Source organism: Methanothrix sp. (assembly GCF_030055635.1).
GTDB lineage: Archaea > Halobacteriota > Methanosarcinia > Methanotrichales > Methanotrichaceae > Methanothrix_B.
Genome location: NZ_JASFYM010000011.1, coordinates 1 through 57671, shown reverse-complemented (window position 1 = coordinate 57671; position 57671 = coordinate 1). Strand labels below are relative to the sequence as shown.

40 protein-coding genes, 1 tRNA gene and 1 CRISPR repeat array (1 of these 42 running past the window's edge) are annotated in these 57671 nt (G+C 54.9%); of the genes, 23 read left to right on the top strand and 18 right to left on the bottom strand.

The features are described 5' to 3' along the window. The 4 genes from aspS to QFX31_RS05845 form a co-directional block, all read left to right on the top strand. Positions 1-839, top strand: partial view of an aspartate--tRNA(Asn) ligase gene (aspS, locus tag QFX31_RS05860; RefSeq protein WP_348531186.1) — the 3' portion only. 424 nt of this gene lie to the left of the window's left edge; only the last 839 of its 1263 coding nucleotides appear in the window; its start codon lies off the left edge, out of view; its stop codon occupies positions 837-839. A 328-nt stretch (positions 840-1167) separates the two neighbouring features. Then, complete coding sequence (gene pstB, locus QFX31_RS05855) at positions 1168-1977, top strand: phosphate ABC transporter ATP-binding protein PstB (RefSeq protein WP_348531185.1); 810 nt, start codon at positions 1168-1170, stop codon at positions 1975-1977. Positions 1978-1995: 18 nt separating this feature from the next. Next, positions 1996-2655 carry a phosphate signaling complex protein PhoU gene (phoU, locus tag QFX31_RS05850; RefSeq protein WP_348531184.1) on the top strand — a complete coding sequence of 220 codons (660 nt, stop codon included), beginning with the start codon at positions 1996-1998 and terminating at the stop codon, positions 2653-2655. Between the two features lie 5 nt (positions 2656-2660). Further along, positions 2661-3671, top strand: a complete 1011-nt coding sequence (locus QFX31_RS05845; protein ID WP_348531183.1) for a PhoU domain-containing protein — start codon at positions 2661-2663, stop codon at positions 3669-3671. Positions 3672-3754: 83 nt separating this feature from the next. Here the strand turns inward: QFX31_RS05845 and QFX31_RS05840 are convergent, their stop codons facing one another. Next, positions 3755-5638 (bottom strand): GNAT family N-acetyltransferase, encoded by a 1884-nt coding sequence (locus QFX31_RS05840; protein WP_348531182.1) that lies wholly within the window; start codon positions 5636-5638, stop codon positions 3755-3757. 85 nt (positions 5639-5723) lie between these two features. On the opposite strand from QFX31_RS05840, the gene QFX31_RS05835 reads away from it, so the two are divergent. Together QFX31_RS05835 and QFX31_RS05830 are read left to right on the top strand one after the other, a co-directional pair. Further along, complete coding sequence (locus tag QFX31_RS05835; RefSeq protein ID WP_348531181.1) at positions 5724-6422, top strand: FkbM family methyltransferase; 699 nt, start codon at positions 5724-5726, stop codon at positions 6420-6422. Positions 6423-6681: 259 nt separating this feature from the next. Beyond that, positions 6682-7485, top strand: a complete 804-nt coding sequence (locus tag QFX31_RS05830; protein WP_348531180.1) for a 2-amino-3,7-dideoxy-D-threo-hept-6-ulosonate synthase — start codon at positions 6682-6684, stop codon at positions 7483-7485. Between the two features lie 108 nt (positions 7486-7593). Here the strand turns inward: QFX31_RS05830 and glp are convergent, their stop codons facing one another. From glp to QFX31_RS05795, 7 genes are all read right to left on the bottom strand, one after another. After that, positions 7594-8742, bottom strand: coding sequence for a gephyrin-like molybdotransferase Glp (gene glp, locus QFX31_RS05825; RefSeq protein ID WP_348531179.1), 1149 nt, complete (start codon positions 8740-8742; stop codon positions 7594-7596). A gap of 46 nt (positions 8743-8788) precedes the next feature. Continuing rightward, entirely contained in the window at positions 8789-10252 is a 1464-nt protein-coding gene (cobQ, locus tag QFX31_RS05820; protein ID WP_348531178.1) for a cobyric acid synthase CobQ, read from the bottom strand. Between the two features lie 196 nt (positions 10253-10448). Further along, a complete protein-coding gene (locus QFX31_RS05815; protein WP_348531177.1) occupies positions 10449-15527 on the bottom strand; it encodes a PAS domain S-box protein in 5079 nt (1692 codons plus the stop codon). A 54-nt stretch (positions 15528-15581) separates the two neighbouring features. After that, a complete protein-coding gene (locus QFX31_RS05810) occupies positions 15582-16175 on the bottom strand; it encodes a cyclase family protein (protein WP_348531176.1) in 594 nt (197 codons plus the stop codon). After that, positions 16176-16748, bottom strand: coding sequence for a hypothetical protein (locus QFX31_RS05805; RefSeq protein WP_348531175.1), 573 nt, complete (start codon positions 16746-16748; stop codon positions 16176-16178). Between the two features lie 232 nt (positions 16749-16980). After that, positions 16981-17640, bottom strand: a complete 660-nt coding sequence (locus tag QFX31_RS05800) for a hypothetical protein (protein WP_348531174.1) — start codon at positions 17638-17640, stop codon at positions 16981-16983. A 288-nt stretch (positions 17641-17928) separates the two neighbouring features. Further along, positions 17929-18822 carry an aldolase gene (locus QFX31_RS05795; protein ID WP_348531173.1) on the bottom strand — a complete coding sequence of 298 codons (894 nt, stop codon included), beginning with the start codon at positions 18820-18822 and terminating at the stop codon, positions 17929-17931. Between the two features lie 144 nt (positions 18823-18966). Here QFX31_RS05795 and QFX31_RS05790 point away from each other — a divergent pair, with 144 nt between their 5' ends. The 4 genes from QFX31_RS05790 (at position 18967) to endA (ending at position 25676) form a co-directional block, all read left to right on the top strand. Beyond that, positions 18967-21633, top strand: coding sequence for a cation-translocating P-type ATPase (locus QFX31_RS05790; RefSeq protein ID WP_348531172.1), 2667 nt, complete (start codon positions 18967-18969; stop codon positions 21631-21633). A 341-nt stretch (positions 21634-21974) separates the two neighbouring features. Next, positions 21975-22853 (top strand): hypothetical protein, encoded by an 879-nt coding sequence (locus tag QFX31_RS05785; RefSeq protein ID WP_348531171.1) that lies wholly within the window; start codon positions 21975-21977, stop codon positions 22851-22853. Positions 22854-23463: 610 nt separating this feature from the next. Beyond that, the gene (locus QFX31_RS05780) at positions 23464-24618 is read left to right on the top strand and encodes a glyceraldehyde-3-phosphate dehydrogenase (protein WP_348531170.1); all 1155 of its coding nucleotides are present in this window, start codon (positions 23464-23466) and stop codon (positions 24616-24618) included. Between the two features lie 2 nt (positions 24619-24620). After that, on the top strand, positions 24621-25676 hold the full coding sequence (gene endA / locus QFX31_RS05775; RefSeq protein ID WP_348531203.1) for a tRNA-intron lyase: 1056 nt from the start codon (positions 24621-24623) through the stop codon (positions 25674-25676). A gap of 355 nt (positions 25677-26031) precedes the next feature. Here endA and trkA read toward each other — a convergent pair whose 3' ends face one another. Continuing rightward, the gene (gene trkA, locus QFX31_RS05770) at positions 26032-27345 is read right to left on the bottom strand and encodes a Trk system potassium transporter TrkA (protein ID WP_348531169.1); all 1314 of its coding nucleotides are present in this window, start codon (positions 27343-27345) and stop codon (positions 26032-26034) included. A 117-nt stretch (positions 27346-27462) separates the two neighbouring features. On the opposite strand from trkA, the gene QFX31_RS05765 reads away from it, so the two are divergent. Beyond that, positions 27463-28410, top strand: coding sequence for a DHH family phosphoesterase (locus QFX31_RS05765; protein WP_348531168.1), 948 nt, complete (start codon positions 27463-27465; stop codon positions 28408-28410). Between the two features lie 103 nt (positions 28411-28513). Here QFX31_RS05765 and QFX31_RS05760 read toward each other — a convergent pair whose 3' ends face one another. Further along, positions 28514-29728 carry a phosphoglycerate kinase gene (locus QFX31_RS05760; protein ID WP_348531167.1) on the bottom strand — a complete coding sequence of 405 codons (1215 nt, stop codon included), beginning with the start codon at positions 29726-29728 and terminating at the stop codon, positions 28514-28516. A 511-nt stretch (positions 29729-30239) separates the two neighbouring features. After that, positions 30240-30314, bottom strand: a tRNA-Met gene (locus QFX31_RS05755). Positions 30315-30679: 365 nt separating this feature from the next. Here QFX31_RS05755 and QFX31_RS05750 point away from each other — a divergent pair. Beyond that, positions 30680-31897 carry a bifunctional 3,4-dihydroxy-2-butanone-4-phosphate synthase/GTP cyclohydrolase II gene (locus QFX31_RS05750; RefSeq protein ID WP_348531166.1) on the top strand — a complete coding sequence of 406 codons (1218 nt, stop codon included), beginning with the start codon at positions 30680-30682 and terminating at the stop codon, positions 31895-31897. Positions 31898-31956: 59 nt separating this feature from the next. Here QFX31_RS05750 and QFX31_RS05745 read toward each other — a convergent pair whose 3' ends face one another. From QFX31_RS05745 to QFX31_RS05735, 3 genes are all read right to left on the bottom strand, one after another. Continuing rightward, entirely contained in the window at positions 31957-32394 is a 438-nt protein-coding gene (locus tag QFX31_RS05745; protein ID WP_348531165.1) for an Hsp20/alpha crystallin family protein, read from the bottom strand. Positions 32395-32462: 68 nt separating this feature from the next. After that, entirely contained in the window at positions 32463-34583 is a 2121-nt protein-coding gene (locus QFX31_RS05740; RefSeq protein ID WP_348531163.1) for an ATP-binding protein, read from the bottom strand. 198 nt (positions 34584-34781) lie between these two features. Next, positions 34782-35351 carry a hypothetical protein gene (locus QFX31_RS05735; RefSeq protein ID WP_348531162.1) on the bottom strand — a complete coding sequence of 190 codons (570 nt, stop codon included), beginning with the start codon at positions 35349-35351 and terminating at the stop codon, positions 34782-34784. Positions 35352-35645: 294 nt separating this feature from the next. On the opposite strand from QFX31_RS05735, the gene QFX31_RS05730 reads away from it, so the two are divergent. Next, positions 35646-35951 carry a protein translocase SEC61 complex subunit gamma gene (locus QFX31_RS05730; protein WP_296610128.1) on the top strand — a complete coding sequence of 102 codons (306 nt, stop codon included), beginning with the start codon at positions 35646-35648 and terminating at the stop codon, positions 35949-35951. A gap of 128 nt (positions 35952-36079) precedes the next feature. On the opposite strand, the gene QFX31_RS05725 is transcribed toward QFX31_RS05730, so the two are convergent. Together QFX31_RS05725 and QFX31_RS05720 are read right to left on the bottom strand one after the other, a co-directional pair. Beyond that, positions 36080-37378: a phenylacetate--CoA ligase gene (locus QFX31_RS05725; protein WP_348531161.1), complete on the bottom strand. Its 1299-nt coding sequence runs from the start codon at positions 37376-37378 to the stop codon at positions 36080-36082. Between the two features lie 175 nt (positions 37379-37553). After that, a complete protein-coding gene (locus tag QFX31_RS05720) occupies positions 37554-38888 on the bottom strand; it encodes a glutamine synthetase family protein (RefSeq protein ID WP_348531160.1) in 1335 nt (444 codons plus the stop codon). A 174-nt stretch (positions 38889-39062) separates the two neighbouring features. On the opposite strand from QFX31_RS05720, the gene cas1 reads away from it, so the two are divergent. The 10 genes from cas1 to QFX31_RS05670 all read left to right on the top strand — a co-directional run bounded on the left by cas1 (position 39063) and on the right by QFX31_RS05670 (position 51532). Further along, complete coding sequence (gene cas1 / locus QFX31_RS05715) at positions 39063-40133, top strand: CRISPR-associated endonuclease Cas1 (RefSeq protein WP_348531159.1); 1071 nt, start codon at positions 39063-39065, stop codon at positions 40131-40133. After that, a complete protein-coding gene (gene cas2 / locus QFX31_RS05710) occupies positions 40111-40398 on the top strand; it encodes a CRISPR-associated endonuclease Cas2 (RefSeq protein WP_348531158.1) in 288 nt (95 codons plus the stop codon). The genes cas1 and cas2 overlap by 23 nt, the downstream gene beginning before the upstream one ends. Positions 40399-40437: 39 nt before the next feature. Further along, a complete protein-coding gene (gene cas4 / locus QFX31_RS05705; protein WP_348531157.1) occupies positions 40438-41013 on the top strand; it encodes a CRISPR-associated protein Cas4 in 576 nt (191 codons plus the stop codon). Between the two features lie 3 nt (positions 41014-41016). Further along, positions 41017-42873 carry a TIGR02556 family CRISPR-associated protein gene (locus QFX31_RS05700; protein ID WP_348531156.1) on the top strand — a complete coding sequence of 619 codons (1857 nt, stop codon included), beginning with the start codon at positions 41017-41019 and terminating at the stop codon, positions 42871-42873. After that, positions 42870-43787, top strand: a complete 918-nt coding sequence (gene cas7b, locus QFX31_RS05695; protein WP_348531155.1) for a type I-B CRISPR-associated protein Cas7/Csh2 — start codon at positions 42870-42872, stop codon at positions 43785-43787. The genes QFX31_RS05700 and cas7b overlap by 4 nt, the downstream gene beginning before the upstream one ends. 21 nt (positions 43788-43808) lie before the next feature. Continuing rightward, positions 43809-44510: a type I-B CRISPR-associated protein Cas5b gene (cas5b, locus tag QFX31_RS05690; RefSeq protein WP_348531154.1), complete on the top strand. Its 702-nt coding sequence runs from the start codon at positions 43809-43811 to the stop codon at positions 44508-44510. Positions 44511-44538: 28 nt separating this feature from the next. Beyond that, positions 44539-46899, top strand: coding sequence for a CRISPR-associated helicase Cas3' (cas3, locus tag QFX31_RS05685; protein WP_348531153.1), 2361 nt, complete (start codon positions 44539-44541; stop codon positions 46897-46899). 6 nt (positions 46900-46905) lie between these two features. Continuing rightward, positions 46906-47658 carry a CRISPR-associated endonuclease Cas6 gene (locus QFX31_RS05680; RefSeq protein WP_348531152.1) on the top strand — a complete coding sequence of 251 codons (753 nt, stop codon included), beginning with the start codon at positions 46906-46908 and terminating at the stop codon, positions 47656-47658. 51 nt (positions 47659-47709) lie between these two features. Then, positions 47710-50398: direct repeats of the CRISPR family, unit length 37 nt; unit sequence GTCGAAGAGCGAGTTCCAGGAAAACAAGGATTGAAAC. Between the two features lie 88 nt (positions 50399-50486). After that, positions 50487-51017 carry a metallophosphoesterase gene (locus tag QFX31_RS05675; RefSeq protein ID WP_348531151.1) on the top strand — a complete coding sequence of 177 codons (531 nt, stop codon included), beginning with the start codon at positions 50487-50489 and terminating at the stop codon, positions 51015-51017. Then, positions 50984-51532, top strand: a complete 549-nt coding sequence (locus QFX31_RS05670) for a methylated-DNA--[protein]-cysteine S-methyltransferase (RefSeq protein ID WP_348531150.1) — start codon at positions 50984-50986, stop codon at positions 51530-51532. Before QFX31_RS05675 ends, QFX31_RS05670 begins: the two co-directional genes overlap by 34 nt. Positions 51533-51589: 57 nt before the next feature. On the opposite strand, the gene larB is transcribed toward QFX31_RS05670, so the two are convergent. After that, a complete protein-coding gene (gene larB, locus QFX31_RS05665; protein WP_348531149.1) occupies positions 51590-52378 on the bottom strand; it encodes a nickel pincer cofactor biosynthesis protein LarB in 789 nt (262 codons plus the stop codon). A gap of 120 nt (positions 52379-52498) precedes the next feature. Then, positions 52499-57631: an SdrD B-like domain-containing protein gene (locus QFX31_RS05660; RefSeq protein ID WP_348531148.1), complete on the bottom strand. Its 5133-nt coding sequence runs from the start codon at positions 57629-57631 to the stop codon at positions 52499-52501. Between the last annotated feature and the right edge of the window lie 40 nt (positions 57632-57671).

The following is a 57671-nucleotide window of genomic DNA, read 5'->3' as shown; positions in this document are numbered from 1 at the left end:
GGTTCATCGAGGTCTGCACGCCAAAGATCGTGGCGACCGCGACTGAGGGGGGCACAGCGCTCTTCCCGATAAGCTACTTCGAGCGGGAGGCGTTCCTGAACCAGAGCCCTCAGCTCTACAAGCAGATGCTGATGGCCACAGGCCTAGACAGGGTCTTCGAGATAGGTCCGATATTCCGCGCGGAGGAGCATGACACAAGGAGACACCTCAACGAGGCGATATCGGTGGATGTTGAGGTGAGCTACGCGGATCACGAGGATGTGATGTCGCTCCTGGAGAACGCTGTTTCTTCGGCCTACAGATACGTCTCGGAGAGCTGCGAGAGGGAACTCCGCATACTCGGAGTGGAGCTGGATGTGCCCAGGACCCCCTTCCGCAGGATCACATACACAGAGGCACTTGAGATGGCAAGCGAGTCCGGAAGGAAGAGCATGGAATGGGGCGATGACATAGATACTGAGACAGAGCACTACCTCGGATCTGTTATAGGAGAGCACTACTTCCTTACAGACTGGCCGAGCTCTGTGAAGCCGTACTACACACAGCCATATGAGGATAGGCCTGAGATATGCAAGGGTTTCGATCTGATGCATCCGTCGATGGAGCTCGCGAGCGGGGCGCAGCGTGTCCATGATTACGATCTGCTTGTCAGAAGGATAAAGGAGAAGGGGCTGAACCCGGAGAGCTTCGAGTTCTATCTCAAGCCATTCAGGTACGGAATGCCGCCGCATGCTGGATGGGGCCTGGGCCTGGCGCGCCTCGTCCAGACGATGCTAGGGCTTGAGAACATCAGGGATGCGGTGCTCTTTCCGAGAGACCGGCGGAGACTGGTCCCCTGATCACAGCGATACGGTTGTTCATTTCCTCAGAAGCATGATCGAATGCTGCCCCAAAACCGCAGCGTGCATGCGCGGCTGGGCCTCAGAGGCGCTGCGGTTTCGGGCCAGCTCACGGCTGCATCGATCCCTGCAGATGTATCTACTGCACGGGGATCATTCAGACGGAAGGCGCTAGATATCGCTGGTATCCGGCCAGGCGCAGGAACCAGGGTTCTCGATCTGGTTCCGGTGCCCCGCTGAGCGTGATTGACTGTCGGCATGTAAACCTGAGAAAATATAAATAGATCCCAGAAGCCCAGTATCTCCATTTGACACAGGAGATCACCCGATGTCCAATGCGGTCAGTGTGCCTGTTCCGCTCAGCGCGAGCCGTGGGCGGCAGGAGGTATCTTGCTTGTTCAAGATAGAGTCGAGGAACCTATCGCTCTGGTATGGAAGTAAGCAGGCTCTGAAGAACATAACCCTGGGGATTCCTGAGAACAGGATAACAGCCCTCATAGGTCCATCCGGATGCGGAAAATCGACATTCATCAGGTGCATCAACAGGATGAACGATCTCATAGCAGGCGTCAGAATCGAGGGGGAGATCCTGTACGATGGAAAGAACATATACGATAAGGACATGGATGTCGTCTCTCTCAGAAAGAAGATAGGCATGGTATTTCAGAAGCCGAACCCCTTCCCGATGTCGATCTACGATAACGTTGCATACGGCCCGAGGATTCACGGCTACAGGAATATCGACAGGATCGTGGAGCAGAGCCTGAAGGACGCCGCGCTCTGGGAGGAGGTGCAGGACAGGCTCGATCAGCCGGCCATGGGCCTGAGCGGTGGGCAGCAGCAGAGGCTCTGCATAGCAAGGGCGCTGGCCATGAAGCCTGAGGTCATTCTATTCGACGAGCCGTGCAGCGCGCTCGATCCGATATCGACTGCACGCATAGAGGGTCTCATGGAATCTCTCAGGGGCAGGTACACACAGATAATAGTGACGCATAACATGCAGCAGGCCGCGAGGGTCTCTGATTACACCGCCTACTTCTACATGGGAGAGATGATAGAGTTCGGGGAGACGAAGCAGATCTTCGAGAATCCCAGGGAGAGGAGCACGGAGGATTACATCACCGGAAGGTTTGGTTGAGTTTGGGGGGTGGGGGTTGTGAGTCCGTACAGAGAGAAATACCACAGAGATCTGGAGACGCTCAGAGCGATGACCGAGGAGCTGTCAGCTCTCGTCTCCTCCTCGATAGAGAGATCTGTGGATGCGCTCTGCAGGAACGATGCCATCCTGGCCAGGGAGGTCGTTCAGGGGGACTACGCGGTCGACGATCTGAGCGTGAAGCTGGAGAGCAAGTGCATGGAGCTCCTGGCACTTCAGCAGCCGATGGCGAAGGACCTGAGGATGATAATAGGCATACTGAAGATAGGTATAGATCTCGAGCGCGCCGGGGATCTCTCAGTGGACATAGCAAGGGCTGTGATCCAGACGAAGGACAAGGACCACATAGAGATTCCGGATGGCATCTCGAGGATGGCCGGCATCGCGGTTGAGATGCTGTCAGGTGCGATGGAGGCCCTCGAGAAAGGGGATCCGGAGATGGCGAGGAATGTGACGAAGCATGATTACGAGATCGATTCTCTTTACGTCAAGGTGCGTGATTCGCTCATGAAGATGACAGCTGAGAACATGAGCCTCATGGACCAGACGATTCCAATGCTCATGGTGAACAGGCACCTCGAGAGGATCGGGGATCACATCTGCAACATCTGCGAGTCCATAGTTTATATGATCGAAGGGAAGAGAGAGCATTTGAACTGATCGGCATGGAGACAAGAAAGGTTCAGAGGACCGGGAAATCGACGTTCATAGTCTCACTCCCGAAGGGCTGGGCTGTGAGAAACAACATCAAGCCAGGGTCCATAATCTACATCACACAGGGTGAGAGCGGGGATCTCATACTCTCGCCTGAGCGGACGAGCCAGAACCTGAAGGTGAAGCTGGATATCGGGGAGAAGTCTGGAGAGGCTTTGATCAGAGAAATCATCGGATGCTATCTTTCAGGGTACAGAACGATCGAGGTGGTCTCCCCCTACATGACGCCGGAGCAGAAGAGGGACCTACACCAGATCGTGAGCAAGCTGATCGGTCCTGAGATACTCGAGGAGACGGGGAACAAGGTTCTGATTCATGATCTCCTTAACTCTGAGGAGCTCCCCTCGGACAGGGCACTCAGGCGGCTCAGGACAGTCGTGAGATCGATGGTACAGGACGCGATAGACTCTCTGATAGGGATGAAGAAGAACCTCGCACAGGATGTGTTACAGCGCGATGACGACGTGGACAGACTCAATCTGCTCGTATCACGCCAGTTCACCGAGATGCTCAGGACCGGCGCGCTATCTCAGAGTTCTATCGATGTCATCACCGCCTTCAACTACGCGCTCGCTGCATCCAACCTGGAGAGGATCGCAGATCATGCACACGCCATAGCAAGCCTGGTCATCGAGCACAGTATGTCAGTCCCCGATGAAATGGCTCTGGAGCTCTCGAGGATCTCATCGATAATCAGCGGTCTCATAGATGAGTCGATATCGGCGCTGCTCAACAGAAACACGGAGACGGCGAACTCGATAATAGAGCGGACCGAGGAGATACGCGAGGAGGCGATGAGGAACCTCGAGCCCGTGATATCCAGATCCTCAACAGAGGTGAACCAGGAGGAGATCATGATGAGAATGGTGGTGTCTAGCAGCATCGCGAGGTTCCTGGATCACATAAAGAACATCGGCGAGTTCACCATCAATATGACACATGCCCAGCTCCACAAATCGTGATCTGCACTGACATTTTATCTGGCAGCATGGGGTTGAACGCAGATGGCGACATCTTTCAGTCCAACATTCAGGCTAGCAGGTTGTTACAGGTATATCTTAACAGAATAGACGCCCCCCTCCAGCTTCCTCTCCGTCCGGAGGTTCAGCCGCTCGAACATCCTCAGGACCGCCTGGTTCTCCACCAGGACCTCAGCGTTCAGGTAGAACAGCCCCTGCTTTCTCGCAAGGTATACCAGATAGGAGAGAATCTCCATGCCCACACCCTTCCTCTGATAGTCATCTCTTACGACTATAGCCACCTCTGCGGTATGCGTCCCCTCTGCGATGCTGTACTGTCCTAGACCGACTACCACCTCCCTCTCATCCTCCTCGACCACAGCGAGGATCACCATCTCCCTGGTGTAATCTATGACAACAAAATCCTGAAGCTGCTTGTGGCTCATGCCCTTGCGTGCGGATGCGAACCTCTGATACATCGTCTCATCTGATAGAGAGTAGAAGAAATCCTTCAGGAGCGGCTCGTCTGTTATCCTCACAGGCCTGAGGAGTATGTTGATCCCGGTCTTCGTCGTCCTGTAGGTCTCCAGATGCTCGGGGTACTCGCCCTTCTCGCCGGGTATGAACTGCTGGTCTGGATAGATGAGCGAGAGCCGCTTCGCCTCCTCCAGGAGCCACAACCGGAACTTCGGGTGCGCCAGGGCTATGAGATCCATCGCGCGCTCCCTGACGTTCTTGCCGTGGAGGTAAGCGATTCCATACTCTGTGACGACATAATGCAGGTCCCCTCTAGTCAGCGTGACGCCGGCGCCCTCCCTGAGCATGGGAACTATCCTCGATATCCTCCCGTTCTCAGCGGTCGATGGCAGCGCGAGAATCGCCTTGCCTCCGGGCGAGAGGACGGCGCCGCGCATGAAGTCCGCCTGTCCCCCAATGCCGCTATGGAAGAATGTTCCGAGAGATTCAGCGGTGGCCTGGCCTGTGAGATCGACCTCCATCGCGCTGTTTATCGATACCATGTTCCGGTTCTTTGCTATGATGAGGGGGTTGTTCGTGTAATCGATTGTCTTGAACTCTATTGCTGGATTGTCGTGTATGTACTCGTACGTCTTCCGCGTGCCCATGCAGAATGAGGCTATGGTCTTGTACCTGTCTATCGTCTTCATCGAGTTGTCGACCGCCCCCACCTTCATGAGCTCTATGAAGCCATCTGTGAGAAGCGACGTGTGAATGCCGAGGTGCTTCTTGTGCTTCAGGTTCGCGAGGACTGCATTCGGTATCATGCCGTAGCCGACCTCGATCGTGGATCCGTCCTCGACTATCCTCGCCACGTATCTCCCAATCTGCTGCGCAAGCTCTGTCGGCACGCTCTCCACGTACTCGAGAAGGGGCTCGTCGTGTGGTATCACAAAGCTCACGTCATCCATGTGAATGAAGCCGTCTCCCTGAACCCTGGGCATGTTCGAGTTTATCTGCGCTATGACAACCGATGCCTTCTCCACAGCGGCCTTCACGATGTCAACGCTTATCCCCAGGTTCAGGTAACCGTGCCGATCCGGCGGTGTCGTCTGTATGAGCGCGACATCTATGGGTATGCGCCCCCTGTAGATCAGATCCGGTATCGCTGAGAAGAATATCGGGGTGTAGTCCGCGAGCTCCTTGTTCACAGCATCGCGCGTGCTTCTGCCTATGAAGAATGTGTTCAGCCTGAAGTTTTCCTTAAACTTGATGTCTGTGTAAGGAGCAGCGCCCAGCGTCCATACGTGGAGTATCTCGGTGTCGAAGAAGGCCTTCGGATGCTCCCTCACGTAATCGGCGAGCGCCTGGACCAGGAACTGAGGCTCGCCACAGCCGGTGCCTATGAAGATCCTGTCGCCTGCGTGTATGTGGCTGAACGCCCTATCCAGCGAGACGAACTTCTCCGGCCACTTCGCCCTCATCTCTCTGTAATCTTGCTGCATGAGCTCCATAAGGCACCCCTCATGCTCAATTCAGGGCTGACTTAATTAATTTTACCTGCGGAGGTTTTATGCGCTCAGCCTCGCTGGTACATGTATGGAACTGGATCGAATTGTGCTGGATGCAGAGCTTCCCGATGGCACTCAGATCAGATTCCGGCCGTTCTCCGAGGGAGATGCTGATATGATAAGGGATGTATACCAGCACAGGCAATATGATCTCCTGGAGATACGCCCGGGTGACGTGGTTTTCGATGTTGGTGCACATATCGGATCGTTCGCGCTGAGGGCTGCAGGGATGGTGGGGAAGGATGGGCTTGTGGTCGCTGTGGAGCCGGAGCCGAGCAACTACGAGATTCTCAGGATGAATGCGGAGAGAATGGGCAACATCGTCCCGCTCCGCATGGCTCTGTCTGATTTTAAGGGCACCGGCAGGCTCTTTCTCGCAGAGGGCACCGTCGCTCATTCTCTGATATTCAGGAGGAGCGCATCGTGGGATGAAGTTCAGGTCAATACCATGGATGGACTAATCGAGGAGCTCGGGATAATGCCGGATGTTGTCAAGATCGATGCCGAGGGTGCAGCGCTGAAGATCCTGAGCTGTGCTGAGAGCATGCGCTGCAGAAAGATAGCGATCGCAGCATATCACTTCCCCGCTGAGGACCTCCAGGTCGCCAGCAGGCTGAGATCGATGGGGTTCGCACCAAGGATCTTCCAGGTGAGGGCAAGCATCTACAGAAGCCCATTCGCTCCAAGCGTGCCGGTTGTCATGGGCGAGTTGAGAGGCGAGGCCTAAGAGCCAGGTTGTGGACTTGAAGCATTGCATTCGGGAATCGGCATTCACAGGCGCGACAGATCACAAATCATGCGATGTCACATGATGGTGGGTTCAATGATCTGGGCGGTCCCTTCAACCTATGACAAATACCATCTTACCCTCCGAGGCTACTTGTTATTCGTCTTTTGATCACTTCAAGGCACAGCAGATGGGCGACCGCCATCTTTTTATATATGCTATTTGCTAGCATGTACCACGTTAACATTAGGAGATCGCTATGAGCGAGATTGGTAAACGCGTTCGAATGGAGAGGATCATGGACAGGGACAGCGGGAACACCGTGATAATACCTCTTGATCACGGGATATCAGTCGGCCCGATACAGGGGCTTGCGAACCTGCCTGAGATGGTTGATAAGGTCGCGAAGGGAGGAGCAAATGCGGTGCTGCAGCAGAAGGGCATGGTCAGGCACGGGCACCGCGGCTACGGCAGGGATATAGGCCTGATCGTCCACATGTCCGCATCCACATCCCTCGGTCCTGATCCGAACAACAAGGTCCAGGTTGCGATGGTGGAGGAGGCGATAAAGCTCGGCGCAGACGCGGTGAGCGTTCACATAAATATCGGCTCTGAGACCGAGGCGGAGCAGCTTCACTTCCTCGGGATGGTCTCGGAGAGGTGCGACTTCTGGGGCATGCCGCTGGTCGCGATGATGTATCCCCGCGGCAAGGATATAACAAACCCGAACGCTCCGGACGTGGTGGCGCACGCCGCAAGGGCAGGCGCCGAGCTCGGCGCCGACATCATAAAGACGAACTACACAGGATCTCCGGAGAGCTTCAGGGAGGTTGTTGAAGGATGTCCGGTGCCTGTGGTCATAGCAGGCGGCCCGAAGACAGCGACAGACCTGGAGTTCCTGCAGATGATCGAGGGCGCGATGAAGGCGGGCGCGAAGGGCGTCGCCATAGGCAGAAACGTCTTCCAGCACAGGGATCCGACGCGCATGACCAGAGCGATATGCGCAATAGTGCATCAAGGCAGGAGCGCAGAGGAGGCGGCGAGAATACTGAGCGAGATCTAACACTTGATCTTTTGGAGCTCCTGGTCGACGCGCGAAAAGCATTACGACGAGGAGTTCCGACGATTTGAGAGACGAACGCTACACTTTTCAATGCAGAGATGTGGCCCTTCACTCGAAGATGTGCACCTCTACCCGCTCTCCCTCGTCCAGCCCCTCCAGGTCCTCCGGCACCAGAACGAAGCCGTCGGCCCGCGCCACCGAGCTCAGTATGCCCGCTCCGCTGATCATGACAGGATCAGCGGTTCCATCCCTGAGCGAGACCCTTGCGAATGTGATGTAGCCTGGCCTGGACGGGATCTTTCTCAATAGCTTCGCATCCCTCCGTGGAACATCATCGCTGAGGTGTGCGAGCCTCTTTACCGCAGGCCTCACAAGCAGGTAGAGCGAGGCCAGGGCAGCCACAGGGTATCCCGGAAGGCATACAACCGGCGTGCCGCTGATGGAGCCCAGGGCTGTGGGCCTGCCAGGGCTCAGCCTGATCCCGTGAACCATCAGCTCACCCAGCTCCTCCAGCACGCCCGGAGCATAGTCTCTTTCGCCGACAGAGGTTCCACCTGAGATCAGTATCAGATCCGCATCCAGACAGCTCTTTATTGCCTCCTTTATCGCATCCCTGTCATCAGGTATTACTCCGGAGAGCTGCGGCTCACCGCCCCAGAGCTTCACGTAGCTGCATATCATCAGGCTGTTGATCTCCCTAGCCTCGCCCGGCGCGGGCACGCAGCTCCTGGGGACGAGCTCGTCTCCTGTTGGTATAACAGCGACACGCGGTCTGGTGAAGACCTCAACCTCATCGATGCCGACCGCCCCGAGGAGCGCAATGTCTGGTGGTCGAAGCATGTGCTCTCGGCCGAGAACCACATCCCCGGCTCTCACATCCTCTCCGATCCTGGAGACGTTCCTGTAGGGGGTGAGCTCGGCTGTGACCTCAAGGACGTTACCGCGCAAAAACGAGTCCTCAAGCATCGAAACCGCATCGAACCCCTCAGGGAGAGCGGCGCCTGTTCTCACCCTGGCGTACTCTGTTATCCGGACTGGTGAGCTCTGGGATGCCCCTCTAGTCTCATGAGACCTGACAGCATATCCATCCATGGCGGCCCTGTTGAACGACGGCAGGTCCTCAGGCGACAGAGCATCGGATGCGAGAACCCTCCCGCACGCGTCCTCGATCGGGATCCTCTCTCTCTCATCCACAGGGGTGCACAGATCGAGGAGCATCTCAAGCGCGTAACCGACGGATGACAGCTTCCTGAACATGTTTCACCATTGCGTGATGCATCTGTGCTGCATCTCCATCTGGCCCTCATTTAATGGTCGAGGCGTCAAGCTCCAGCATATCCAGTATTCTCTTCATGTCGAGATGCCTCTCCACTGACTCTGCGAGGACGTCGAAGCCGTCTTCGCTCGAGATCTCCTGGCGCCTGAGCCCCCTCCGCTCGTAGAGGTAATCGAGGAAGGCGTTCCTGAAGTTCTCGTTCTCGAAGAGCCCGTGGAGGTATGTGCCTATCACCATTCCGTCCCTGGTGACAGCACCGTCATCCCCGAAGGCGCTCACCTCCCTGGACTCTGTGATCCCCATGTGTATCTCGTATCCCCTCACGCGCTCACCCTTTATCCTTCCCAGTATTGGGCCGTCACCCGTGACCTCCTTTATCACCTGCACGGTTCTCTTCTCGTATGCGTCGAAGCGCGTCACAGCATCGATGAGCCCCAGCCCCGGAACAGATCCGCAGATATCCTCTATCCCGCAGTCGATTATCTCCCTCCCCAGAATCTGATACCCGCCACAGATGCCGATTATCGGAACGTTTCTCAGGGCGAGGATCCTGCGATCCATACCGTGCCTCCTCATCTCGGCCAGATCCGATACTGTGTTCTTCGTGCCCGGGATTATAACAGCATCCGGACTTCCGAGATCGTCCCGGAGATCGACGTATCTGACCCTGGCGTGTCGCTCCAGCGGCTCGAAGTCTGTGAAGTTCGATATCCTGGGTAGCCTTATGATCGCGATCTCCGGCACATCCTCCTTTTGCGAGAGCCTCTTGTCCGAGAGCGAGACAGAATCCTCAGAGGGTATCTCTACATCCAAGTAGGGGAGAATCCCAAGCACAGGTATGCCGGTCATATCCTCGAGCATTTTTATACCCGGCTGGAGTATCGTGGGATCCCCGCGGAACTTGTTTATGACCAATCCCTTCACGAGATCTCTTATCTCAGGCGGGAGGAGCTTCACAGTTCCATAAAGGCTCGCGAAGACCCCGCCCCTCTCGATGTCCCCCACGAGTATTATGGGGGCTCTGAGCCTGGATGCGACGTATATGTTCGCGATATCCCTGTCGAAGAGGTTTATCTCAGCCGCGCCGCCTGCACCCTCAACGATTATGTAATCATAATCTCTGCTCAGCTCCTCGATCGCAGAATCGACGATTCCCTTCAGGCTCTCTATATCCTTATAGTACTCAGCTGCCGACTTATCTGCCACCGGTCTTCCCATTATTATGACCTGAGATGTGCGGTCACCCTTCGGCTTGAGCAGTATGGGGTTCATGAGCACAGAAGGCTCCAGGCCGGCTGCCCATGCCTGCACCGCCTGGGCAATACCCATCTCCCCGCCGGAGGAGGTCACCCACGAGTTCAGGCTCATGTTCTGCGACTTGAACGGAGCGACGCGAAGCCCGCGGTTTTTGAGTATCCTGCAGAGGGCTGTGACCAGTATGCTCTTTCCAGAGTGGGATGTTGTGCCCAGAATGATCAGATACTTAGTCATCCACCAGAATTCACGAGATCGTTGTATTTGTCACTTATCTCTCCAAGTTGTGCAACTTCGGGTGCAAATGGGACAAAATCCCATCAGACTCCTCAGAAGGCATACAGACGGATGTCTGGCGGACAGGAGAGCACCATGAGCCTTCACTTCACAGGATATGAAAACATGCGACTCCGAACTCTGCTGGCAGGAGATCTCACCCCGCAATCCTCTCCAGTTCCCTTCTGACCCTCTCGAACTCCGCATCCAGCGCTCTCATCATCCCCTTAACCTCATCGAGCTTCGCCTCTCGCCCGAGCGCCTCGATCTCCGCGCAGATCCTGGAGAGGTGGAGAGCCCCTATGCTTGCGCTGGCCGACTTCATGCTGTGGGCTGCCCTGCGGAGCGCCTCCGGATCACTTCCCTCAAGAGCCTCGTGCATCGATGCGATTCTCGACGGGGCGTTGCTCAGAAATATCGCCCCCAGCTCCGCGACCACATCCGGCTCGCCTGGCTCCTGGAGCTCCCTTAGCCCGGAGAGGGTCGCGGGATCCAGAACATCCTCCTCCCTCTCTATCGCAGCCCTCAGCTTCTCCAGCGTCACAGGCTTGCTTATGTAATCATTCATTCCCGCTGCGATGCACCTCTCCCGATCTCCTTCGAGCGCATAGGCAGTTATCGCCACGATACGCGGCCTCTCATACCCCTTCATCTCCCTTATCCTGCGGGCCGCCTCCAGGCCATCCATATCAGGCATCTGTATGTCCATGAGCACGAGATCGTAATCGCGATGCTCGAGGGCCCTGAGAACCTCAAGCCCGTTGTGCGCGGTGTCTGCACTGTAGCCTAGATGTGAGAGCATCATGAGCACCACCCTCAGGTTCACAGGATTATCCTCAGCGACAAGGATTCTGAGATCGCTCCTCCCAAACTCCTCTGGTGCAAGCGTCTCCTTTGATTCCCCCATGATGGTGCTTATCATCGCTGAGATCAGCTGCGAGTGCTTCACAGGCTTCGGGATCGCCGGAGTATCTGGCGAGACTGTGGGCTTCAGCAGATCTGTGATTGCGAGAATGCGTGCGCCTGGCAGAGCAGATTTTATCTTCGCGATATCATTGATGTCAGAAGATTCCACAAGCACAAAATCGAATTTTTCCTTCAGGATGGACTCATCGAGACGGGGCGCATCCACGACATCGATCTTGTGAGCGAGGAGCACTGTTTTGAGCACATACCTCGCAGTATCGTTTCTGTAGATCAGCAGGGCGCGACATCCCTCCAGCAGATCGCCTCTATCCTGCGGTTGCTCTGAGACCCTTGCCTTTATCGTGAAGTGGAAGGTCGAGCCCTTTCCAGGGACGCTCTCAGCCCAGATCCTGCCGCCCATCAGCTCAACAAGATGCTTGCTGATGGCCAGACCGAGACCTGTACCGCCGTATCTCCTTGTAATCGAGGAGTCAACCTGGCTGAATGTCTGGAAGAGCCTGTCCATCTTCTCCGCAGGAATCCCTATGCCGGTATCCCTCACGGCGAAATGGAGCTCTGACAGATCCTCATCCATATGCTGGCAGCTCACCCTCAGGAAGACCTCTCCTCTCTCGGTGAACTTGATCGCATTCTCCAGAAGGTTGACCAGCACCTGTCTGACCCTTGTGACATCACCCAGGACAAGCTCAGGCACATCCTCGTCTATGAGATAGACCAGCTCGATCTGCTTCTCGCTTGCTTTTACAGAGAGGATGTCCACGCATGTCTCGACGCACTCCATGATGCTGAACGGGCTTGAGTCGAGCTCGAGCTTCCCCTCCTCGATCTTCGAGAGATCCAGTATGTCAGCGAGCATCTCGAGCAGCGCATTTCCACTGCTCTCTATCGCGCTGACATAAGACCTCTGCTCCGGGGTGACGCTAGTTCTCAGGAGTAGCCCTGACATGCCTATGATCGCATTCAGAGGTGTCCTGATCTCATGGCTCATGTTCGCGAGGAACTCCGCCTTCGATCTCGCCGCCTCCTCAGCAGCCTCCTTAGCTCTTCTGAGCTCCTCAGCAGCCTTTATGTCCTGGGTCACGTCCTCGAAGATGCCCAGCCTGCCGAAGTACCTGCCGTATCTCTCCCTGATATCTGTCGCGAAAACCTTTATCATCCTGCCATCTGCTGTTCTGATCTCGATCTCAACATCGTCATCACGATTGTATATCTCTCTGAGAGCATCCCCCGCCTCTGAATGCATTGAGCCTATCCACGAGAAGAGATCGCTGCCATCCAGCCTTCCAGATCTTAAATCCTCCTCGAGATCCTCAACGCCCAGAAGCTCGCAGAACCTGTGGTTGAGGTAAAGGCTCCTCCCCGTAGCCCTGTCGAGCACATAGAATCCAAATGGTATGCTCTCTGTCATCGATCTCATCAGGAGCTCACTCCAGCGGAGGCGCTCCTCGGCGAGCCTCCTCTCGGTCGTGTCCCTCTGTATCGATACCCAGTGTGTGACCTCGCCCCTCTGATCCCTCACAGGGAATATGTTCAGCTCGACCCAGAACTTGGAGCCATCCTTCCTGTAGTTGACGAGCTCCTGGTTCACAGACTGCTCCTTCCTGACCGCCTCCAGGATCTCCAGGGTCTTCGATCTTTCAGTCTCCGGCCCCTCAAGGAAATCCGGATACCTCCCCAGCACCTCCTCTCTTGCATATCCCGTCATCCTGGTGAACGCATCGTTCACGTAAACGATCTTGGGCATCCCGTCAGATGGATCGGGAGCGGCTATTACGATCGCATCGTTGCTGTTGACCACCGCGGACTCGAGGAGCCTCATCCGCTCTATGGCATCATTTTTCGCCACCGCCTCTCCTATGGTGCTCGCAGAGGCTACCAGTATCGAGACCTCGGCATCGGTCCACACTCTCTCACAGGTTGTATCATCGAATCCGACGAATCCCCAGAACCTCCCACCGACAGTGATAGGAACGATAAGGATGGACAGGACTCCATACGGCTCGAGGATCTCTCTCACTGAAGGCGGAAGATCGCGCACAAGGCCCTTTATGACCTTGCCAGAGCTGAGGATCTCGTACCATCCCGGGAAGAACCTGCTGTAAGAGAGACCCCCGAAGATCGGATTGTCTATTCTGCTCCTGATACCATCCCTGCACCACTCGAACCGCATGCATAGCTCTGGCTCATCCCCCTCATGGTTCTCGAAGACGTAGACGCGATCCACCTCTGAGATGAGCCCCAGGATCTGCAGAGCCTCGTTTATAGATGACTCATAGTCCTCTCCCGAGAGAAGGCTGTTTATCGCAAGAGCTGAGCCGGCAAGAAGATGATCCCTCCTCATCAGTTCCATCTCAGCTACCCTATGCTCAGTGATGTCCCTCATCGACTCGATCGCACCCACAATCCTGCCATCGCTGTCCCTGAGCGGGGAGGCCTTGACCCACAGGTATGCACCGCGGCCACCGTAGAGCGATGGCACGTGGACATGGGCGTAGAGCGTATCACCCCTCCTCTCAAGATGCTCGTAGAGGGATGCGATGTGCTCATCGTATCTCATGACAAGATCTATGAGCATAGGCCTCCGGCATCCGTGGAAGGGCAGGGCATATGCAAAATTTCCCCTCCCGAGAATCTCGCTCTTCTGTATTCCTGTCATCTCCTCCATCGCCCTGTTCCAGGCCACAACCCTGCCATCAGCGTCTATTACAAGTGTCGCATCTGGGAGGAACTCTATGATCTCGAGAAGCCTCTGGTTCATCGATTCGAGACGCTCCTTCGCGCGCCTGAGCTCTGTTATATCATTCCCGACACACAGGATCTCCATCTCCCCGCTCTCAGAGACGATGGGCCTGTTCGTCCATGCGATCCAGACGCGCTCTCCGCTCTTTTTCATGTTCTCATTCACATTCGTCCTGTAGTCCTCAGGCGCTTTGAGTATCTCCGCGATCATCCCCCTCAGATCCCGCCCCGTCGACTCGATCTCGGGGACGAGCGTGCCCATCACGCACTTTCCCAGGATCTCGCTCTCCGAGTAGCCGAAGAACCGCTGGGCGAACCCGTTGATGAACCTCACATTCCCTCTTCTGTCAAGCCTCAGGATTATGCTGTTCGCGCTCTCGACGAGCTCCCTGTACCTCTCCTCGCTCCTGCGGAGGCTCTCCTCTGCCTCACTTCTCGCTATCGCGCCGCCTATGCTGGCCACACCAAGCATGAGCACTGATATCTCGTTCCAGCTCCAGGATCGCTCGCGCTCGCAGTCCTCGAACCCTATGAAACCCCACAGCCTGTCCGCTATTGTTATGGGAAAGATCAGGACTGATCGGGCGCCGCGGCATTTCAGCAGATCCCGCTCCTGAGGAGGCATCTCATCCACTATTCCATGGACAGGCCTGTCGTTCAGGAAACGCTCGCGCCAGCGCGGCAGCTCGTCGTATCTAATCCTGTCACCCAGGCTCGCATGGGCGCTGCCCCTCTCCCACCTGAACCTGAGCACAGCCTCCTCCCCGGACTCACTGTTCTGATACACGTAAACACGATCGACATCCGCTGCGGATCCGAGGAACTCGAGAGCGCTCGTCAAACTTTTATCAAATCCATCCACTGTGAGGAGCTGGTTCGCAGCCATGGCCACGCCAGCGAGGAGGACATCTCTCTTCTGGATGTAATCATCATGATTCTCATCTGGAGAGAGTATCACGCAGAGCGTCCCATCGCCCTCGATCGGGCTGAACCTTCCCCTGATCTGGATGCTCGAGCCGTCGACGGATCTGTATGCCTGGACACACTCTATCTCCCGGCACATCGCATGCCTGATGATCTCATCGATCTCCTCCCTGTCCTGCTCCATTATGTCGTAGAGCGTGAGGGACTGAATCTCCTCCGGAGGATACCCCAGCAGCTCCTGGAAGGCTGCATTTGCATCTAGGATCCTTCTGCTTTCAGCCTCCACAAAAAATACAGCATCACTGCATCTGTCGAGCGCTGTCCTGTACCACAGCTTCTCCCTATCATCTCCAAAAGAACCTGTGGGGTCTGATATGAGCATCAGCCCCCTGGAGCCGTCGGCATCCCTGAGGGGAATAACAGAGAGGGGAATCTCAGAATCTGAGCAGCCCAGCCGCGCCCTGATCCGGGAGGGAGCACCAGATGCAACGGCAGAGGCCAGGGCGTCGCTGCATGATACCCCCAGGACCTCGTAGATGGATCTGCATCCCGTGATTCTCCCCGACAGCATTTCAGCGGTCCTGCTCAGGTATCTGACACGACCCTTTTCATCGAATACATATACTGCTGGTTGATCAGCATCCATACCATTCCCTCATGATCTGCATCGACCTGAAGACGTATTCCCAGAAGTTCCTGATCACTCAGACGGGGCCAGGATGGCTCTCACCGGAGATGCCTCCGCGCCCTCGATCTTGAGCGGCATGCAGAGAAGCGTGTAAATGCCGGCCGGAACGCCCTCCAGATACAGCCCCTCCAGGATCAGTATGTCATTCGACAGCAGCATCCTGTGCACCACATCTTCCTCCGAGCTGTCCACTGACAGCGCATCTGTTCCGATCAGTTTCAATTTGAGATCGGCACATGCCCTGGCAGCGCTCTCTGAGATGCATCCCCTGAGAGATCCTGTTCTGAAGATGACGCCCTCTGCGCGAGGGTTCAAACCCGATAGAGCATCAGGACGCACAACCATTCCAGCATCGATGAGATCCACAATCATGATCAGGCTCTCGATCGGTATCTCGTGAACGGATCTGCCGCTACTGATGTAATGAGAGGGCGCGTCGAGGTGCGTGCCTGCATGTGCGCTGAGGTGGAGAGCGGAGAGCGTGTACGGATCTCCCCACTCCAGGCTTTTCAGCACCTCTCTGGAGAAACCCGGATCTCCTGGGTATACAGGCAGCCTGCTGTTAATCGTGTGTGTTACATCGTAAATCCTGATAGGAGATGGCATCTATCCCATCATCCCCATGCCGCCAGCTCCGCCCATGTTGATGCCCGGCGGAATCACACCGGCCGCCGGAGGCACGAGATGCGCCAGGGAGTGCACATCGGTGTACCTGCTCTGGGCGCCGGTGCCCTGAGTCTCAGAGGGCGATGTGCCTGAGGTGTTGTCAGATGTGGTTGTGAGTGCGGGCTGTGAGGTGCTGATCTCCGGCAGCGTCTCCTTGACGGGCGTGTATGCAGAGGTATCGGGATTTATCAGGATAGCCTCGAACTCTCCATTCTCTGCGTTTCCGATGCTGTCAGATCTGTAGAATGTTCCGCGCATCTCCTCGTTCGCAAAGCTGCCGATCAGCCTTATTTCAGAAAGACCGTTCTCCCTTAAGAACGTGATCGTCAGCTCCAGGCTGCTGTTGTCGGCGGACCCCATAACAACGCCGTTCCATGATTCCTCAGAGGAGCTGGCAGATCCGAAGATCTGGCCCTCGAACTGATGGAGGACCATGGTCACGGCATTCTGGCCGAGCGACAGCCTCCATATGCCCTCGAGGGCAGGCTGATCGGCGGTTGCGTTCTGAGCCATCCCTCCGGATGTACAGAAAACAATGAGCACAGCCAGAAGGGCAGCATGAGACCTGTGGCATCTGAGCATAGATACCAGGTCTATCTGCTAATATTAATATTTGCCATTGCAGAGCAGGGATCGCAGGCCAGCTTTTCGGAGTGCTATTACCGGGAGATCATGCAATCGCATCCCCAGATGCCCGCGATCCTGGTCCGCGCTGAAAGTGCATGTTCATATGCAGCTCGTAAGCTCATATGAAGAGCCTGATGTCGTTCACGGTCACTGTATAGAACGGATACTGCGTATCGACATATATGCGGTCTCCCTGGTCGTAGATCGCCCACCCACCGCTGTTTATGTTCCCGTTCAGGTTCATGAAGCACAGCAGCCCTGGCAGCACAGGCGCGGGCTTGTCGTTGTCAGGATCCGAATCCCTGACCCTGCTTCCCGCCTGAAGCGTCATGTAGCCTGTTATGCGCACATCTCCGGCATCAATCCTGCCATACTCCGGCCCCACATCGAGGTAAACAGGGTCCACGATGCTGTATGCTCCATCGCCATCCACATCGAAGTAGACAAGCTGTGCGCCAGGCATGCCACCGATGCCGAAGGGCGTGAGCTTGTATCCGTAATCCTGATCGCCGAGCCTGACCTGGCTTCCAGCAGGATATGTTCCGAAAGGCGTCAGTCTCACATCGTTCTCGTTGACCGCATCATCTGAGGGATCCACATCTATGTAAACGGGATCTGAGATATCGAAGACCCCACGTATGTTCGCATCCGAGTAGGCGAACACAGGCGCAGATGAAAACGCGCTGAGCGCTCTCGACTCATCAGCATCATACGGCAGGACCTTGGAGCCGTAGCTCGGGTCTCCAGCAGCTGAGCCGATCGCCATGAGCACAGCCATGAGAATGAGAAGTCTCGTCTTTATACCCCCTTCACATGAAATATCATCATTACTTGATTTAAATTTTATCGTCATGTCTGATAGAGCTCCGCTGCTGCTGGGCTTCTGTTATGATATCCGGCGACGATGTTATCTCTAAAATGATGAGGTGCAAGGCGCTTTTCATCCTGTTAGCATCTCTGAAAGATGAAATGCGGATCTCACAGCTGTAAATGCTGTACACTGGATTTATCTCTGAAATTTGCGAAGATAGCACCGTCTGCATGTGCACCCATAGAAGATCAGGACTCACCGCAGAATGCGCAGCGCCTCATCGAGAGATCTGTTCTCGACGGTTATGGCATATATCGCGTTGCACATCCTGATCGCCTCCCTGAGGCTCTTCTGGTGTATGTTCCTTCCCGTCGCATTTCCGGATGCGCCTGAGATGTGGATCTGGTCGTGGAGCCTTCTGAGAAACGCATCGGGATCCTCGCTCGATCCGCCGGCGCATATCACCTTTGTTCTGCCGGCCGCCATCACAGCCTCCCTGAATGCCAGAGCCGGATTCTCAGCTCTGGGGTAGTTCACTTTCACGAAATCGCTTCCCAGCGCGGCTGCAACCCCGCATGCGCCGGCGATCAGATGCGGGTCATGCTCGTCCTTCACAGCCTTGCCCCTCGGATACATCCATAAAACCACAACAAGCCCGTGCCTGTGAGCTTCATGCACCACCTGAGCCGCCTCTCTCAGCATCACAGCCTCATGCTCGCTCCCGGGGTAGACCGTGTAGCCGACGCCAAGTATCCTGAGCCCTGTCTCCCTTCTGAACTCCACGACCTGAGGGACATCAATCCACGCCCTGCTCAGGGGATCTGCCTGTGATGTCTTTATCAGATTCGTCTTGGAGTTCAGCTTCACCAGATAAGGAACGTCCGGATAGTCCATGCCGTATCTGGCAATCAGGCCCAGCTGCGTCGCAAAGACGCCTATCCTGCCCTGGCTGGCTATCCTGAAGAGATGCTCGGGATCCGCATCATCCTCTGCTATCCCCTGGCCGTAGAAGTCGTCGTTCAGATGCTCGACCTTCTGATCGCCTGCAAACAGCATCAGCCTGCCAGAGCCCCTCGTGATCTCCGTGTAGTTTCTTATGTACTCATCCCTGGCATTCCTTGGAACATCAAGCGGCACCTTCAGATCCATTCACACGCCCCCAATACGTTGCAGTTTTTCGCTTTTCTCCCCCTTAATCCTTTGCTGCACTGCGGGATGAGCTGGTGAGGAGAATCGACATCGGATATCCTGCGATCACAAGGGTTAATACCACCGATCGCAGACTGCAGCCTTATGGCGAACTGGCATGCTCTGCCGCCGGAAGAGGCTCTGAAGCTGCTGAACTCCGGATCTGATGGTCTCTCCGAGGATGAGGCCGCATCCCGTCTTGAGAGGTTCGGGCCGAACGATCTCGCCAGGATCTCCGGACCCGGCCCGGTCAGGATCCTCCTCAGGCAGTTCGAGAACTACATGGTCCTGGTGCTCCTAGCTGCCGCAGTGATCTCCTGGCTCTCAGGAGAAAAATCGAATGCGATCGTTGTTCTGGGAATCCTGCTCTTCATAGCCATCCTGGGATTCGTCCAGGAGTACAGAGCCGAGAGGGCAATGGAGGCGCTCAGGAAGATGGTGGCCCCTGAGGCAAGGGTCTTCAGGGGCGGCAGGCTGGTCACCCTCCCGGCAGGAAACCTCGTGCCCGGGGATGTAATCTACGTGGAGGCCGGCGATATAGTCCCTGCGGATGCGAGAATACTCGATGCATCTGCGCTGGAGGCAGTGGAGTCGTCTCTGACCGGTGAATCCAACCCTGTGAGAAAGAGCCCAGATCCTGTGAGGGAGGACGCGCCTCTGGCAGATCGGAGCAGCATGCTCTTCATGGGCACAATGGTCACCTACGGCAACGGAAGGGCCGTTGTGACATCCACCGGCTCCGATACAGAGCTCGGAAGGATCTCAGGGATGATACAGGAGACCCCCGCAGAGCCTCCGCTCAAGATCCGGCTCCAGCAGCTCTCCAAAAGCCTTGCGGTTATGGTATTCATCGCAGCTATTCTGGTCTTCTCGATCCAGGTCTACAGGGGCAATCCTGTTCTCGACACGCTTCTCATAGCCGCAGCTCTCGCGGTCGCCGGCATACCTGAGGCGCTCCCATTCGTTGTGACACTGGCTCTGGCATATGGGACGCAGAGCATGGCCAGGAGAAATGCGATAGTGAGGAGGCTTCCAGCGGTCGAGACCCTCGGATCCACGACTGTGATCTGCACCGACAAGACCGGCACCCTGACCAGGGGAGAGATGACGGTCAGGGAGATCTGGTGCGGCCGCAGGGTCGAGGTGACTGGCTCGGGGTATGTGCCTGAGGGTGTATTCAAAGTCGATGGATCTGAGATCGATCCGGGAGCTTTTGATGCTTTAAGGGAGACCATAATCACAGGTGCTCTGTGCAACAACTCAGAGGTTGCATTTGAGGATGGATGGCAGATCGTCGGCGATCCCACAGAGGGTGCCCTTATCGTGCTCGCAAAAAAGGCAGGTCTTGATATCCGCGAGAGATGCAGAGAGGTCACCGAGTACCCGTTCGCATCGGATACGAGAAGGATGACCACAGTCCATCAATGCGGCAACGATCTCCGGGTCTCGATGAAGGGCGCGGTCGAGGTTGTCGTGGAGAGATGTTCCTACGTGATGGACCACAGCGGTCTGAGACCTCTTTCAGATGCGGACAGGAAGAGAATTCTGGAGATCGCGGACGTGATGGCAGGCAGGGCTCTGCGAGTTCTGGCGGCTGCATTCAAACAGATCGAATCCGGAGATCTGAGCAGGGATTTCCTGGAGAGGGATATGATCTTCACAGGCCTCTTCGGGATGATGGATCCGCCGCGTGAGGAGGTATGCGGAGCGATAGATGTGTGCAAGAGAGCCGGCATAAGACCGGTGATGATCACAGGAGATCACAAGCGCACCGCTGAGGCGATCGCAGGAGAGCTTCGCATGCTCAACGGGGGAGTTCTGGACGGCTCTGAGCTCGACAGGATGAGCGATCAGGAGCTCAGCGATCGCATCGAGAGCATATCCGTGTTCTCAAGGGCAACGGCAGAGCACAAGATGAGGATAATAAAGGCGCTGAAGGAGCACGGCCACGTAGTTGCAATGACCGGGGATGGTGTGAACGATGCCCCTGCTTTGAGGTCAGCTGATATCGGGATCGCGATGGGCCGGACCGGCACCGATGTCAGCAAGGAGGCCTCGGACATGGTGCTGGCAGACGACAACTTTGCCACAATAGTCGCAGCCGTCGAGGAGGGCAGGAGGATCTACGAGAACATAAGGAAGGCGTCAGCATACATGTTAGCTGTGACGTTCGCAGAGGTCGCTGTCATTCTGATGGCAGTGCTTGTCGGCCTCCCCGCTCCGCTCCTCGCTCTTCAGATACTCTGGATCAATGTGGTCGCTGAGGACTTTCCCGCGATAGGCCTTGCTGTGGAGCCTGCGAGGCCCGGGCTGATGAACGAGCGCCCAAGAAACCCAAAGGAGCCGATCCTCTCGAGAGATGTTCTTGTGTACACAATCGGCACGTCCGCTGCGATGCTTATCGGGACACTGGGGCTGTTTCTCCTCAACCTTGATGATGGGCTCGGCTACGCGAGAACTGTGGCATTCGCATCCCTGGGCATATGCGCGATATACAATGCATACAGCAGCAGATCGTTCCATCATTCTGTGCTGCAGATGAATCCCACGGGGAACGTGAAGCTGCTCGCAGGGATCGTGGCCTCGCTCGCGTCCGTTGTGATGGTCATATACATTCCGGTGTTCCAGAGGGCCTTCGAGACGCTGCCGCTGACCCTGGACTCCTGGCTCCAGGTCTGGCTGGTCTCGACGATAGTGATAGTTGTAGCAGAGGTGCTTAAGAGGTCGATGAAAACAAACTCTCAAGGATCGGTAGGTTCACCAGGAGAATGATGGAGACGATCCAACTGGATTTCAGTCAAAGTGTGGGAACTGGTGTGGATTCCTGTTGGATTCAGAGCATTACGCCACTGCACGCTGAATCCTGACGATCTCTTCAGTCGAGCCCAACTTGGAGGCTCATCCAGCTGAATTAGCGGATCAGCAGAGAATGACGGATCCACCGGCCCCTAAAACTCTGCTCAATCCAGATCTCCGATAATTTGCGGAGATGTGCCTAAGGGGAACTTAGGCGCTCTTCTGTTGTATCGGAAGATCTAACTCTGATAAGCTTCTACCGTTAAACATCATGTGCTCCGGAGTGAGCCAGAGCTTTCCAGCAGCCTGGAGGCGCTATGAACCTGATCCCCATTGCTTTCGACAGCCTTGGCGTGAGATCGATGGCCACATGCCTTGAGGCCGGAGGTCTCAGAGTAATGATAGATCCTGCTGTCTCTCTTGGCCCAAGAAGATACGGCCTGCCGCCGCATCCCGTCGAGATAGACCGGCTCAATGCAGCATGGCAGGAGGTCAGAGGTATCGCGGAATCCAGCGATATAATCATCGTCACGCATTATCACTACGACCATCATAACCCCGATGATCCTGACATCTACAGAGGAAAGATCGTTTACATCAAGGATCCAAAGAACAGGATCAATTTCAGTCAGAAGCGTCGCGCCCATTACTTCCTGGGCAGGATCGAGGGCGCTGATATACGGATCGCGGATGGAGGAGAGTTCAGCCACGGGCCGCTCACGATAAGGTTCTCCCAGCCGGTGTACCACGGCACAGGGAACAGGCTCGGTTATGTTATTGAGACTTCCGTATCATGCGGGGAGGATAGGGTGCTGTACACCAGCGATGTCGAGGGGCCAGCAATGGACGATCAGGTCGCTTTCATACTTGAGGAGGATCCCAGGACCCTGATCCTCGATGGCCCGATGACATATCTGCTCGGCTACCGTTACGCAGAGGAGGATCTGAGAAGATCTGTGGAGAATATAATAAAAATAATAAGTGACACGTCCATCAAAACCATCGTCATCGATCATCACTTCATGAGGGACATAGGTTACGCTGAGAGAATCCCTGAGGTCTACAGGAGCGCTGAAGATGCTGATGTGAGAGTGCTGAGCGCTGCAGAGCTCACCGGCAGAACGCCTGATCTGCTGGAGGCCAGGAGGAAGGAGCTCTACAGATCATTTCCAGTCGAGAATGAGAGCAGCAAGTGAGGACAGCATGTAGAACCTATACACGGGCAGCCAGCCCGGGCCACACCCGCACATTTCGAAGCCCCAACAGACTGCCGGGCCGCCCCTCAATGCGGCTGAGCGTCGACAGATGAAATAAAATTGTGCTGCACCGGCACTACATCAGACCAAAGAGTGCCGACAGCAGATATATCGGGAACATGAATGCGATCAGGAAACCCAGCACCATCACCGCAATCGCGAAGCTATTTCCTCCCATACGATCCACCACCATATGCCATTCTAATGAGCGGTATATTAACCTTTGGGAGAGAGCGATGCTGGTCTGCAAGCGGATTGTGTGATCTGTATTGACTCGTAGGCATTCGATGTCGCATGCGGTCGTGTACTCGGTCGTGTAATCAGATCCGTGAAATCAGCAGCATGTGACATCGCAGGATATGCCACCTGATTTGCCAGTGCATATTCCTGAAGTTCCATTCAGTGATTCAAGCGCACGACCGCTGCAATGTGGTTCCGCAGGTTGTTTTTTATAAGCAATCGTCAGCTGCGGTGTGTGATGGCCTGCTGCAATCATTCCGAGAATCTTAAATACGGTGCACTCTCAACTCCGCGCAGGAAGTGATGGTACTTGAATAAGAATGCTGGCTTTGTGGGTTTTGATGGAACGGAGAGCAAGAGGACCATATTCGCCCTTCATGCCGTTAAGCAGGCAGCCGGCATCGGCGGCGATATAAATGTGCTCGTGAGAAAGCCGCACGCCAGAGCTGTATCGATGCTGAGGAAGATGATCAGGATCTGCGGTGTCAGGGCGTATGCCAGCAGCGACGAGGACAGGGCAAAGTGGGAGAGTGCTGGGTTCAAGCTGGATGGCGGATACAGGGATTTCTTCGAGAGCTCAGAGTTCGTCATGATCGGCACGCCAGGGGATGAGGAGCTGCCGTACCTGAAATCAGGGCTGGAGCACGGCTGCTTCGTCGCGCTGATGGGCGGAGCCCACAGGGACGAGCTCCAGAAGGGGCTCGAGGAGGAGGGCTTTCCGCTGACAGACGATGTGAGGGAGGATCTCAGGAGGGAGTTCTTCTTCGGGCTCGAGAACTACGGGAGGTTTCTTAATGCGAAGCCGAAGGTCGTGCAGTGCACGAGCTGCAACACGACAGGACTGAGCAGGCTTGCATATGCCGCGCGACCTCTCGGGCTCTGCGGCATGATCGGGAACATCGACAGAAGGCACGGAGATCCGCACACTGTCGTGCGCGCATCGCCAAGCGCCATACAGTTCGGAAGGGGCGCAGGTCATCAGGGAGCTGATGCTGGCACCATATTCAAGGATGTAAAGTTCTCGATACGCGCCTCTAAGGTGCCGACGACGATACCGCACACGAACTTTCTCAACCTGATATTCAAGGGACACCCGACACCGCAGGAGCTTGTCGAGAGGCTCGCCAGCACGCGCGAGGTTGTCGTGATACCCTACCAGGACGCGGGCGGAAGGCGGCATGAGTGGACGAGCGAGATACTCGAGGCGTTCCTGTCAGGCTTTGAGAGGCCGATCTCTCCGGAGATATTCGAGCTTCTCGTATCAGATGCGATAATACCATTCGAGCTCGGCGATTACACGATCATGCAGACCGTCTCAATGGTTGAGCAGATGTCGATAGCTGTGCCGAACCACGTGGAAGCGTACATGCTATCATGCGGCTATCCCGCTGCTGATGTGCACGAGACGGTGGACAGGGCCATCGGAGTGGTCCATGGCATATGGCCGGACAGGCTGAGCATCTGAGCATGTCAGAGGACTCGCTGCTCGGAAGGCTTGAGTCTGGAAAGGTGCATCTTGGAAAAGATGCTGTGAAGGCCCTCTACGATCAGGGCTACTTTGGGCGGCCTCTTGAGGACGGGCTTGAGCTGACGCTCGTCGAGGCCGCATATCTTCTCGACAGATCGAAATTGAGGGTCGAGTCTGATGGGCAGATCCTGAGCTTTCGGAGCTTCTTCGAGCTAGCGTCCTCTTTTGAGAAGGGCTTCGAGTTCAGGTATGTCGTGTACAAGGACCTGAGGGAGAGGGGTTATTACGTCCAGCCCGGAATCCCGGACTTCAGGGTCTACCCGCGCGGCGGTCACCCGGGAAAGACGCCAGCTGAGTTCTACGTGCTCGTAGTCTCTGAGAGGACGCCATTGCCGCTTGAGAGGATCATCGAGCCGCTGAGGCTCTCAAGCCAGATGCGAAGACGGCTCATGCTCGCTGTGGTCGATGAGGAGAGCGATATAACGTACTATGAGGTGAGGGAATCGAATCCCACAGGCAGGACAGAGGCTGGAGAGCCGGGCGGGCAGGCGACGCTTCTTGACGACAGGGTGGTGCTATGGGATCCGGCGGCATCGGAGCGGCTGCACACGCACGGCTTTTATGGAAAGATGATCGGGGAGAGGCTACAGCTATCACTTGTGGAGACCGCGTACCTTCTCGAGAGGGGCATGATCCAGCTTGTGGACCGATCAGGCGCTCCTGTCCCCCTTGAAGAGCTGATGAAAAGAGCGTCAGAGATCGAGGGCGACTTCGATATGAAGTACCGCGTCTACAGGGACCTGAGGGACAGAAGGCTTGTTGTCAAGACAGGCTTCAAGTTCGGTACGCACTTCAGGGTGTACAAGAGCGTAGACGCGGAAAAGAGGGGCACGCACTCAGAGTACCTGGTGCATACCGTGAGGGGGGATCACGTATTTCACCTTCCCGTGCTCTCCAGAGCAGTTCGTCTGGCTCACAGCGTGCGCAAGATGATGGTATTCGCATACAGCAACGGCGGGGTGGAGTACGTGGAGATCAGACGGCTCAAGCCGTGAGATCTCCTGTACAGGAGCACGGATGCGATGCTGAGCAGGGTACACGAAGGTCGCGTGCCTGTATCATTGAAGTCTCAAACGCTCTGATAGAGAGCAACAGGGCGCAAACTCTCCTCCCCAGAGAGGAGGTCACCTGTGGCTGTGGGCACGGGTCGATGCATCGTATTTGAGGAATCGACGATCTCCAGCACAATATATCGATACGGGGTTACATGCTGCTGGTTTTTTGGTCACAACCAAGCAATCAAAGCCAATTGATGCATGAAAATTTAAATAGGAATCCTCATCCATGAAGAGCGGCTGGATGCCGTAAGCTGCATCATACTCTCAGAGATCCGATGATGACCGTGGGCTCTCATGAGGCGAAGATCTTCTTGACCCTGGAGATGGACGACTGATATGAGACGACGAACACTCTGTCCCCCTCCTCCAGGATCGTGTGCTCATCGGGGACCAGCGGAAGACCGTTCCTGAGGATCATACCGGCAATCGCGCCTGATGGCAGCTCCTTCATGATCTGTCTGCCCGCGAGCCTGGAGTTGGCCCTGACCGCGAAATCCATCAGTGTCATGCCCTCATCGCTCAGCGTCACCATCTCCTCGCTTCCCATGGCAAGCCAGAGAACCGCATCCGCGGTGACCTGCCCGGGGCTTACAGCCCTGTCTATGCCAACACGCTCAAAGAGCTTTACGTAATAGCTTCTGTTCGCCCTCGAGATTATCTTCTTAGCGCCGAGCTGTCTGGAGAGAAGTGAGCTCAGAAGGTTCTTCTCGTCAATCCCTGTGACCGCAAACACAACATCCGCATCCCCCACACCCTCCTCGGCCAGCAGGGAGATATCTGTCCCATCCCCGTTCAGGATCATGGTATCCGAGAGATACGTTGAGATCTCCCTGCACCTCTGGTTGTCGATCTCGATGAGCTTGAGATCGATGCCCATGGCCTCCAGCCGTTTGGCCAGATAGAAGCCCACGAGTCCACCGCCGACTATGACCACCTTCTCGTCCCTGGCCTCCTCATGTATGCTCCGCCTCAGCTCCGTGACGCTCCTCGGATCTATCAGCATTGTCACATGATCATTTGGTTTTATTGTGATATTCGGATCACCGAGCCTGACCCTGCCATTGCTCTTGACCGCCACGATCCTCGAGCCTCTCGGCATGTTCAAATCCCTGACCTGGCCGACGAGCGGCATGCCCTCGCTCACCTTGAGCTCGATCAGCTCGAGCATCCCGCCGGCGAGCCTCCTGTTCATCAGAGCAGCTGGAAAAGAGATCGTGCTGGCCAGATCCTCGACCATGACAAGCTCCGGGCAGATCATGTACTCTATTCCCAGCTCCCTGAGAGGCTTCACCGGCTGATCGATATAGTCTGGGTTCCTGACCCTGGCTATGGTGTGCTTCACACCAAGCCTGCTGGCTATTATGCATGTGATTATGTTTATCTCATCGCTGCCTGTGACCGCCATAACCAGATCCATATCCCTGACATCGAGTTCCTCGAGCAGCCTCGCATTTGCCGCGTTTCCCTCCCGTGGCTTCAGGTCCATTCCCTCGAAGCGGCTCAGTGCGGCGATGTCCCTGTCAATCACAGTCACATCGTGCTCTGCCACCATCGCCTCTGCAAGCCGGTAGCCGATCTCACCGGCGCCGGTTATGAGTACACGCATGATCCCTTATCGGATATGCTCTGGGAAAAAGATTTCTATAAGGCGCACACCGTACCACTGTTTTCTGTTCCGCAACCTTCGAACGGAGCATAAAAGAAGGAGAAGATCTGCACAACCATGCACATTCTCGAATACGATGTCTTAAAAAACCTCATCGATCTGAGAAAGATATACCTCTGCCACAGGAACGCAGACCCGGATGCGATAGGGAGCGCATTCGCTCTCAGCTGGCTTTTCGGCGGTGATATCGGGGCCGTCGGTGATCTGAGCAGGGCTGCAGTTCAGCTTGCAGACTCGATAGGAATAAAGCCCATAATAGATCCGGATCTAGACTCCTACGATATGGTCGTTCTTGTTGATACCTCTGTGAGCTCCCAGATAGGCGGCGCGATGCTGCGGCGGTACGGCGTCATAGACCACCATCTCGATAGAGATCTCCTGGAGAACGCGGAGTTCTACATCCAGCGTGAGGCGGATTCGACCGCTCAGATCGTGTGGGACATCATAAAGAGCTCAGGCAGAGCGGGAAGGATCCCCAGAGAGGTCGCTCTTGCCCTCCTCGCAGGCATGGTCTCTGACACAGGGAGGTTCAGGCATGCATCAGCAGAGACGTTCAGATGCGTGCACGAGATCCTGGAGGCAGGTGATGTGGATTACGGCGAGGTCATGGAGGTTCTCTCCAGAGCTCCCCTGGACTTCTCGCAGCGGGTGGCGGTGCTCAAGGCCGCGAGCAGAGCGGAGATATCCTGGAGGGGAGAGTGGATAATCGCGTGCACAGAGGTGAGCGCGTTTGAGGGATCCTCCGCCATGGCGCTTCTCGACCTTGGCGCAGATGTCGCGTTTGCCGCCAGCAGCCAAGGCGGAGTTTGCAGGGTGAGCGGGAGGGCCAGCTTCAGGGCCGTTCAGGCTGGCATCGACCTCGCGGATCTGATGAAGAGCATCGCAAGATCGCACGGCGGGAGCGGCGGCGGCCACCGCGGGGCTGCAGCAATGGAGGTCCGCCATCCCGCAGGGAGGCTGCTGGCAGAGCTGGCTGAGGCTGCGTTTGAGAGGCTGAATGTCTAGACCCACTTCACCTGCGCGTGACCATCAATTTCTGCAGGGTTGACACAATCTGGATTCCGGGGATGCTCTTTGTTTGCATCAGATTCTGCAACTTTCTACGATATCACAGCTTCCTGTACCTCGCTGCTGCGCTCTTCAGCGCCTCGATTCCTGGCATCGGCTCTCCGGAGAGGTATGTTATGCTCGCGCCGCCGCCCATGCTCACATGCGAGAACCTAGACTCAAGGCCCAGCTTCTCGATTGCTGCGACCGTATGGCCTCCTCCGGCTATCGAATAGCCTGCTTCTGTCGCAGCCTTCAGGATCTCGGCTGTCCCGAGAACGAACCGCTCCTTTTCTGTTATGCCTGCAGGCCCGTTGAGCACCGCAATCTTCGCCGATTTAAGGATCTTCGAGAACTCAACTATCGTCTCAAGCCCGATATCTGAGATGGGGTAGTCGGGTATGTTATCCACGCCCACCTCGAGCCTCTCGCCATCCTTATCGACAGCGATATCCCTTGGTAGAACGACCTTTCCGGGGTGCTCATTCAGGATCTTCTGAGCGATCTCGACCTGATCAGAGTACCCCTGGCTATCCACAAACCTGCGGTTCGTCTCGCCCACATTCACCCCAGCAGCCATAAGAAATACAACCGAGACGAGACCCAGAGCGAGGACAGCATCTGCACCGCGCCTTAGCACGTTCTGTGCGACCTTTATGGAGTCGTCGACCTTCGCGCCGCCGAGTGCGAAGACGCACGGATGCTCGCTGGCCTTCAGACCCTTATCAAGCGCCTGAATCTCCTTATCCATGAGAATTCCGGCTGCGCTCGGCAGGACCTCTGTGAAGCCAACAACAGAGAGATGAGATCTGTGTGATACAGCAAAAGCATCATTTATGAAAACATCGAATAGCGGGGCGAGCTTCTGCACCATATGGCTCTTTGCGTGATCTGCAGGGCTCCTCGAGAGGCTCTCCTCAGCATAGAATCTGGTGTTCTCCAGCAGCAGGACCTCCCCCGACTCGAGGGAGCGTATCGCATCCCTGGCCGTGCTGCCGAAGATATCGTCGACGTAGTTCACATCCTTCCTCAAAAGCTTTGATAGCTGTCTGGCGTGCGGCTCCATGGTGGAGAAGTCCTTCTTGCCAGGCCTGGACTGATGGGCCATCAGAACGACCTTCGAGTCCTCCAGTGCCTTCAACGTCTCCAGATGGCTCCTGAGCCTCTTGTCGTCCAGAATCTTTCCCGTGGGGTCCATCGGGGAGTTGATGTCAACTCTCACCAGCACCCGTTTGTTCTCCAGTATGAGATCATCCATGGTGAGGTAATCCTTCACGCAATCCCTCCAGGTGGTAGGACTGATTGATAAACCTGATATTATAACTTTGCCCGCAGGATCGAATCACGCGGTTGGATCGGAGGAGCCTCATGCTTCCAGAAGTGCAGCTCTTGAGCAGGTCTTGACGACTCTCCCAAAATAACCTAAGTGCTGGATTATAGCCCAGGTCCCGAAAATCGGTAGTCTACCTACGACGCGTGGATAAGTGCAAAAGCAATAGCTCCAGGCGATTCGTAGCCTTCAACCATGCTGCAGGGCATCGGACGAGTATTAACATGTCCCAGGATCTTGATCTCCATGCAGACATCGTTCAAAATAAACACGCCTGAGGGAGCCGGTCCATCAAGATCAACTCAATGAAGGTAGACTACCCGAAAATCGGATGCGCTGTATCAACGATTGCTGTACACTCTTGAGGCGAGTTACATCGGCATCTGCAGGATTCCATGGGACGGTTGAGATTGGACCAACTTCAAAGGAGCAGTCTGCGAGATACCGCAATGAGAAGTAGCGGGGAGTAGATTTGAACTACTGATCTACGGGTTATGAGCCCGTCGGGATTTCCTGGCTACCCCACCCCGCTTCTGTGGGATACAAGCTAAAGATCGCAGATCCGGTATAAAACCCTTTTGCAGGACCCGCGCGGCGGATCGCGCTTGATGGACAGGAGAGGATGGATCAAGAGATCCCATCGGTCGTGTACTTGCATCATTGAAATCCGCAGCACTCAGTCCAGCAGGACTCATGGGATATCTTGCCCATGGCTCTCGAATACATCAGAATCATTCAGCTATTCGAGCACACAACCTGCTGATGCAGTCGAACCGTCGGAGAGCTCTGGTAAATCCTGTCACCTATAGACTCCATTACCGATCCGCCGGATCACCCGATCAGTCTTTCAGGACGCCTCCCAAGAGTTTAAGTATTTTTCACCACCTCCGCAGTATCATGCCTTTCTCTACAGTGGATGAGGCGATAAAGGACATTCGCGATGGAAAGTTCGTGATAGTGCTGGATGACGAATCCAGGGAGAACGAGGGAGATCTGGTGATGGCAGCTGAGAAGGTCACACCGGAGGCCATAAACTTCATGGCGAAGCATGCACGTGGCCTGATCTGCGTTCCACTAACTGCTGAGCGCATCCGCCAGCTGGAGCTCCCGATGATGACACAGCAGAACACGGAGAGCATGGGAACTGCGTTCACGGTATCTGTGGATGCCAGGCGCGGTGTCACCACCGGAATCTCGGCGTTTGATCGCGCGACGACGATCCGGACGCTGATAGACCCATCCACAACAAGGGCTGACCTCGCGACCCCCGGACACACATTCCCGCTCCAGGCGCTCGACGGAGGAGTCCTGAGGCGCGCGGGGCATACAGAGGCTGCAGTGGACCTTGCGCGGCTCGCAGGTCTGTACCCGGCAGGCGTGATATGCGAGATCATGGCCGATGACGGCACCATGGCGCGGCTTCCTGAGCTCGAGAGGTTCGCGGAGAAGCACGGCCTAAAGATGGTGACAATAGAGGATCTGATAAGATACAGGATCAGAAGGGAGCGGCTTGTGAGAAGAATCGCTGAGGTCGAGATGCCCACCGAATACGGAGAATTCAGGGCGATAGGGTACGAGAGCATGCTCGACGGCCAGTGCCACGTTGCGCTTGTGGCCGGAGATCCTGCAGCTGATGATGCACTCGTCAGGGTGCACTCGCAGTGCCTTACAGGGGACACATTCAGATCGAAGAGATGCGACTGCGGCGAGCAGCTCAGCAGGGCGCTGCGGATGATAAGCAAGAACGGGAATGGAGTTCTTGTGTACATGAACCAGGAGGGGCGCGGCATAGGGCTTGCGAACAAGCTGAGAGCCTACGAGCTCCAAGATAACGGCAGCGATACGGTCGAGGCGAACCACAAGCTCGGATATCCCGCGGATCTGAGGGACTATGGGATAGGCGCCCAGATACTCCTGGATCTGGGGATAAGAAAAATGAGGCTCCTGACAAACAACCCCAGGAAGATCGTGGGCCTGCAGGGATACGGGCTGGAGATAGTGGAGAGGGTTCCTCTCGAGGTCGAGCCGAACGAGATCAACAGGCACTACCTCGAGACGAAGAGGGACAAGCTCCACCACATGCTGCTCCTCTCAGATCCCCGTAAGGGATCGTAGAGGAAGAGCACCACAGCCTCGTCGGCTCTATCTCATCTCCGGCCATGAGGAGATGAGATCTACTCTATCGATATCCTCTTCTTCGCGGATACGAGCTTTGGTACCACGATCTCCAGGATGCCGTCCTTGAGCTTCGCCTTCGCCTCCTCGGCCCTGACCTCGCCCGGAAGGGTTATGAGCCTCTCGAAGCTCCCGCGCCTCTCCCTCAGGAAGTAGCTGCCCTCCTTCAGCTCCCTTCTAGCCTTGAGCCTCAGGCCATCCTCCGTTATCGTGACCTCCACATCCTTCTTGTCGACGCCGGGGAGGTCGACTGTTATCACAACATCATCATCCCTCTCCTCGATGTCGACCGGTGGAACCTCCCCCATCTCCTCCATCAGGCCGGTCAGGCGCTCCTGAAACCTCCGCATCTCCTTCGAATCGATGCCCATCTCCTCAAGCATGCGGTTTATTCTCTTCTGGAACCATCTTATGTCCTCTGGGGATATGACAGCCATCAAATCACCATAAATAAATTGCATCCATTAATTTATCAGCCTTGCGATGGAGGATTTGCCTGATCTGTTCAATCGCGCCTTACCGGAAGTGTGAAGCAGACCGTGCAGCCCATTCCTGCCTCAGACTCTATCCAGATCCTTCCGCCGTGAACCTCGACGATCTTCTTTGCTATCGCGAGGCCTGCGCCCGTGCCTGGGGTGCTGCGGTCTATCTTGTAGAACAGCTCGAAGACCTTTTCATGGTACATCGGGTCTATGCCAGCTCCGTTATCCTTCACGAAGAATACCGCGCCTTCCGGATCATCCCGCCAGCCGATCTCTATTCTGGGATAATCAACATCCTTTGTGTACTTGATGCTGTTATCGATGAGATTCGCGAGCATCTCTCCTATACGCATCCTGTCGACGTGCACAACAGGCATATCATCTGCAACCACGACCTCAACGCCGTTGAGCTTCGCGTTCATATCAGAGAGCACTTCCCTCACGATATCTGAGAACCGCACGTCCTCTGGGGGATTGATCACCCTCCCGACCCTGCTCAGCTCCAGGGTGTTGGTGAGGAGCCTGTCCATTTTGAGCACGGAGTTCTCTATGTAACGTATATCGCTCTCGACCTTGTCGCTCTGGCCTGCTCTCAGATCCTCCCTGAGGTACCCGAGAAATCCGAGTATCGTTATCAGAGGGGATCTGAGATCATGAGAGACGGTGTAGACAAACCTCTCCATCTCCGCGTTCTTCCTCTCGATCTCCTTCGTTCTCTCCTCAACAATCCTCTCGAGCTCTGTGGTGTGCCTCTGGAGCTCATCCTCCAGCCTCTTCCTCTCGGTGATGTCCATGAATGTCACCAAAGCACCGACTATCGCTCCGGAGCTGTCCCTCAGCGGCGCAGAGTTGAGGAGGAGATCGAACGACCTGCCATCAACGACCACACGCTCCTCCCTGCCCTCCGTGATCGCTCCCCTGAGAGCCCTCGATATGCAGAGATCCCACTCCGGAATTCGCTCACCGCTTCCACTGTACACATGCCTGCACATATCACCATCAACATGCTCCCCGGGAACTCTCCCCAGTATCCGCCTTGCCGAATCGTTGCTGAACAGTATTTTTCCATCGGCATCCAGAACAAGAATGCCGCACTGCGCCTGGGTCAGTATGCTCTCCAGGAGGTTCTTGCTCTCAGCAAGGCTCATCTCGGCGGCGGCCCTCCGCTCAGCCTCCTCCCGCAGGACTGCGAGCATATCGCTCATCATCCTCACAGACTGCTTCTCGCGCAGCAGCATCAGGCCGATTATGCCGGCTATGGATGCTGCCAGGGCTGCTGCATTCGATATAGAGCCATGTCCCTTGATGAGCGCAAGGATGAGCGCGAGGCCAAGCCATACGACAGGGATGTAGTAAGAGATCCTCTTGAGGCTGATTGGGCTCCATGAAGGAGGACGAAGCCAGAGCAGAGGGGCGATGCCCATGAGCATGTAGGCTGCAAGCCATCCGGTATCGATCAGGCTCCCTGAGACGTATGTCCCCTGAATCTCCTGATAGGCATAGCCAAGATCTGTCGCTATCATGACACCCATTCCGAGGATCAGGAGGAACGCTGGCCAGTCCTCGGGTGCCTCGTGCTCTCTGAAGAGTATATCCATCAGCGCGATGACCAGGAGAAGATCCATGAGCACATAGGCGATCGATACCAGCGTGGCCGCTAAATCCTCCTCATACAGCTCAGGAAGGATGTAGATCCAGAGGATCAGAAGGGTTGCTATCAGAGCTATGCATTCATCCAGCAGCAGCCTGGATCTCTCGTTTGCTGAGAGCGGCACAGATGGAAGAAGGAAGATGCCTGCTGCAAAGAACGGATAGAAGGCAAGGTATCCGATGTCAGCAACGGACGGAAACGGTTCTGTTTTGAGGAATACCTCCATCACAAGCCATGCGAGCTCTCCCAGAGTGTTGAAAACCATTGCAAGAAGCATCGCCAGCCAGGCAGTCCTGGCTCTGTCTGTGGAGTGTTTGAACGCATGGAGGAAGCAGAATGCTGCGATGGCTGATGCCATCACAAAGAGAACATCCTCCACGAGAAGAAACACGTCCGCATCTCGAAATACCGTTATCAGAAGCAGATGTGCCGCTATGAGAAACGCAAACGCAGAGGTCGCAATCAGTATGCGCTTGTCGACGGATGCTGACATGCATCGAAAAGTGTGCATCAGAACAAATTAAATGTTTTGCAGACATGGGCAGCTCTGTGCACTGCTGTGAAAGCATGCAGCTCGCCACTTTGCACCTTAAAAAAGATGCGGCAGTCACCCACCGCATCAGGATGTGCGATGTTCGGTTTGTTCAGCATGCATTTCAAACTGCCTTTTTCGCACATAATCTTCCTGACATCACAGTCTTCTCTCCACATGTATGCTCTCCAGCAGGCTCACAGTCTCATCCGCAGGGAACGTGGAGAAGAGCTTGCAGTTCGTTGTGACCAGATGCCTCCCCTGCACAAACACACCCTCAGGCGCATAGCTCGCGCAGAATATTATCTTGCCCGATGGAAGGACCCCGCCGCCTAGAGCACCCACGGTCCCATCGATCAACGTCTCCGTGATGTTTATGCGGCTGCATCCCTGCTCAGTGAGAAAATCGTTAACAAGCTTCCAGTCGTTGTCGAGCGGAACCTCCACGAGCTTCTTGCCGTATTCCATGCCAATGTAGTCTGTTACGAATATCCATATGGAGCAGTCCTGCCCTCTAACACCAAGACCGTATGTGATGTAGCTCCTGCCCTTCACGAGGCTCCTCACAGGCTCATCAACCACGACCGTGTATGGAATGCTCGTGTTCAGATCGAAAGATACCCGGAATGGGCCCAGCTCCCTGACAACAGGCTCAGATGATGCATCCTGCAAGAGCGTGACCGCTGAAAGCAGGATGAGCAGAACGGCAGCAGATCGGGATGCTATCATGCTGAAGGCGTGAGATCGTATCCGTAATGAATCCTGCGGTGCAGCCCCTGGCATGAGCAGAGGTGACTGGAGCGAGCCGGATATGGAAGCGGCTCATGCTGTCGAATCGCCTAGGCTAGCTCTGGTAACCTAAAGCAGTCGACGTCGCCTTTTTCTGCAAGGTTTACCGATCCGCCAGATCACTGGGATGTGCCATGGAAGCATTCCGTATGATCTCGATCCAGCTCTTCCTCCTGTGTGCCCCCGCTCTGCCTCCGAAACCTTTTTTAGATCGTATTGCGTTCGCCACAGGGAATGAAGGCGGCAGAGACGAAGATGGACCAGCTTAAGGGAAAGCTGGGTGTTGGCAGATCTGAGAAGAGGGCTGAGAAGAAGGGCAGGGATACGAAGAGCGATCTCACAGAGATGCTCGATGATATCGGCATCGAGGCCCCATCGATGGATCTGGGCGAGTACATACGTGTTCTGAAGCTCGCAAGGAAGCCGACCAGGGAGGAGTTCATGATGATCGGGAAGGTATCGATCACAGGGATCTTCCTGATCGGCATGATAGGCTTTATCATATACGCGCTGCTCACAGAGATACCGAAATCGATATGACTCGGAAACTCTGCTTCGCTGCTGTGAAGGCACAACTACAGAATATGTTCTGGATCATGCCATCACAAAGGCCGCAGAGGGGCGCAGGTGTCGAGTGGTTTGCTGGAAAATGTTTGAGGTAAAATAGTTCAGATCTTTCTCAGATCCACCACCTTCTTCGATTTGCCTGCCGTCCTCGGGATCGTGCCCTTCTCGACGAGCTCCACCTTGCTCCGGATGTTGAGCACTGCCTTGAGCCTCTCCTCGACCTTTTTCTGGAGACGCGCGAGATCTGCGAGCTCCCCTGTGAACGCCTCGTCCTTCATCTCGACCTGGATCGTGAGCTCATCCAGACCGTGATGCTTTCTGTCGACTATGACCTGGAAGTAATCCCCGATCTCGGGTATCGAGAGAAGCACATCCTCTATCTGGCTCGGGAAGACGTTTATGCCCCTCACGACGAGCATATCGTCGGCTCTCCCCAGGAACCTGTGGAGCTTCCGGCTCGTGCGCCCGCAGCTGCAGCCGTCCTCCAGAAGGTAAGTCACATCCCCGGTCCTGTACCTTATCAGCGGCATCGCCTCTTTGGTCAGAGATGTGAGCACAAGCTCGCCGCGCTCTCCCGGGGCGCACGGGTTCCCATCCCTGTCGATAATCTCCACAATGAAGTGATCCTCCCAGATGTGCAGCCCGTTCTGCTCCTGGCACTCGAAGGCGACGCCCGGCCCGAACATCTCAGAGAGCCCGTATGAGTCGTAGGCCTTTATGCCGAAAGCCTCCTCGAGCTCCTGGCGCGCCTCATCCGACCAGGGCTCGGCTCCGAAGCAGCCTATCCTGAGCTTCAGCTTCTCCATGATTCCCTTCGCCTTCGCTGTCTCCGCCAGGTAGAGCGCATACGATGGTGTGCAGTGCAGCACCGTCACCCCGAAATCCGCCATGATCTCGAGCTGCCTCTCGGTGTTGCCCGTGCCGGAAGGAACTGCCATCGCGCCGATACGCTCTATGCCGTAGTGAACGCCCAGCCCGCCAGTGAAGAAACCATAGTTCACAGCGTTCTGGAATATGTCGTTCCTGGTCACCCCGACCATGACGAAGTCCCTGGCCATCATATCAGACCATGTCTCTATGTCGTTCTTTGTGTAGCCGACCACCGTGGGCTTCCCTGTTGTTCCGGAGGAGGCATGCACCCTCACAATATCCTCTTTAGGAACAGCGAAGAGCCCGAACGGATAGTTATCCCTGAGGTCGGTCTTGCGGGTCATGGGGAGCTTCTCGATATTCCTCAAGCTGTTTATATCATGTGGGGTGATGCCCATCTCGGTCATCTTTCTGTGATAAAATGGAACGTTCCTGTAAACCTGCTCCACGGTCTTTCTAAGTCTTCGAAGCTGGAGTTCCTCCAGCTCAGACCTCTCCATGAGCTCCAACTTAGGTTGCCAGAATGCCATGTTACTACCCTGATGATTTGATGCAGCGTGATCTGCCACGCCGTAGCGTGGTAGATTAACTCAGAGTATATCAATCATTCCCCATCCGCATATAATATGCCTATGTAGCGCGGCTGTTTGAGATCAAAAATACGGCTCTGCCCGGATGGATAAATATTTGAAATTATAAAAATATTTAAAGGAGAGGCAGGTACCTCTCCAGCTCCCACTGGCTCACATTCGTCCGGTACTCGTCCCACTCCGCCTTCTTGATCGCCATGAAGTTCTCGAAGACGTGATCGCCCAGAGCCTCACGTACAATGTAGCTCCGCTCAGCGAGCTGGATGGCCTCGTTGAGGCTTCCCGGAAGGGAGCTTATGCCCGCGGCTCTCTTCTCCTCCTCGCTCATGTGGTATATGTCGCGCTCCTGCGGCGGCGGGAGCTCGTACTTGTTTGCGATGCCCGCAAGGCCGGCGACGAGCATCACCGAGAACGCCAGATACGGGTTCGCTCCAGGATCCGGGCTCCTGTACTCGATCCTCGTGGCTGCCTCCTTGCCGGGCTTGTACATCGGGACCCTGACTAGCGCGGACCTGTTCCTCCTCGCCCAGCTGATGTAGACCGGCGCCTCGTATCCGGGCACGAGCCTCTTGTAGGAGTTGACCCACTGGTTCGTCACCGCTGTTATCTCAGGCGCGTGCCTGAGCAGGCCTGCGATGTAGCACTTCGCCTCATCCGACAGATGGTACTCATCAGCCGGGTCGAACATCACGTTCCTCTTCCCCTGGAAGAGAGACTGGTGGACGTGCATCCCGCTTCCGTTCACCCCGAAGATCGGCTTCGGCATGAATGTCGCATAGCACCCGTGCTTCTTTGCGATCTCCTTGACCGTTATCTTGTATGTTATCACGTTGTCCGCCATGGTCAGTGCATCAGCATACCTCAAATCGATCTCGTGCTGCGATGGCGCGACCTCATGGTGGCTGTACTCAACATCTATACCCATCGCATCCAGCGCCAGGATTGTGTCTCTTCTCAGATCAGATGCGACATCCAGCGTCGTGAGATCGAAGTACCCTCCGGTGTCGAGTATCTCCGTTGAGCAATCGCTCTTGAAGTAGAAGAACTCCAGCTCAGGTCCGACCATGAACTGGTAGCCCTTCTCCCTGAGACGGGAGAGGTTTCTCTTAAGAACATACCTCGGGTCGCCCTCGTAGGGAGTTCCATCCGGATTCAGAATGTCGCAGAACATCCTCGCCACAGCATTCTCCTGCTGGCGCCACGGGATGATTCTGAATGTAGAGGGGTCCGGCTTGGCGATCAGATCCGACTCGTATATCCTGGCGAAACCTCTCACAGAGGAGCCATCAAATCCCATACCCTCTGAAAACGCTCCATCCAGCTGGTTGGTGTTGATGGCAAAGCTCTTCGGGATGCCGAGGATATCGGTGAACCATATCCTGACAAATCTCACGTTGTGCTTATCTATGGCCTCAAAGACATCGTCTTCCGTCATAGGGGCATTCATCATCGAAGCCTCCAGAGGAGAGTCGCAGAGAAAAAGATTTATAGATATTTGAGATGTTTTCTTAAATGTTATGAAGATTTGTGATATGAAAAATGCGCAGAGATGGTCTTGTATTCGAGGTGCAGGTATATCTTCAGAAATTATTTTGTAATATGATTTGATGCAGGGTCGATCTGGATGCAGCTTGTGGTGAACTCATACGGATCGTACATACGGAAAAACGGCGAGTGCTTCGTTGTAAAGAGAGATGACAGGAGCCTGGAGATAGCAGCCAGAAAGATCAGCAGCATCCTGATAGCAACAGCTGCATACATAACAACGGACGCGATCAAGCTTGCGATAGATAATAATATAGATATAATATTTCTCGACTCGAGGGGCGATCCGTATGCGAGGATCTGGCACCCGAAGCTGGGAAGCACAACCCTGATCAGGAGAAGGCAGCTCGAGATATGCGGGAGGCCGGAGGCGCTGGATCTTGTCAGGGAGTGGTGCGCACGCAAGCTTGAGAACCAGATGGAGTTTCTGAAGAGGCTTAAAAAAGCGCGGGACGAGAGGAGGGAGGATCTGACAGGGTACGTCGAGGAGATCTCGAGCTCTCTCGAGGAGATGCGCAGGCTTCGCGGCACTGTTGAGGCGAGAAGGCAGGAGATACTCGGCCTGGAGGGGAGGGCATCAAGGGCATACTTCGAGGCGATCTCTCTGATAATGCCTGAGAAGTACAAATTCGCAGGACGGAGCAGGGACCCAGCAAGGGATGAGTTCAATGCGATGCTGAACTATGGATACGGCATGCTCTACTCGATTGTGGAGAAGTCCTGCATAATCGCAGGGCTTGATCCGTATGCCGGGTTTCTGCACACCGACTCGTACAACAAGAGATCCCTGGTCTTCGATATCATAGAGATGTTCAGGATTTACATAGACGAGCCCGTTGTGCACATGTTCACCAGGCGGATGGTCAGGGACGAGTTCTTCGAGCCCGTCGAGCAGGGTGTTGTCCTCAGCAGAGAAGGAAGGGCGGCTCTGATCGATGTGATCAACAGATCTCTGGATGAGACCGTGGAGTATCGAGGTCGTAAGGTCAAGATCAGAAACACCATCCAGATGGAGTGCCACAGGATAGCGAACCGCCTCATCAAAGGCGCTGTGGAAGAGAGCACAGATGCTGAGGATCTCGAGGTCATCGAGTCGGAGTTGGATGGCTGCTCTCTGGAGGGGAACGATGCTGGTCTGGGTGATATATGATATATCGGATAACAGGACGAGAAGCAGGGTTGCAAAGATATGCAAGAACTACGGTTTGTACCGCGTTCAGAAGAGCGCGTTTCTCGGAGATCTGAACAGGAACGAGTCCGATTCTTTAGCCGTAGAATGCGAGTCTGTCATAGAGGACTCTGACTCAGTGTATGTATTTCCGATGTGTGAGGACTGCTTCGATAAGATCAAGCTGATCGGGACAGGGTTCGATCGAGAGCTGGTAAGCGGAATGACTGTGACCAAGTTCTTCTAAAAGGAGGTCTCTTTTATCGAGAAATCGCTCGATGAGGATGTGTTCATAACAGTCTCGGATGTCATCGAGTACCTATTCTGCCCCAGGTTCATATTCTTCATGCACTGTCTCAACATCCCACAGAGGGAGGAGAGGTACTACAAGGTCCTGAGGGGCAGGGAGCTTCACGAGAGCCGTGAGAAGGTCAACACCAGCTACGTGAGAAAGAGGCTCAAGTGCGTCAGAAAGGAGGTCTCCGTCTATCTGACATCCCGCAGGTACCGGATAAAGGGAGAGGTGGATGAGGTGCTCTTTCTCGATGACGGCACAGCTGCCCCCATGGATTACAAGTACGCTGAATACAGCGGTGTGGTTCACAGAACGCACAGGTACCAGCTCGCTCTTTACGGGCTGCTGATAATGGAGCACTTTGAAGTTCCTGTGAACCGGGGGTACATATGCTACACCCGCAGCAACCACCACGTGGAGGAAGTGATCTTCCGCCAAAAAGATTATGATGCTGCTATCGATACAGTAAACGAGATACTTAGAACAGTTCAGTACGGTTACTATCCGGAGGGGACGAAACAGAAGGCCAGGTGCGTGGACTGCACGTACAGAAACATATGTGACTGATGCATGGTGATACACGTGATAGAGGCTGTATCAAGAATTGGAGAGCATGCTCAGAGCGGGTGTGCGGATCTCCTGGATGCCATTGTGGAGAATCCAAACAGCAACGGCAGATACAGACATGCCCTTGTTGTCACACTCGAGGATAGGAACGGAGACTTCTCTTACAGGGGCGTGGAGCTGGAGGAGCTCAAGGATTACAGGAGGTATCTCTACAAGGGGAAGAAGGGGAACGCCACCGATGCCACCCCGACATGCAAGATAGCAAAGGACATCGAGACAACATTCAACAGAAAGTTTCTGAGATGGTTTGAGACTGCCGATCATTCAAGCATCAGCGTGGAGGAGAGCACCACGCTGGAGAGGATGAAGGATGTGATATTCTCGAACAAAGATAAAATACTCGAGGATCTCAAGGAGAAGCGATCGCATCTCAAATCCACAGAGAACTGCATAATAACCATCGGAGTTCTGAAGGACGGTGATATGAGATACCTGGCGGACTACGCGGTTTTCAGAAACGCTCTCCTCAAAAAGAGCTGCGATCGATACTTCATGAAATACGGCGGCGAGTCCAGGGGGATCGATGCTCTCTGCTCTGTGTGTAAGGAGCAGAAGGATGAGGTTTACGCTTATGCCATACCGTGGCCGTTCCACACCTTCGACAAGCCAGGATTCATAGCCGGCGGATTCAGACAGTCGGATGCATGGAAGAACACGCCTGTCTGCTTCAACTGCGCGACAAACCTCGATGCTGGAAAGAAGTACATCGAGGAGAACCTGGATTTCAGCTTCTATGGTTTCAGATACCTTCTCATACCCAAGCTCGTCATCGGCGATGACTACAAGGAGATACTCGATATCCTGAGCGGCATGAAGAAAGAGCTGAAGATGAGCGGTAAGACCAGGAATCGCATAACCGATGATGAGGATGATATCCTGGATGTGGTCAAGGATCAGAAGGACTTCTTCAGCAACAGCCTCCTGTTTTACAGGAAGGATAACTCCGCGTACAGGATACTTCTCCACATCGATGGCATTCTACCGTCAAGGCTGAGAAGGCTCTTCGAGGCCAAGGAGAGGGTCGAGGGTCTCTTCGGCATATACAATGAGATGGTGCTCTCCGATGAGAAAGACAAGAAAATCGAGATGCGGTTTGATTTCGGCGTGCTGAGACGGTTCTTCCCCAGGGAATCAGGAAGCGTAACTCACGATAAGATGTTCCTGGAGATCGTTAACAGTATATTCGTGGGGAGGGCCGTGGATCGGCATCTGCTGATCTCCTTCATCATGAAGAGAATCAGAGATGATTTCGTGCATGAACAGTCCACGCAGATGAACACGCTCAACGGATTTCTGCTTCTTCACTATCTGAGGGAGCTGAATCTTCTGAAGGATCTTGAGGTAGGCAAAATGTCAGGAATTATTCTCAAAAGAGAGGAGCTTGAAGCGCTTCCTCTGGATGAGAGGATCGAGAGGTTCTTCGAGGCGAACAGAGAATTCTTCGACAGCGATGCGAAGAAGGCGACGTTTCTGGAAGGGGTGCTTGCGCAGAAGCTTCTGAACATCCAGTGGACGGAGAAGAAGGCGAGGCCGTTCTACACAAAGCTGCACGGGCTCAGGCTGAACGAGGCTATGATCAAAAGGCTTCTTCCGGAGATACAGAACAAGCTCGAAGAGTACGGGAAGAACTACTACAGGGAGCTCGAGGAGATCATCGCGAAGCATTTCGTTCTTTCAGGGCAGAGGTGGAAGGAGACGGACGATGAGCTGAGCTTCTACTTCGTGCTCGGCATGAACCTCCACAAGATCTTCAAGGTGGATAAGGAGATTGAGGAAAAGGAGATGGAGGAAACAGCATGACCACTGTTGGAAACAGATCCGAGCTGCTGTTCATCTACGATATAAGAGACGGGAATCCGAATGGGGATCCGATGGACGAGAACAAGCCGCGCATAGACGAGGAGACAGGGGTAAACCTGGTAACCGACGTGCGGCTCAAGAGGACCATAAGGGATTACCTCCACGACTTCAAGGGGCTTGAGATATTCGTGAGGGAGATAGTCTACGATGCGGAGAACAGGTACATCCAGGACGGAAAGATGCGGGCGAAGGATTTCGGAGAAGATGCAGAAAGGATTCTGAGGGAGTGCATAGATATAAGGCTGTTCGGCGGCGTGATTCCACTGAAGGAGGACTCGATAACCTACACAGGCCCTGTGCAGTTCAAGATGGGGCGCTCGCTCCACAGAGTAACGCTGAAGCACATAAAGGGCACTGGAGCGTTCGCTTCCGGGGAAAAATCGAAGCAGGCGACATTCCGGGAGGAATATGTTCTTCCGTACTCGCTGATACTCTTCTACGGCATAATAAACGAGAATGCTGCAAAGCATACAAACCTCACAGAGGATGATGTGAAGCTTCTCCTCGAGGGCATGTGGAACGGGACGAAGAGCCTGATATCCAGAACGAAAGCTGGCCAGGTGCCGAGGCTGCTTCTCAAGGTCAACTACAGCAAGCAGAATTACCACATCGGGGATCTCGACAGGATGGTGAAGCTGGTATCGGAGATGCAGCATGAGGCGATCAGAGGGCCTGAGGATTTCTGCCTCGACGTCTCCGAGCTTGTGAGCAGGCTCAAGGCTGAGAACGGCTCGATAAGGGATATTGAGCTCTGCTTCGACAGACGGCTCAGGTTCATCGTGGACGGATCTGAGTTCTCGATGGAGATGCTGAAGGAAGCGACTGGCATAGAGGTACGGCCGATTGCATTCTAGAAGGTCTCCAGAAGGTCTTCGATGCAGGATAGAGTCTTGGTCTTCGATGTGTGGGGGGATTACGCGCACTTCAGGAAGATATACACCACAACATCCCCCCTCACGTACTCATTTCCTCCTAGAACAGCGATATCGGGGATCGTGGGAGCCATAGCAGGGCTCAGCAAGGATGAGTACTTCAGATACTTTTTCAGGGATCGGGCGAGCATAGGATGCAGAATCCTGGAGCCTGTGAAGAAGGTGCGTATAGGCGAGAACCTGATCGACACCAAGAAAAGCATGCAAAGGATCATCAACAGAACTCAGATCAGGTTTGAGTTCCTGAAGGATCCGGTGTACAGGATATACTTCGGGCACTCTGACGGACGTCTCTTCAGGGATCTCAGGGAGCTGCTCGAGGAGCACAGGTGCGTTTACACCCCGTGCCTGGGCCTGAGCCAGCTGGTCTGCAACTTCAAATTTGTCGGTGAGTGGAGCATGAGAAGATGTGGCGATGAATTCCAGGAGATAAACAGCGTTGTGCCTCTGAGATCACTTCTGGAGCCGCCGGAGTTCGAGGAGGGGCGGGAGTACTTCTCTGAGGTGATGCCATGTGTGATGGGCGAGGGGCGGGAGGTCATGGATTACAGCGAGATACTCTACGAGAGGAACGGCGGGAGCATAAAGGCCAGAACAAGGGATGCCTGGGAGCTCGAGAATGGCGAGCGGATCGTTTTCATTTAAGCTTAGATCACATCCTGATAAGCTACTTGTGGATCACCTCAGAAAAGTCGGGGAGATGTGCAGAGGGACTGTGGCTGAAAGCGCGCGGAACCTCGATAACGTGAGGGTTCTGGAGGATGTCGCATACATCATCGGAGCGACCCACGATCTCGGGAAGGCGACCGGGTTCTTCCAGGAGTATCTGGGGGAGATGGATGAGAGGAAGAAGCAGATCCTGAGATCGAGGGAGACCACAAAGCACGGCCTGCTATCATCGCTCTTCACGTATGCAGTTGTGAGAAAATATTTAGAGAAGGGAAAAAGCGATACATCAGGAGCCCTTCCTCTGATCTCGTTCATCGCCGTGAGGCGGCATCACGGAGATCTGACGAACGCGCTGGACGAGATCTCGGAGATCTACGCTGAACGGGAGAGAATTCTGCCTGTTTTGGAGGAGCAGATCTCCAGGATTGATAGAAAAGAATGCAGGGAGATGCTCAGAGCCCTTCTCGGCGATGTGGTCGATTTGGATTTAGATCATCTGATTGCTTACATCCTCAGAGATGCCCTGAAGGATGTGAGGCATGAGAAGCACTTCGTCAGGATTCTCAGCAAGAGAAATGACATCCTGCTGTACTTCGTTGCTCAGCTTCTCTACTCCGCGCTCCTGGATGCGGACAAGACCGATGCGGGGCTGGAGGGAGTGGACCTGCGCAGGGTGGAGATTCCCTCAGATCTCGTGGACAGGTACAGGGAGGCGCGCGGGTTCTCTGAGAGCAGGGATGGCATCAACGGCATGAGGAACGAGATATACAATGATGCTGTCGGCCGGATCTCTGTATGGGATTTGAACAGCAGGATAATATCGCTGAACGTTCCCACGGGCACAGGCAAGACGCTCACATCCCTGGCGATGGCGCTGCGGCTCCGGAGCAGGCTGATGGACCAATGCGGGATCATGCCCAGGATAATCTACGCGCTGCCGTTTCTGAGCATCATCGATCAGACATGCGATGTCTTCGAGGATGTGCTGGAGAGCGCAGGCATCAGGGCTGACTCAGGAGTGCTTCTGAAGCACCATCATCTCTCAGATATCGCATACAGAAAGGGAGAGGAGGAGTACGAGCCTGACGTGAGCCTTCTGCTCCTTGAGGGGTGGAACTCGGAGATCGTGGTGACTACATTCTGGCAGCTGTTCCACACGATCTTCTCGAACAGGAACAGGAGAATCAGGAAGTTCAGCAGGCTTGCGAACTCCATAATAATTCTGGATGAGGTCCAGGCGGTGCCCCACAGGTACTGGCTTCTGATGCGTGATGCTCTGAGAACGCTCTGCGAGAGGTTCAACAGCTATCTGATACTAGTAACCGCGACCCAGCCGCTCATCTTCAACGAGGAGAACGGCGAGATCGGGGAGGCTGTGAGCAACAAGGAGCGGTACTTCAGGGCGCTCAACAGGATCGAGTTGCATCCAATGATCGATGCTCCAATGCGCCTTGAGGATTTCGAGGGGCTTCTGGCGGGAGAGCTTCACGGTAATCCGGATAGGGATTTCCTGATCGTGATGAACACGATACGATCAGCAAGGAACGTTTATAGAGCGATAGAAGCGCTCGATCTGGATGATACAGATCTCTTCTACCTCTCAACACATGTCGTCCCCAGGGACCGGATGGACCGCATACGCAGGATCAGGGAGGAGAGGGGAGAGCGCAGGAAGGTCACGGTGAGCACGCAGCTCATAGAGGCGGGTGTTGATATCGATGCTGATGTAGTGTTCAGAGATCTCGCACCCCTGGACTCGATAAACCAGGTTGCTGGAAGGTGCAACAGGAACCTCTCCAGGGAGAGGGGGCGTGTCTCGGTGGTCGTTCTCAGGGATGAGAGAATGGAGCTCTGGAAGTACATCTACGATGGCTTTCTGATCTCGAAAACCCTTGATGTGCTCCGGTCGTGCGGGAGATGCATAGAGGAGAGGGAGATACTGGAGCTCAGCAGCAGGTACTTCAGGGCGCTGCGGAGCGGGATGAGCGATGAGACCTCGAGGGAGTGTATGAAAATGCTGTCAGGCCTGGAGTTTGGTGATCTCGGGGAGAGTTTCAGGCTCATAGAGGAGGACGAGCCCAGGGTGGATGTGTTTGTGGAGGTTGATGAGAGGGCTGCGGAGGTCTGGAGGATGTACAGGGATCTGAGATCAGAGAGGGATATCTGGGAGAGGAGAAGGAGGTATCTGAGCATGAGGAACGCGCTGAGCGATTACGTGATCTCCGTCCCCAGGAGGATAGCCAAAAACCTCCTCATGGAGGATCAGGGCCTCGGCTACATATCGATGGATGAGCTCCCCCAATACTATGATCGTAAGACAGGGTTCAAGGTGGAGGATGCCGGCGAGGGCTCGATGATAATCTGAGGTGCTATGGATCTCAGGATTCTGCGGCTGAGGTTGCGCTCTGATTCGCCGGTCCGGGAGGATGCGGCGAAGCTGCGCGGCTTCTTCGCCACGAGCTTCAATGACCAGATGCTGCTGCACCATCATTTCACTGACAGGCTGATCTACAGGTATCCTCTCATCCAGTACAAGATCATAAGGGGTGTGCCGGTCATCCTGGGGATAAATGAGGGTGCAGACATTCTCAAGGACCTGTACGATAAGTTCGGCGAGATACGGCTGGGGGATCGGAGCTATTCTGTTGTTGAGAGGCACATATGCCTGAGAAGGGAGAGGTTTGGGTGTGCTGGCGAGCTTCATGCGTACAGGTTTGTCACTCCGTGGCTGGCTCTCAACCAGGAGAACTACGGGCGTTATGTGGATGCATCTTCCTGGGATGAGAGGAGGGAGCTTCTGAGAAGGATCCTGGTCGGGAACATACTCTCTGCTGCGAAGGGTCTCGGGTATACTGTAGATGAGCGGATCCGTCTTGATCTTGGAAGGGTGAGAGACGAGATCTGCACATTAAAGGGTGTGATGGTCACAGGCATAAGATGTGAGTTTCTGGCGAACTTTCACATTCCGGATCTGATGGGTCTGGGGAAGTCTGTTTCAAGAGGCTTTGGGGCCGTGGGGGTTGTGAACGGCAGGCGAAGAGAGCAGATAGAGCCGGGGGTGACGGAGCGGAATGAATTTATAAAGGGTCCAATAAATTCCACTCATGCCGGATACCCCCCCTGAAAAGGAGCCCTTCGAGGGGAGGTCTGCCAAAAAGGACGAAAAATCCCCGCTGTCGAAGAGCGAGTTCCAGGAAAACAAGGATTGAAACTCTGGACATCACACGACACGATACAACTGATCGGCAGTCGAAGAGCGAGTTCCAGGAAAACAAGGATTGAAACCGAACCTACCGTAGGGCCTCAACAACTCCCAAGCTTCGCGTCGAAGAGCGAGTTCCAGGAAAACAAGGATTGAAACTCCAAAGTCCCGGTGCGTTTCTTGGTAGGTCGAGGGTCGAAGAGCGAGTTCCAGGAAAACAAGGATTGAAACACAGAGATCTCCATGGCACTGTCACCGTTACGACCGAGGTCGAAGAGCGAGTTCCAGGAAAACAAGGATTGAAACCCCTCGTTATCGCTAGACCCCCGTAGGTAGTTGTCCACTGGTCGAAGAGCGAGTTCCAGGAAAACAAGGATTGAAACGTCCTAGGTACGGGATGGTAACTCGGACGATTGAACTGGTCGAAGAGCGAGTTCCAGGAAAACAAGGATTGAAACTTTCTTCTAGCTGCTCGTAAAGTTCTCTCTTTAGTGTCGAAGAGCGAGTTCCAGGAAAACAAGGATTGAAACCCTCGCTGGTATATTTCTCACGTATTGCCTTCTCGCGTCGAAGAGCGAGTTCCAGGAAAACAAGGATTGAAACCCGGTTGCCCGTTGGAGTGGAACCCCAGCGGGCAGGTCGAAGAGCGAGTTCCAGGAAAACAAGGATTGAAACAATATGCGCAGGTATCATATGTTGCAGAGCGAGACCGTCGAAGAGCGAGTTCCAGGAAAACAAGGATTGAAACCATGGGCATTTCCGAGCTACTTCGCTTGTGAGAGTAAAGTCGAAGAGCGAGTTCCAGGAAAACAAGGATTGAAACATATCCAGCGCCCATTTGGGCCGGACATTCCGGATTGTCGAAGAGCGAGTTCCAGGAAAACAAGGATTGAAACCACAGCTTTAAGTATCTTTATCTCTTCAAGCTGCTCGGTCGAAGAGCGAGTTCCAGGAAAACAAGGATTGAAACTCTACTATCATTTTTCTCGACCTCCACGCCCCGGGTTGTCGAAGAGCGAGTTCCAGGAAAACAAGGATTGAAACTCTACTATCATTTTTCTCGACCTCCACGCCCCGGGTTGTCGAAGAGCGAGTTCCAGGAAAACAAGGATTGAAACCCGTTACCACGGAACACTCCTTGAAGTGCCCGTATTGTCGAAGAGCGAGTTCCAGGAAAACAAGGATTGAAACCCACGGAACACTCCCGGAAATGACCGTACTTCTTGCTGTCGAAGAGCGAGTTCCAGGAAAACAAGGATTGAAACAAACATTTTGAAGGACTGAGTACAACGACGCATACTGTCGAAGAGCGAGTTCCAGGAAAACAAGGATTGAAACACTCACAAAAAAGAGCGGCGGTGGATGATGTCATGTCGAAGAGCGAGTTCCAGGAAAACAAGGATTGAAACTAGCATCAAGCAGCTCGGTTAAAATCTTGAGCTCGCGTCGAAGAGCGAGTTCCAGGAAAACAAGGATTGAAACGACCGAGTAAGGGCCGAGCTTGGCATACCAAATCTGGTCGAAGAGCGAGTTCCAGGAAAACAAGGATTGAAACTCGGTTTGTGATTCTATGGCATCAAGCAGCTCAGTGTCGAAGAGCGAGTTCCAGGAAAACAAGGATTGAAACGTGGCGTGTACCCCGTCTGGAAAATAGACGAGGTAAGGGTCGAAGAGCGAGTTCCAGGAAAACAAGGATTGAAACTTTCTCTGGCGAGGAACTCGCGGAGATATACGTGGTCGAAGAGCGAGTTCCAGGAAAACAAGGATTGAAACCCTCCACCGGGCGCGAAAGGGGTATCCTGCAGCCCGGGCGCGGTCGAAGAGCGAGTTCCAGGAAAACAAGGATTGAAACGAGTGTATATCTGGGTGCAACTTAACGACCAAAGCACCGTGTCGAAGAGCGAGTTCCAGGAAAACAAGGATTGAAACCTTAAAATATGTATTCTCTTTTTTTTTCGCGCGAAGTCGAAGAGCGAGTTCCAGGAAAACAAGGATTGAAACTCTTGTGGCGATATGAATCGCCAGGAGTGAGAAAGGTCGAAGAGCGAGTTCCAGGAAAACAAGGATTGAAACCATGGGCACTTCCGCGCTACTTCCTTGGTGCGAGTGTCGAAGAGCGAGTTCCAGGAAAACAAGGATTGAAACCAGATGACTGTGAGACGGCCTGGTGAAGGTTGGCCAAGTCGAAGAGCGAGTTCCAGGAAAACAAGGATTGAAACCATATTTTAATAAATTAATTAGTTTCTATGAAAAATGTCGAAGAGCGAGTTCCAGGAAAACAAGGATTGAAACGGGGATTTCCGGAATTGAACCAGAAACCCCCACACAAAGTCGAAGAGCGAGTTCCAGGAAAACAAGGATTGAAACATCTACAATACATTCTGTTTTCGAATTCAACTATTGCAAAGTCGAAGAGCGAGTTCCAGGAAAACAAGGATTGAAACCCCTGAGCAATTCTTCTCCATCGATATAGTAATCGAGTCGAAGAGCGAGTTCCAGGAAAACAAGGATTGAAACAAAACGACTTTGGAGATGGAGCGATTGACCTTGGAGGTCGAAGAGCGAGTTCCAGGAAAACAAGGATTGAAACAATCGTTAGAAACTCAAATCAGACGGATTTTTTGGGTCGAAGAGCGAGTTCCAGGAAAACAAGGATTGAAACAGAGCGGCAGGTTCCGACTGCCCTGAGTCACTACGTACCACAGGTTAATTTCTTGTACGCCCAGGTTCCTCCATGCCAGGGTGATCGCATGCTCATAGGGATAATGTCAGACTCTCACGATAACTTCCGTGGCATCAAGGAAGCTCTTGACGTCTTCTCCAGAAGAGATGTGAAGCTGGTGCTGCATGCCGGAGACGTGATCGGCTCCGGGAACGCCTATCTCTTCGATGGCTGCGGTATTCCGGTGAGGCTTGTGTACGGGAACAACGACGGCGACCGCGTCGGTCTTTCAAGATACTTCGAGAGGTTCGGTGGCGAGTACCTCGGCGACTTCGGCGAGCTGGAGGTGGACGGGCTGAAGATCGCCATGCTCCACGGAACTGAGGAGTCTCTCGTAAGGGCAGTGGTGGCCTCCGGTCTGTACGACATCGTTGTCCGCGGGCACACTCACCGGGCAGAGGTCCGCCGCGAGGGAAGAACCCTTGTGGTGAACCCCGGGGAGATCTGGGGTCATCTGACCGGTATCAGGAGCGTTGCGGTAATGGACACCTCAACGACGGAGGTCGAGATCATCGAGCTCGGGAGGTGCGAGACTTTCAGGGAGATACTCCAGAAATAAAAAAGTGCAGCACAGGGGCCGCGTATCTGGATGATCTCGATCTTCACATCATCGTCGAGGAGTCAGGGGGAACCGTAAAACGCATACGCCTCTCCAGGGCAGCCCCAGACGCGGAGTTCTCAGAGACTGCAGCGCGAATAGCAGACCACATAATGGGTGGACCGCGCCCTCAGCTCGATCTTGATACAGGCAGCTGCACGGACTTCCAGATGGCGGTTTACAGCGCTGTTCTCCTCATCCCCCGCGGATCGACCGCGACCTACGGTGATGTCGCGAAAGCCGCGGGAAGGCCCGGGGCCGCAAGGGCCGTCGGCAGCGCCCTGCGCTGTAACCCCTTTCCGATCATGATACCATGCCACCGCGTTGTGGCATCGAACGGACCCGGCGGCTACAGCCAGGGGATCGACATCAAGCTGCAGCTGCTCGCGGTCGAGCAGAGCGAGAGCAGACATCCTGCGAACAGATGCTGTAAAATGAAAGGCATGGAGCGGGTAGGGGAGTGGGGGTTATTATGACAACAAGTGTACCCGCTCAGCGATGCCTCAGCGCATTGATCGTATAAATAACTTTTCTCAATGCTGCCTGGCTCTGGAAAGTTTTCTCCTGGCGATCCTGTTTGCTATCCTCGCTGCAAAAGCGCCCGCGACGAAGCCGGCATCTATGTTCACCACCGCCAGCACAGAGCAGGACTGGAGCATCGAGTGGAGCGCTGCGAGCCCGCCTCCGCCGGCACCGTATCCTGTGGAGACAGGGAGTCCTATCACCGGAGCGTCCGTCAGGCCCGCAACAACGGCCGGAAGCGTCCCCTCACGGCCAGCAGCGACGACCATCGCATCCACACCTGCCATGCGCTCCATCGCCGGGAAGAGGCGGTGGATGCCTGCAACCCCAACATCGTATTCTGTCACGACCTCGCAGCCCATGGCCTCTGCTGTGACCCTAGCCTCCTCAGCGACAGGTATGTCCGCGGTTCCCGCGCTGAGTATTCCGACCCTCCCGCCCGTGAGCTCAATGCGGCCTGATTTCAGAAGAACCGCCCTCGCATGCTCGTACCAGACCATCTCAGCGTTCTCTGGAAGCTCCACAGATCTCAGCGCGTTCAGATGCTCCTCTGAGACCCTTGTCACTATGACCTTGCCAGCGGATTCGAGATGCTCCAGCGCGATACGTGCCAGATCCTCTGGCCTCTTCCCCTCGGCCAGAACCGCCTCAGGCACATCTATCCGGTCCTCGCGCCTGTGATCTATCTTTGCGATAGATCCGACCTCCCTGTAGCTCAGAAGCCTTATGCCGCTCAGCGCCTCCTCCAGATCGATCTCTCCCCTCGAGAACCTCTCAAGAATATCACGAAGCCCTTTCACATGATGATGGTATGGATGCGATGGATAAAGAGATTTCCGAACCGAGATGGTTCTTGAAATTCCAATGCAGCAGGGTGAAAATTCACAAAAATGGAAATCCGGGATTCTCTCCCGGATATTTCATCTCACTGTGACCCTGATGGTCTTGTCGAGCTGGCTTCCATCGATTGTCGCCGTTATCCTGAAGCTCTTCTCCCCCGGAGCGCCGAACTTCGAGCGCATCCTGTACATGCCTGTTGCAATCCTGCTGAGGGTGCTTCCCTGCCTGGCTGCATCCTGCGGGCTCCAGGTCATCCTCAGCGACGTCGGGTCGGTGAGCTCACCGTAGTTGTTGTAGAACCTGAGGGTCATCAGGTAATCCCTGTTCGCCCTTCTCGAGCTGAAGCTAGCCCTGACATCACAGGGCGGCAGAGCGCTTGTTATCTTCAGGGGCGTGGCGTAGATGCTGTTGCCATCTACGTATGATAACCAGTAGCGCCCGCCACCATAAGCGATGGATGGCCAGTCGAGATCTCCGCTCAGCACGAGGCTCTTCTCGATGCTGCTCCAGTCGCGCCTGTACCTCTCCAGCATTACCCCCTCTTCACTCTTGTACACCAGCATGAACTCCCCATTGCTCCAGAGCATGTACGGCTGATCCTCATCCACTGATCCGGACGTAAGCCTTCTTGTGTCCAGCAGGTTGAGGTTCGTGTCGAGCTTCTTGACGACCACATCGAGATTCCCGCGATCCTCTGACACATAAGAGACGTAGATGTAGCCGCTGGCCAGGACGATGGAGGGCATATCCTGGTAGTAGCTGTCGGCTGTGAGCCTCACGCTCCTGAGGGGCTTCCATGTGGAGTCGAAGCGTGTGATGTAGATGTCACCGCTTGTCTGCCTTCCACCCTCCCATGACTGGTATGCCAGGAAGAAATCCTCACCCACCTTCAGCAGCGCCGGAGAGTCCTGATCGCTTGGAGATGTTGTGAGCTGTCTGGTCTCCAGCACGTTCAGGCTCAGGTCGAGCTTCTTCATGAAGATGTCCATGTTGCCCTTCTCTTTGGAGACGTAAACAACATAGTAGTTCTTTCCGTCGTAGACAACTGAGGGCCTGTCCTGGTAAGCTGCGTCACTTGTCAGAAGCTTGCTGCCCAGCTGCTTCATCGATGCGTCATATGTCTGTATCCTGATGTCACCGTTGCTGCTCCTGCCGCGCTCCCATGACTGGCAGACCAGCACGAATCCCCTGTCTGTGGATATGAGCCTGGGCGAGTCCTTGATCTGGTCCCTGAGCTGTGCTCCTGTCACAATATCCAGCCTCGGCTGGAGCAGCCTGTAGACCTGACCCTTTGCGCTGTCGTAGGAGTTCGGTGTAGCATGCTTTCCATCCCTGGCGTAGACGAAGACCGTGTAATCGCCCACATCTCCAAGATCCGGGCTCCAGGTCCAGGTGTTCGAGGTCGACCAGTCCCTGACTATCTGCCACGTGTTACCGGTCGATGGGCCCTTCAGCCAGAACCTGTAGTAGACCGGGTCCCTGTCTGGATCTGTGGCCACTGCGGTCCATTTGATCTGGGTTCCGCTGTACTGCGGGCTCGGTTTGTCTGCTGTGAGCGATGTTATCACAGGCGGCAGGTTCGGCTTCGCTATAATGCTGAACGCAGCGCTGGCCTGGTCATCCCATCCTGTCGGTGGAGCATGCAGACCGTCCCTGATCTGGACGATTACCTGGGATCTTCCGATGTCAATATCGGATGTCCTCCAGGTCCATGTATTCGAGAGAGACCAGTCCTGCACAACCCTCCATGTGTAGCCTGTCGACGGGCCGTTCAGCATGAACCTGTAGTAGACCTGGTAGCCCTCGGGATCGATCGCTGTAGCGCTCCATGTCACCGTGCTCCCTGCATACTGCGGGCTCGGCAGGCTTGAGCCGAAGCTCGTGATCACAGGCGGCAGGTTGGGGCGCGGTACGAACCCCAGGATCATGTAGCCGCAGATCTTCTTGTCGTCATAATCCGTAGAGTGCTTGCCGTCCTTGACGTAGACCATTATCTCGTTGTAACCGATATCGAAGAACGATGTCCTCCAAGTCCAGATGTCCCTGGATGTCCAGGATGTCATCTCCACCCACGTGTATCCCGTCGAGGGTCCTTTCAGCAGGAACTTGTACTGCAGCGGATCCCTCTCAGGATCATGCGCTACTGCTCTGAAGCTGACCCATGCGCCGGGGTACTGCGGGCTCGGCCTGTCGACCATTATCAGCCTCAGGTGCGGCGGCCTGTTGGTCTCCTTGAGAGTGAAGCTCTTCGTGACCTGGATATCACCGGTATCGCTGTAGTAGTTGTCCCTTATCCATACGCGCACATCATATGTGCCTGGCTGCAGTCCAGCCGTGTTCCAGGACCATGTGTTGTCAGACGACCAGCTCCTGCGCTCCTGCCAGAGCCCTGATGTCGATGGCCCCTTGAGCCAGAAGCTGTACTCCAGTGGCACAGTGGATGTGGCGCTCGCGGTCCAGACTATCGTCGTTCCGACGTTCTGCGGACTGGGTTTATCAGACGTCAGCGTTGCGCCCGTCGGAAGGGACTTGAAGTTGCCGAAGTCGACGCCGGTCTTTGTCTCGCCTGAGCTGAGCGTTATCGTGTAGGATCCGCCGCTGGGCTTTGTATTGCTCCAGCCCGGCTTCAGGGTCTCTGTGACTGTGTATGTTCCGGCATCAAGACCCGTGAAGTTGTACCATCCGTCGCTGTCTGTGATCGCTGTCCTGGTGTAGGTGCTGTTGCTTATCTTTATCTCCCATCCCGGAAGGCCCTGCTCTCCAGCATCCCTGACACCGTTGTTGTTCTTATCGTTGAACTTGGTTCCCCAGACAGAGGCCTTCGTCGAGACGTACCTGTTGCCGAAGTTCTTTCCTGATACGCTTGAGCTGGTGATTGTGACCGTGTGGGATCCATCCCCTCCTGGATATGTCTGCGTCCAGCCAGGTCTGGAGAGCTCGCTGATCTTGTACGTGCCAGGCGCTACGTGATCGAAAGTATACGATCCATCAGAGCCCGTGTACTGCGTTTCCGTTATGTGCACGCCCAGACTTGTGGTGCCATCCAGTACTATGCCCCATCCCGGGATCCCGGGATCGCCAGCATCACTTCCATCTCCGTTAAGATCGTTGAACTTCTTTCCTGAGATGGTGTAAACGCCTGCTATACCGAAGCTGGCATCAAGGACTGTGCTCGTGGTCACTGTTACAGTTATAGTCGATGACGTCACAACCACATAGCCCTCAGGCAGCGGATCGCTGATCGTGTACGTTCCAGGTGCGACATTGTCGAATGTGTATGATCCATCCTCGGCTGTCTTTGTGCTCCTCACGACCTTCCCGTTCTCGATCAGGTTCACATCGCTCCCCGGAATTCCAGGCTCGCCCTCGTCCCTGACCTTGTTCGCGTTCAGATCGTAGTACTTCATACCCTTTATGGACAGGCTTCCGGCAACGCCAATATCGAAGCTCACATCAGAAGTTTCGAGCTTTATCTCCTTGCTCTCTGTCGTCGCCTTCCAGCCGTCCTGCGGGATCAGCTCCACCCTGTAGGTGCCAGGCGAGAGACCCTCGAATTTGTACGATCCATCCGCTCCCGTCTCGGTCATGGCGGTGACATTTCCGCCCTGCACGAGGGTCACGCTCCAGCCCTTGACTCCACCCTCGCCCTCCTCCCTGAGACCGTTGGCGTTGATGTCGTTGAATACCACCCCTGATATCGATCTTAAACCTGCATATCCGAAATCGATGTGTGGCACGCTTGAGTCCTTGACCTCCACCGTGTGCGCTCCGGCCTTTGGCGCGGTCTGGCTCCAGCCTTCCTGTTTCACAGCCTCGACCCTGTAGGTGCCGGGCAAGAGACGGTCGAAGGAGTAGAATCCGTCATCCGCTGTGACCGCAGTCTGCTCGCTTCCATCTGGCATCGTCAGCTTCACTGTCCATCCTGAAAGCCCGGGCTCGCCATCGTTGGCGCCGTTCGCATTGAGATCGCTGAAGACCCTGCCGGATATCGTGAACCCGATCATCTGTAATCCGAAGTCCACACCGCTCTGATCGGAGTCTGTGATGCTGACCTCTCTAGTTGAAGCGCTTGCGTTCCATCCGGCCTGGAGAACAACCCGGAGCGTATAGACGCCGGGCGTCAGATTCTCGAATCTGTACGTGCCATCGTCTCCGGTCGTCACAACGCTCTCTGTGGCATCAGGTCTCGTCAGGCGCACCTCCCATCCCTTCACGCCCGGCTCACCGTCATTGACGCCGTTGTTGTTCTTATCATCGAACAAAGTGCCGCTTATTGAGTACGCTCTGGCCCTGTTGCCGAAGTTGATGCCTGTCACATCTGAATCGGTCAGGTTCACCTGCTGGTTCTCAGAGGTGGTCGGATCCCAGCCAGCTTTTGCAAGCTCCCTCACAGTGTACAACCCTGGCGAGAGACCATCGAACCTGTAGTAGCCGTCGAATCCGGTCGTGGTCTGGATCTCAGTCTGGTTTGGCATCGTAAGAACGATCGTCCATCCGTCCAGGCCAGCCTCGCCTGAGTCCATAACGCCGTTCCCGTTCAGATCATTGAACTTGTAGCCGGATATGCTCATCACCGGCAGAACCACATTCTCCTCTGTGACAGGAGGCGTCACATTTATCGGAACTGTTACGTTCACGGGAGCAGTCACGTTCTCTGTTACATTGGCAGGCGCGGTAACATTCTCTGGAGCCGCAGCTCTCAGAATCTCATACTCCTCAGCAACTGTGCTGTCAGCGGTGCCGTTTGTAGCATGCCTGTTGTCCCTGACTCCTGCAGCTATCGCATGCACCCCGATATCCTGCTCTGTTGTAGACCATGCCCATGTGCTATCAGATGACCAGTCCCTAACAACGCTGCCATCGAGCAAGAACTGGTACTCAAGCGCATCTCCGTCAGGATCTGATGCACTCGCACTCCACATGACCACTGTACCGGCAACCTGCGGCGACTCAGGAGACGATACCAGACTCTCGATCACTGGCGGATTGTTCGGTACAACCCTCGCCTCTATGATGTACTGTGCTGATGTCGATACAGACTCGTTCTTATTATCCCTGACAGCAACCGTCACATTGTGCGATCCTGCTTCTCCCTCAGTCGTCGACCATGCCCATGTGTTATCAGGTGACCAGTCCCTAACAACGCTGCCGTCAAGCACGAACTGGTACTCAAGCGCATCTCCGTCAGGATCTGATGCACTCGCACTCCACATGACCACTGTACCGGCAACCTGCGGCGACTCAGGAGACGAT

Coding starts and splice junctions, on each gene's coding strand:
- pstB (WP_348531185.1), top strand. CDS start 1,168: ATGTCCAATGCGGTCAGTGTGCCTGTTCCGCTCAGCGCGAGCCGTGGG.
- QFX31_RS05845 (WP_348531183.1), top strand. CDS start 2,661: ATGGAGACAAGAAAGGTTCAGAGGACCGGGAAATCGACGTTCATAGTC.
- QFX31_RS05840 (WP_348531182.1), bottom strand. CDS start 5,638: ATGGAGCTCATGCAGCAAGATTACAGAGAGATGAGGGCGAAGTGGCCG.
- QFX31_RS05835 (WP_348531181.1), top strand. CDS start 5,724: ATGGAACTGGATCGAATTGTGCTGGATGCAGAGCTTCCCGATGGCACT.
- QFX31_RS05830 (WP_348531180.1), top strand. CDS start 6,682: ATGAGCGAGATTGGTAAACGCGTTCGAATGGAGAGGATCATGGACAGG.
- glp (WP_348531179.1), bottom strand. CDS start 8,742: ATGTTCAGGAAGCTGTCATCCGTCGGTTACGCGCTTGAGATGCTCCTC.
- cobQ (WP_348531178.1), bottom strand. CDS start 10,252: ATGACTAAGTATCTGATCATTCTGGGCACAACATCCCACTCTGGAAAG.
- QFX31_RS05815 (WP_348531177.1), bottom strand. CDS start 15,527: ATGGATGCTGATCAACCAGCAGTATATGTATTCGATGAAAAGGGTCGT.
- QFX31_RS05810 (WP_348531176.1), bottom strand. CDS start 16,175: ATGCCATCTCCTATCAGGATTTACGATGTAACACACACGATTAACAGC.
- QFX31_RS05805 (WP_348531175.1), bottom strand. CDS start 16,748: ATGGCTCAGAACGCAACCGCCGATCAGCCTGCCCTCGAGGGCATATGG.
- QFX31_RS05800 (WP_348531174.1), bottom strand. CDS start 17,640: ATGGCTGTGCTCATGGCGATCGGCTCAGCTGCTGGAGACCCGAGCTAC.
- QFX31_RS05795 (WP_348531173.1), bottom strand. CDS start 18,822: ATGGATCTGAAGGTGCCGCTTGATGTTCCAAGGAATGCCAGGGATGAG.
- QFX31_RS05790 (WP_348531172.1), top strand. CDS start 18,967: ATGGCGAACTGGCATGCTCTGCCGCCGGAAGAGGCTCTGAAGCTGCTG.
- QFX31_RS05785 (WP_348531171.1), top strand. CDS start 21,975: ATGAACCTGATCCCCATTGCTTTCGACAGCCTTGGCGTGAGATCGATG.
- endA (WP_348531203.1), top strand. CDS start 24,621: ATGTCAGAGGACTCGCTGCTCGGAAGGCTTGAGTCTGGAAAGGTGCAT.
- trkA (WP_348531169.1), bottom strand. CDS start 27,345: ATGCGTGTACTCATAACCGGCGCCGGTGAGATCGGCTACCGGCTTGCA.
- QFX31_RS05765 (WP_348531168.1), top strand. CDS start 27,463: ATGCACATTCTCGAATACGATGTCTTAAAAAACCTCATCGATCTGAGA.
- QFX31_RS05750 (WP_348531166.1), top strand. CDS start 30,680: ATGCCTTTCTCTACAGTGGATGAGGCGATAAAGGACATTCGCGATGGA.
- QFX31_RS05745 (WP_348531165.1), bottom strand. CDS start 32,394: ATGGCTGTCATATCCCCAGAGGACATAAGATGGTTCCAGAAGAGAATA.
- QFX31_RS05740 (WP_348531163.1), bottom strand. CDS start 34,583: ATGTCAGCATCCGTCGACAAGCGCATACTGATTGCGACCTCTGCGTTT.
- QFX31_RS05735 (WP_348531162.1), bottom strand. CDS start 35,351: ATGATAGCATCCCGATCTGCTGCCGTTCTGCTCATCCTGCTTTCAGCG.
- QFX31_RS05730 (WP_296610128.1), top strand. CDS start 35,646: ATGAAGGCGGCAGAGACGAAGATGGACCAGCTTAAGGGAAAGCTGGGT.
- QFX31_RS05725 (WP_348531161.1), bottom strand. CDS start 37,378: ATGGCATTCTGGCAACCTAAGTTGGAGCTCATGGAGAGGTCTGAGCTG.
- QFX31_RS05720 (WP_348531160.1), bottom strand. CDS start 38,888: ATGATGAATGCCCCTATGACGGAAGACGATGTCTTTGAGGCCATAGAT.
- cas1 (WP_348531159.1), top strand. CDS start 39,063: ATGCAGCTTGTGGTGAACTCATACGGATCGTACATACGGAAAAACGGC.
- cas2 (WP_348531158.1), top strand. CDS start 40,111: ATGCTGGTCTGGGTGATATATGATATATCGGATAACAGGACGAGAAGC.
- QFX31_RS05700 (WP_348531156.1), top strand. CDS start 41,017: ATGGTGATACACGTGATAGAGGCTGTATCAAGAATTGGAGAGCATGCT.
- cas7b (WP_348531155.1), top strand. CDS start 42,870: ATGACCACTGTTGGAAACAGATCCGAGCTGCTGTTCATCTACGATATA.
- cas5b (WP_348531154.1), top strand. CDS start 43,809: ATGCAGGATAGAGTCTTGGTCTTCGATGTGTGGGGGGATTACGCGCAC.
- QFX31_RS05680 (WP_348531152.1), top strand. CDS start 46,906: ATGGATCTCAGGATTCTGCGGCTGAGGTTGCGCTCTGATTCGCCGGTC.
- QFX31_RS05675 (WP_348531151.1), top strand. CDS start 50,487: ATGCTCATAGGGATAATGTCAGACTCTCACGATAACTTCCGTGGCATC.
- QFX31_RS05660 (WP_348531148.1), bottom strand. CDS start 57,631: ATGTGGAGTGCGAGTGCATCAGATCCTGACGGAGATGCGCTTGAGTAC.